General features: G+C 46.7%; 77 protein-coding genes and 1 other annotated feature (1 of these 78 cut by a window edge). Of the genes, 7 read left to right on the plus strand and 70 right to left on the minus strand.

Translation table 11 applies throughout. From position 1 onward, the window contains the following. Positions 1-34: 34 nt before the first annotated feature. On the minus strand, positions 35-976 hold the full coding sequence (locus C7R92_RS18405; RefSeq protein WP_106835245.1) for a phosphotransferase: 942 nt from the start codon (positions 974-976) through the stop codon (positions 35-37). A 59-nt stretch (positions 977-1,035) separates the two neighbouring features. Beyond that, positions 1,036-1,233 (minus strand): hypothetical protein, encoded by a 198-nt coding sequence (locus tag C7R92_RS18410; protein ID WP_106835246.1) that lies wholly within the window; start codon positions 1,231-1,233, stop codon positions 1,036-1,038. A gap of 850 nt (positions 1,234-2,083) precedes the next feature. Between C7R92_RS18410 and C7R92_RS18420 the strand changes: the two genes are divergently transcribed. The 3 genes from C7R92_RS18420 (at position 2,084) to C7R92_RS18430 (ending at position 3,461) form a co-directional block, all read left to right on the plus strand. Next, positions 2,084-2,305 carry a hypothetical protein gene (locus tag C7R92_RS18420; protein WP_106835248.1) on the plus strand — a complete coding sequence of 74 codons (222 nt, stop codon included), beginning with the start codon at positions 2,084-2,086 and terminating at the stop codon, positions 2,303-2,305. A gap of 443 nt (positions 2,306-2,748) precedes the next feature. Beyond that, positions 2,749-3,087 (plus strand): hypothetical protein, encoded by a 339-nt coding sequence (locus C7R92_RS18425; RefSeq protein ID WP_106835249.1) that lies wholly within the window; start codon positions 2,749-2,751, stop codon positions 3,085-3,087. A gap of 86 nt (positions 3,088-3,173) precedes the next feature. Beyond that, positions 3,174-3,461, plus strand: a complete 288-nt coding sequence (locus tag C7R92_RS18430) for a hypothetical protein (RefSeq protein WP_106835250.1) — start codon at positions 3,174-3,176, stop codon at positions 3,459-3,461. A gap of 317 nt (positions 3,462-3,778) precedes the next feature. Here the strand turns inward: C7R92_RS18430 and C7R92_RS32375 are convergent, their stop codons facing one another. The 10 genes from C7R92_RS32375 to C7R92_RS18475 all read right to left on the minus strand — a co-directional run bounded on the left by C7R92_RS32375 (position 3,779) and on the right by C7R92_RS18475 (position 9,232). After that, entirely contained in the window at positions 3,779-3,943 is a 165-nt protein-coding gene (locus tag C7R92_RS32375) for a hypothetical protein (RefSeq protein ID WP_167403223.1), read from the minus strand. A gap of 15 nt (positions 3,944-3,958) precedes the next feature. Further along, positions 3,959-4,684 carry an ORF6C domain-containing protein gene (locus tag C7R92_RS18435; protein WP_106835251.1) on the minus strand — a complete coding sequence of 242 codons (726 nt, stop codon included), beginning with the start codon at positions 4,682-4,684 and terminating at the stop codon, positions 3,959-3,961. Continuing rightward, positions 4,681-5,322 carry a hypothetical protein gene (locus C7R92_RS18440; protein WP_106835252.1) on the minus strand — a complete coding sequence of 214 codons (642 nt, stop codon included), beginning with the start codon at positions 5,320-5,322 and terminating at the stop codon, positions 4,681-4,683. The genes C7R92_RS18435 and C7R92_RS18440 overlap by 4 nt, the downstream gene beginning before the upstream one ends. Positions 5,323-5,430: 108 nt before the next feature. Then, positions 5,431-6,348, minus strand: a complete 918-nt coding sequence (dnaI, locus tag C7R92_RS18445) for a primosomal protein DnaI (RefSeq protein ID WP_106835253.1) — start codon at positions 6,346-6,348, stop codon at positions 5,431-5,433. 2 nt (positions 6,349-6,350) lie between these two features. Beyond that, on the minus strand, positions 6,351-7,322 hold the full coding sequence (locus C7R92_RS18450) for a DnaD domain-containing protein (RefSeq protein WP_106835254.1): 972 nt from the start codon (positions 7,320-7,322) through the stop codon (positions 6,351-6,353). Between the two features lie 23 nt (positions 7,323-7,345). Then, positions 7,346-7,681, minus strand: a complete 336-nt coding sequence (locus C7R92_RS18455) for a hypothetical protein (protein ID WP_106835255.1) — start codon at positions 7,679-7,681, stop codon at positions 7,346-7,348. A 156-nt stretch (positions 7,682-7,837) separates the two neighbouring features. Continuing rightward, positions 7,838-8,224, minus strand: coding sequence for a hypothetical protein (locus tag C7R92_RS18460; protein ID WP_106835256.1), 387 nt, complete (start codon positions 8,222-8,224; stop codon positions 7,838-7,840). 148 nt (positions 8,225-8,372) lie between these two features. Beyond that, positions 8,373-8,621, minus strand: coding sequence for a hypothetical protein (locus tag C7R92_RS18465; RefSeq protein ID WP_106835257.1), 249 nt, complete (start codon positions 8,619-8,621; stop codon positions 8,373-8,375). A 43-nt stretch (positions 8,622-8,664) separates the two neighbouring features. Next, positions 8,665-8,907 carry a DUF771 domain-containing protein gene (locus C7R92_RS18470; protein WP_106835258.1) on the minus strand — a complete coding sequence of 81 codons (243 nt, stop codon included), beginning with the start codon at positions 8,905-8,907 and terminating at the stop codon, positions 8,665-8,667. Positions 8,908-8,998: 91 nt separating this feature from the next. Then, positions 8,999-9,232, minus strand: coding sequence for a helix-turn-helix domain-containing protein (locus C7R92_RS18475; RefSeq protein WP_244195774.1), 234 nt, complete (start codon positions 9,230-9,232; stop codon positions 8,999-9,001). A gap of 176 nt (positions 9,233-9,408) precedes the next feature. Between C7R92_RS18475 and C7R92_RS18480 the strand changes: the two genes are divergently transcribed. The 3 genes from C7R92_RS18480 to C7R92_RS18490 all read left to right on the plus strand — a co-directional run bounded on the left by C7R92_RS18480 (position 9,409) and on the right by C7R92_RS18490 (position 11,431). Then, positions 9,409-9,741: a helix-turn-helix transcriptional regulator gene (locus C7R92_RS18480; protein WP_106835259.1), complete on the plus strand. Its 333-nt coding sequence runs from the start codon at positions 9,409-9,411 to the stop codon at positions 9,739-9,741. Positions 9,742-9,745: 4 nt separating this feature from the next. Then, entirely contained in the window at positions 9,746-10,207 is a 462-nt protein-coding gene (locus C7R92_RS18485; protein WP_106835260.1) for an ImmA/IrrE family metallo-endopeptidase, read from the plus strand. Between the two features lie 117 nt (positions 10,208-10,324). Beyond that, positions 10,325-11,431: a site-specific integrase gene (locus tag C7R92_RS18490; RefSeq protein ID WP_106835261.1), complete on the plus strand. Its 1,107-nt coding sequence runs from the start codon at positions 10,325-10,327 to the stop codon at positions 11,429-11,431. 104 nt (positions 11,432-11,535) lie between these two features. On the opposite strand, the gene rpsI is transcribed toward C7R92_RS18490, so the two are convergent. The 36 genes from rpsI to rpsJ all read right to left on the minus strand — a co-directional run bounded on the left by rpsI (position 11,536) and on the right by rpsJ (position 30,895). Then, a complete protein-coding gene (gene rpsI, locus C7R92_RS18495) occupies positions 11,536-11,928 on the minus strand; it encodes a 30S ribosomal protein S9 (protein ID WP_005828788.1) in 393 nt (130 codons plus the stop codon). A 20-nt stretch (positions 11,929-11,948) separates the two neighbouring features. Continuing rightward, positions 11,949-12,386 (minus strand): 50S ribosomal protein L13, encoded by a 438-nt coding sequence (rplM, locus tag C7R92_RS18500; RefSeq protein ID WP_007716295.1) that lies wholly within the window; start codon positions 12,384-12,386, stop codon positions 11,949-11,951. A gap of 244 nt (positions 12,387-12,630) precedes the next feature. Further along, positions 12,631-13,365, minus strand: coding sequence for a tRNA pseudouridine(38-40) synthase TruA (gene truA, locus C7R92_RS18505; protein ID WP_106835262.1), 735 nt, complete (start codon positions 13,363-13,365; stop codon positions 12,631-12,633). Beyond that, the gene (locus C7R92_RS18510) at positions 13,362-14,159 is read right to left on the minus strand and encodes an energy-coupling factor transporter transmembrane component T family protein (RefSeq protein ID WP_069852847.1); all 798 of its coding nucleotides are present in this window, start codon (positions 14,157-14,159) and stop codon (positions 13,362-13,364) included. Before C7R92_RS18510 ends, truA begins: the two co-directional genes overlap by 4 nt. 2 nt (positions 14,160-14,161) lie before the next feature. Next, entirely contained in the window at positions 14,162-15,034 is an 873-nt protein-coding gene (locus tag C7R92_RS18515; RefSeq protein WP_017247069.1) for an energy-coupling factor transporter ATPase, read from the minus strand. Beyond that, positions 15,010-15,861 (minus strand): energy-coupling factor transporter ATPase, encoded by an 852-nt coding sequence (locus C7R92_RS18520; protein ID WP_069852850.1) that lies wholly within the window; start codon positions 15,859-15,861, stop codon positions 15,010-15,012. The genes C7R92_RS18515 and C7R92_RS18520 overlap by 25 nt, the downstream gene beginning before the upstream one ends. Before the next feature lie 167 nt (positions 15,862-16,028). Then, positions 16,029-16,388, minus strand: coding sequence for a 50S ribosomal protein L17 (rplQ, locus tag C7R92_RS18525; protein ID WP_017247058.1), 360 nt, complete (start codon positions 16,386-16,388; stop codon positions 16,029-16,031). Between the two features lie 56 nt (positions 16,389-16,444). Then, complete coding sequence (locus tag C7R92_RS18530; protein WP_017247057.1) at positions 16,445-17,389, minus strand: DNA-directed RNA polymerase subunit alpha; 945 nt, start codon at positions 17,387-17,389, stop codon at positions 16,445-16,447. 156 nt (positions 17,390-17,545) lie between these two features. Then, positions 17,546-17,947 (minus strand): 30S ribosomal protein S11, encoded by a 402-nt coding sequence (gene rpsK, locus C7R92_RS18535; RefSeq protein ID WP_005828803.1) that lies wholly within the window; start codon positions 17,945-17,947, stop codon positions 17,546-17,548. Between the two features lie 16 nt (positions 17,948-17,963). Further along, a complete protein-coding gene (rpsM, locus tag C7R92_RS18540) occupies positions 17,964-18,332 on the minus strand; it encodes a 30S ribosomal protein S13 (RefSeq protein WP_017247056.1) in 369 nt (122 codons plus the stop codon). Positions 18,333-18,353: 21 nt separating this feature from the next. Further along, positions 18,354-18,467: a 50S ribosomal protein L36 gene (gene rpmJ / locus C7R92_RS18545; RefSeq protein WP_003333770.1), complete on the minus strand. Its 114-nt coding sequence runs from the start codon at positions 18,465-18,467 to the stop codon at positions 18,354-18,356. A 34-nt stretch (positions 18,468-18,501) separates the two neighbouring features. Further along, positions 18,502-18,720 carry a translation initiation factor IF-1 gene (gene infA / locus C7R92_RS18550; protein ID WP_003333772.1) on the minus strand — a complete coding sequence of 73 codons (219 nt, stop codon included), beginning with the start codon at positions 18,718-18,720 and terminating at the stop codon, positions 18,502-18,504. A gap of 118 nt (positions 18,721-18,838) precedes the next feature. After that, positions 18,839-19,585, minus strand: a complete 747-nt coding sequence (gene map / locus C7R92_RS18555) for a type I methionyl aminopeptidase (protein ID WP_012683998.1) — start codon at positions 19,583-19,585, stop codon at positions 18,839-18,841. Between the two features lie 6 nt (positions 19,586-19,591). Next, positions 19,592-20,236: an adenylate kinase gene (locus C7R92_RS18560; RefSeq protein ID WP_017247055.1), complete on the minus strand. Its 645-nt coding sequence runs from the start codon at positions 20,234-20,236 to the stop codon at positions 19,592-19,594. Between the two features lie 60 nt (positions 20,237-20,296). Then, complete coding sequence (gene secY / locus C7R92_RS18565; protein ID WP_069852853.1) at positions 20,297-21,592, minus strand: preprotein translocase subunit SecY; 1,296 nt, start codon at positions 21,590-21,592, stop codon at positions 20,297-20,299. After that, entirely contained in the window at positions 21,592-22,032 is a 441-nt protein-coding gene (rplO, locus tag C7R92_RS18570) for a 50S ribosomal protein L15 (RefSeq protein ID WP_007716272.1), read from the minus strand. Before rplO ends, secY begins: the two co-directional genes overlap by 1 nt. A 33-nt stretch (positions 22,033-22,065) precedes the next feature. Next, entirely contained in the window at positions 22,066-22,251 is a 186-nt protein-coding gene (gene rpmD / locus C7R92_RS18575; RefSeq protein ID WP_007716270.1) for a 50S ribosomal protein L30, read from the minus strand. A 16-nt stretch (positions 22,252-22,267) separates the two neighbouring features. Continuing rightward, on the minus strand, positions 22,268-22,765 hold the full coding sequence (rpsE, locus tag C7R92_RS18580; protein ID WP_007716268.1) for a 30S ribosomal protein S5: 498 nt from the start codon (positions 22,763-22,765) through the stop codon (positions 22,268-22,270). Positions 22,766-22,783: 18 nt separating this feature from the next. Then, the gene (rplR, locus tag C7R92_RS18585) at positions 22,784-23,146 is read right to left on the minus strand and encodes a 50S ribosomal protein L18 (protein ID WP_017247053.1); all 363 of its coding nucleotides are present in this window, start codon (positions 23,144-23,146) and stop codon (positions 22,784-22,786) included. Between the two features lie 32 nt (positions 23,147-23,178). After that, positions 23,179-23,715: a 50S ribosomal protein L6 gene (gene rplF, locus C7R92_RS18590; protein ID WP_017247052.1), complete on the minus strand. Its 537-nt coding sequence runs from the start codon at positions 23,713-23,715 to the stop codon at positions 23,179-23,181. 35 nt (positions 23,716-23,750) lie between these two features. Beyond that, positions 23,751-24,149, minus strand: coding sequence for a 30S ribosomal protein S8 (rpsH, locus tag C7R92_RS18595; RefSeq protein WP_007716262.1), 399 nt, complete (start codon positions 24,147-24,149; stop codon positions 23,751-23,753). A 27-nt stretch (positions 24,150-24,176) separates the two neighbouring features. Beyond that, positions 24,177-24,362, minus strand: coding sequence for a type Z 30S ribosomal protein S14 (locus C7R92_RS18600; protein WP_005828830.1), 186 nt, complete (start codon positions 24,360-24,362; stop codon positions 24,177-24,179). A 24-nt stretch (positions 24,363-24,386) separates the two neighbouring features. Continuing rightward, positions 24,387-24,929 carry a 50S ribosomal protein L5 gene (gene rplE, locus C7R92_RS18605; protein WP_007716254.1) on the minus strand — a complete coding sequence of 181 codons (543 nt, stop codon included), beginning with the start codon at positions 24,927-24,929 and terminating at the stop codon, positions 24,387-24,389. A 26-nt stretch (positions 24,930-24,955) separates the two neighbouring features. Beyond that, positions 24,956-25,270 carry a 50S ribosomal protein L24 gene (rplX, locus tag C7R92_RS18610; RefSeq protein WP_017247051.1) on the minus strand — a complete coding sequence of 105 codons (315 nt, stop codon included), beginning with the start codon at positions 25,268-25,270 and terminating at the stop codon, positions 24,956-24,958. A gap of 49 nt (positions 25,271-25,319) precedes the next feature. Then, entirely contained in the window at positions 25,320-25,688 is a 369-nt protein-coding gene (gene rplN, locus C7R92_RS18615) for a 50S ribosomal protein L14 (protein ID WP_017247050.1), read from the minus strand. 42 nt (positions 25,689-25,730) lie between these two features. Beyond that, entirely contained in the window at positions 25,731-25,997 is a 267-nt protein-coding gene (gene rpsQ / locus C7R92_RS18620; RefSeq protein ID WP_007716251.1) for a 30S ribosomal protein S17, read from the minus strand. Between the two features lie 22 nt (positions 25,998-26,019). Beyond that, the gene (rpmC, locus tag C7R92_RS18625; protein ID WP_007716250.1) at positions 26,020-26,217 is read right to left on the minus strand and encodes a 50S ribosomal protein L29; all 198 of its coding nucleotides are present in this window, start codon (positions 26,215-26,217) and stop codon (positions 26,020-26,022) included. Then, entirely contained in the window at positions 26,207-26,641 is a 435-nt protein-coding gene (rplP, locus tag C7R92_RS18630; RefSeq protein WP_007716249.1) for a 50S ribosomal protein L16, read from the minus strand. The genes rpmC and rplP overlap by 11 nt, the downstream gene beginning before the upstream one ends. A 2-nt stretch (positions 26,642-26,643) precedes the next feature. After that, positions 26,644-27,306 carry a 30S ribosomal protein S3 gene (gene rpsC / locus C7R92_RS18635; RefSeq protein WP_007716248.1) on the minus strand — a complete coding sequence of 221 codons (663 nt, stop codon included), beginning with the start codon at positions 27,304-27,306 and terminating at the stop codon, positions 26,644-26,646. A gap of 13 nt (positions 27,307-27,319) precedes the next feature. Next, the gene (gene rplV, locus C7R92_RS18640; RefSeq protein ID WP_017247049.1) at positions 27,320-27,652 is read right to left on the minus strand and encodes a 50S ribosomal protein L22; all 333 of its coding nucleotides are present in this window, start codon (positions 27,650-27,652) and stop codon (positions 27,320-27,322) included. Between the two features lie 29 nt (positions 27,653-27,681). Continuing rightward, a complete protein-coding gene (gene rpsS / locus C7R92_RS18645) occupies positions 27,682-27,963 on the minus strand; it encodes a 30S ribosomal protein S19 (RefSeq protein WP_007716246.1) in 282 nt (93 codons plus the stop codon). Positions 27,964-28,012: 49 nt separating this feature from the next. Continuing rightward, a complete protein-coding gene (rplB, locus tag C7R92_RS18650; RefSeq protein WP_007716245.1) occupies positions 28,013-28,843 on the minus strand; it encodes a 50S ribosomal protein L2 in 831 nt (276 codons plus the stop codon). Between the two features lie 32 nt (positions 28,844-28,875). Continuing rightward, positions 28,876-29,166 (minus strand): 50S ribosomal protein L23, encoded by a 291-nt coding sequence (rplW, locus tag C7R92_RS18655; RefSeq protein ID WP_007716243.1) that lies wholly within the window; start codon positions 29,164-29,166, stop codon positions 28,876-28,878. Beyond that, a complete protein-coding gene (rplD, locus tag C7R92_RS18660) occupies positions 29,166-29,789 on the minus strand; it encodes a 50S ribosomal protein L4 (RefSeq protein ID WP_017247048.1) in 624 nt (207 codons plus the stop codon). The genes rplW and rplD overlap by 1 nt, the downstream gene beginning before the upstream one ends. A 20-nt stretch (positions 29,790-29,809) precedes the next feature. Next, on the minus strand, positions 29,810-30,439 hold the full coding sequence (rplC, locus tag C7R92_RS18665) for a 50S ribosomal protein L3 (protein WP_017247047.1): 630 nt from the start codon (positions 30,437-30,439) through the stop codon (positions 29,810-29,812). Positions 30,440-30,586: 147 nt separating this feature from the next. After that, entirely contained in the window at positions 30,587-30,895 is a 309-nt protein-coding gene (rpsJ, locus tag C7R92_RS18670; RefSeq protein WP_007716236.1) for a 30S ribosomal protein S10, read from the minus strand. 357 nt (positions 30,896-31,252) lie between these two features. On the opposite strand from rpsJ, the gene C7R92_RS18680 reads away from it, so the two are divergent. Then, on the plus strand, positions 31,253-31,639 hold the full coding sequence (locus C7R92_RS18680; protein ID WP_017247045.1) for a globin domain-containing protein: 387 nt from the start codon (positions 31,253-31,255) through the stop codon (positions 31,637-31,639). A gap of 25 nt (positions 31,640-31,664) precedes the next feature. Here C7R92_RS18680 and C7R92_RS18685 read toward each other — a convergent pair whose 3' ends face one another. From C7R92_RS18685 to cysE, 22 genes are all read right to left on the minus strand, one after another. Further along, positions 31,665-32,600, minus strand: a complete 936-nt coding sequence (locus C7R92_RS18685; protein ID WP_106835263.1) for a DMT family transporter — start codon at positions 32,598-32,600, stop codon at positions 31,665-31,667. A gap of 153 nt (positions 32,601-32,753) precedes the next feature. Continuing rightward, positions 32,754-33,944: an elongation factor Tu gene (gene tuf / locus C7R92_RS18690; RefSeq protein ID WP_017247043.1), complete on the minus strand. Its 1,191-nt coding sequence runs from the start codon at positions 33,942-33,944 to the stop codon at positions 32,754-32,756. A gap of 120 nt (positions 33,945-34,064) precedes the next feature. Then, complete coding sequence (gene fusA, locus C7R92_RS18695) at positions 34,065-36,143, minus strand: elongation factor G (protein WP_017247042.1); 2,079 nt, start codon at positions 36,141-36,143, stop codon at positions 34,065-34,067. Between the two features lie 69 nt (positions 36,144-36,212). Continuing rightward, entirely contained in the window at positions 36,213-36,683 is a 471-nt protein-coding gene (gene rpsG / locus C7R92_RS18700) for a 30S ribosomal protein S7 (protein WP_007716226.1), read from the minus strand. A gap of 54 nt (positions 36,684-36,737) precedes the next feature. Continuing rightward, entirely contained in the window at positions 36,738-37,181 is a 444-nt protein-coding gene (rpsL, locus tag C7R92_RS18705) for a 30S ribosomal protein S12 (RefSeq protein ID WP_005828873.1), read from the minus strand. Positions 37,182-37,303: 122 nt separating this feature from the next. Further along, positions 37,304-37,558: a 50S ribosomal protein L7ae-like protein gene (locus tag C7R92_RS18710; protein ID WP_017247041.1), complete on the minus strand. Its 255-nt coding sequence runs from the start codon at positions 37,556-37,558 to the stop codon at positions 37,304-37,306. A 138-nt stretch (positions 37,559-37,696) separates the two neighbouring features. After that, on the minus strand, positions 37,697-41,323 hold the full coding sequence (gene rpoC / locus C7R92_RS18715; RefSeq protein ID WP_106835264.1) for a DNA-directed RNA polymerase subunit beta': 3,627 nt from the start codon (positions 41,321-41,323) through the stop codon (positions 37,697-37,699). Between the two features lie 29 nt (positions 41,324-41,352). After that, positions 41,353-44,892, minus strand: a complete 3,540-nt coding sequence (gene rpoB, locus C7R92_RS18720) for a DNA-directed RNA polymerase subunit beta (protein WP_017247039.1) — start codon at positions 44,890-44,892, stop codon at positions 41,353-41,355. Between the two features lie 309 nt (positions 44,893-45,201). After that, positions 45,202-45,798, minus strand: a complete 597-nt coding sequence (locus tag C7R92_RS18725; RefSeq protein ID WP_069852859.1) for a class I SAM-dependent methyltransferase — start codon at positions 45,796-45,798, stop codon at positions 45,202-45,204. 102 nt (positions 45,799-45,900) lie between these two features. After that, positions 45,901-46,263, minus strand: coding sequence for a 50S ribosomal protein L7/L12 (gene rplL, locus C7R92_RS18730; RefSeq protein WP_007716218.1), 363 nt, complete (start codon positions 46,261-46,263; stop codon positions 45,901-45,903). 55 nt (positions 46,264-46,318) lie between these two features. Then, entirely contained in the window at positions 46,319-46,834 is a 516-nt protein-coding gene (gene rplJ / locus C7R92_RS18735; protein WP_012683973.1) for a 50S ribosomal protein L10, read from the minus strand. 24 nt (positions 46,835-46,858) lie between these two features. Then, positions 46,859-47,022: a sequence feature (ribosomal protein L10 leader region), on the minus strand. A 42-nt stretch (positions 47,023-47,064) separates the two neighbouring features. Then, complete coding sequence (gene rplA, locus C7R92_RS18740) at positions 47,065-47,748, minus strand: 50S ribosomal protein L1 (protein ID WP_017247037.1); 684 nt, start codon at positions 47,746-47,748, stop codon at positions 47,065-47,067. Positions 47,749-47,837: 89 nt separating this feature from the next. Then, positions 47,838-48,263 carry a 50S ribosomal protein L11 gene (gene rplK / locus C7R92_RS18745; protein ID WP_005828886.1) on the minus strand — a complete coding sequence of 142 codons (426 nt, stop codon included), beginning with the start codon at positions 48,261-48,263 and terminating at the stop codon, positions 47,838-47,840. A gap of 186 nt (positions 48,264-48,449) precedes the next feature. Beyond that, positions 48,450-48,986, minus strand: a complete 537-nt coding sequence (nusG, locus tag C7R92_RS18750; protein WP_017247036.1) for a transcription termination/antitermination protein NusG — start codon at positions 48,984-48,986, stop codon at positions 48,450-48,452. 45 nt (positions 48,987-49,031) lie between these two features. Beyond that, positions 49,032-49,280 carry a preprotein translocase subunit SecE gene (secE, locus tag C7R92_RS18755; protein WP_012683970.1) on the minus strand — a complete coding sequence of 83 codons (249 nt, stop codon included), beginning with the start codon at positions 49,278-49,280 and terminating at the stop codon, positions 49,032-49,034. Continuing rightward, entirely contained in the window at positions 49,280-49,429 is a 150-nt protein-coding gene (gene rpmG, locus C7R92_RS18760) for a 50S ribosomal protein L33 (RefSeq protein WP_003392018.1), read from the minus strand. Before rpmG ends, secE begins: the two co-directional genes overlap by 1 nt. Positions 49,430-49,666: 237 nt before the next feature. Beyond that, positions 49,667-50,317 carry an RNA polymerase sporulation sigma factor SigH gene (gene sigH / locus C7R92_RS18765; RefSeq protein ID WP_005828894.1) on the minus strand — a complete coding sequence of 217 codons (651 nt, stop codon included), beginning with the start codon at positions 50,315-50,317 and terminating at the stop codon, positions 49,667-49,669. An 83-nt stretch (positions 50,318-50,400) separates the two neighbouring features. Continuing rightward, a complete protein-coding gene (locus tag C7R92_RS18770; protein WP_017247035.1) occupies positions 50,401-50,925 on the minus strand; it encodes an NYN domain-containing protein in 525 nt (174 codons plus the stop codon). Position 50,926: 1 nt separating this feature from the next. Next, entirely contained in the window at positions 50,927-51,682 is a 756-nt protein-coding gene (gene rlmB, locus C7R92_RS18775; RefSeq protein ID WP_012683967.1) for a 23S rRNA (guanosine(2251)-2'-O)-methyltransferase RlmB, read from the minus strand. Between the two features lies 1 nt (position 51,683). Further along, complete coding sequence (locus tag C7R92_RS18780) at positions 51,684-52,088, minus strand: Mini-ribonuclease 3 (RefSeq protein ID WP_106835265.1); 405 nt, start codon at positions 52,086-52,088, stop codon at positions 51,684-51,686. 17 nt (positions 52,089-52,105) lie between these two features. After that, positions 52,106-53,512, minus strand: a complete 1,407-nt coding sequence (gene cysS / locus C7R92_RS18785; RefSeq protein ID WP_069852861.1) for a cysteine--tRNA ligase — start codon at positions 53,510-53,512, stop codon at positions 52,106-52,108. Further along, a protein-coding gene (cysE, locus tag C7R92_RS18790) for a serine O-acetyltransferase (protein WP_106835266.1) crosses the window boundary here: on the minus strand, positions 53,493-53,887 show its 3' portion. 271 nt of this gene lie beyond the right edge of the window; only the last 395 of its 666 coding nucleotides appear in the window; its start codon lies off the right edge, out of view; the stop codon is at positions 53,493-53,495. Before cysE ends, cysS begins: the two co-directional genes overlap by 20 nt.

The raw sequence follows: 53,887 nt of genomic DNA on the forward strand, positions 1-53,887 counted from the left end.
CACTTTTTTCTCTTTTGTTAAATCAAATAACCCCCTACATTTTCTCGAAATAGTTCCATTGTTCCTGAACGAATTGAATCTTAAATTTGACTTTATTTAAAATGTCAGCACCGATTTCTTCTCCCAATAAGAATTTTTCGATTTCCCACCCTATCATCATCAATGTTGTATCAATACCCCAGATTGCTAAATCACGCATGTACTCTGCTTCAGAAACTTGTAACACTGTTTCAGAGATTAATTCGTGGTACCTTGTTACAACATACCTCAGCAAGTCTAAATTATAGATATCCTGAAGAATAAAGCTTACATCTCGGATAGGTGACGTGAATCCCGCCCATTCCCAATCAATGAACTTGATCTGTTCCCCAGTAAGGAAAACGTTGTCCAGGTGGGGATCGCCATGTGTGATCGTTGCCACTTTAGGCTTATAGTTAGTTGTCATTGAGTAGAATTTATTTGCGATAAATTCAATTGTCATGAGTTCGTTAATGTCGAACCCCTTTAGTTGGCTCAAATTTTTGATAGCCCATTCACCCCATTCTTTACTTGGGGCATGCGAGACCAAATGACTTTCTTTAGAGATCTTCTGCGACAAAGTAAGTGCATTAATGTGAAATTCCGATAACGTCTCTAAAATTTTGTTAAGAATCTCCACTTGATCCATAAGTGAGTAGTCAGACATTACCTTTTTTAGAGGTATTCCGGCATCACTCTGAATAATTGCTGGAGGGTTCCGATCAAAGGTTGAATATATTTTGGGAGTGTATGATCCAATGATTGGAGCCAACATTTCCATCACTTTCAATTCGTTAGTTCGATCAGATGCATACTCCTTATATATAAAGCTATTTTCGGAGTTGCCTTCTACCTCCGTCTTGACCCGATAAATGTTGCCAGCATGTGCTCCATTAATCTTGAAATGGCTCAATATCGATAAACCCAAAGAACGAAAGCGTTGTGAAATGAGTTCCATAATAATTGCTCCTTCTCAATTGAATAGAGGAATATTATCACAAGTAATGATGTGTTAAATCACATAATCCCAATACCATGATTTTTGATTACCGCCCGCAGCCAAAGATACAGTGACCAGAGAAAGAACACGAACATCCTGGCACCGATTTCCCTGTCTTTTCGATCAATATGTCTTACCACATCGAAGTAATGAAATACCAGCGCCCCGATGCCAATAAGCGTGTAAATGCCAATCACCCAGAGGAAAATTACCACTCATCATCCCTCCCCTTTTACAAATCGATTGAAATGTTAAATCAAGTTAGACAGCAGCCAAATTGCCAAACCAACAACGCCTGCTGCTATCAATCCGATAATTACCCCGAACCAAATCAATGGTGTAAAATCAATTGGTCCCATGCTCTGATCCTCCCATTTTTAAGAAATCGTGTGTTCTGTAACCAACAATCCCCATTTTTCGTAATTCCTTTCGAAAGGAGCACTCTCTTATGACAATCATATTGATCCTTTTTATTGGATGGATTCTAATCCTGAATGCAGAGTCTCTCCAAGCTAGATGGATATACGTATTGTTAATTACCCTTACTGTTATTTTTTTGTTTTTACTAGCCCTTCCGTATATGAACGAAGATTGGACTGGGCATTAGGTCAGCTTTTAATACAATTACCGTTTTGTTAAACACTTCCATTTTTTTCTTTAGTGATACAATTTTAAAAAACTGAAATCGCGGGTGATTTTTTGATTACTTTACTCAAAGCCTTTAGGTTTTCATTTGTCATACACTTTCTTTCCTTTTGGGCCTACTTTACATGGGACTTGTATGAACAGAATCAAATGTACCAAGAAATTTTTCAAATTATGCAAAAGGAATTAACTGAGAATTCAGGTTCAGGGTTTTCAATAGCCTATGAGTCTACAAACTCGTATGAAACCTTGTTCTGGTACGGATGCGTAACATTCCCTCTTTTAATGGCTGCCTATGTCTTTTATAAGAAGAAATTTCTAACAAAGTAACTATTTTGATAAGTGTAAGTGGAAAATTATTGAAACAATTGCCTTCTTTCATCGTCTTATAGGTACCAGTGTTGAAAGAGGTGTAAATCATTGAAAAAGCAGCTTATCATGACGAAATCTTTAGTTATTCTGATGCTTACTATGGCAGCCGTAGTGAATGCACAATCCCCTAGTAATCCCAGTGAGCAACCGAAAACGACTTTTATTCCAAACGCAAAACCAACTGACTGGAAGGAAGTCAAGAGATTACCACTTCCCACCCCAAATGAATGGAAGGCAAGCCTCAAACCTTTGCAGGTAGAAAACCAATAACATATGAACACATGCCATTGACTTATCTCCCTACACATCGTGTTAAGTACCTTTTGATTTAAAGTCGTGTAAAATAAAGGAAATCCATTAGATCGGAGTGATCAAGATGTTCTGGGCGCTAATTGGAATTCCAGTTTTATTAATACTCATTGGGGCCTACCTTTCTGATAAGAGGCGCCAAAGAAAATACCGCTTTGAAGAACTCGACCATGCAGCTAAACATAATTCTCGATCTAGTGCCGAAGCCGAGGCACAAAGCAGAACATGGATGGATTCACCATAACTGTTCAAACTGAGCATTGTGGGTAGATCGGCTCTACCCTGACTAACTAATATGTTAATTTGATCAACTGACAACGGAACGGTACCATTAAATGTTGGTACTTTCTTGTTTTTATTAAATCGCATTTAATACTTGTAAATGGTGAATGAGGTGAGTATTTATGAGAAAAATCATCATATTTTTGGCCGTATCGCTAGTTCCATTTACATATCTAGGGATGCTTATGGACTGGCAGACTAAGACCATCTACGGTTATTTTCTCGTACTTGCCTTTGTCACAATTCTTGCGTTTCTTCAACGTTCCGTTCTCACCTTACTAGTAGCAAATCTACTTTCAACTATTTGGAGCTATTGGTTAGCTTCAGCTAAACTACTTGATTATCAATATTTCTTTAAGCCATTTAGCGTCAAAGGACTCGTAATTATTTCTGCTGTCTTATGGCTTGCTCCTCAATTACTAGCCTTCTGTTTTAACAATAAATCTCCAAGACAGAAGTAATTTTCCTCCCTACACATTGTGTGAATTTTTCTGATCATGTAGACTAACTGCTCCACACTTTATTGGTCTTCTTATAGGGGGTATTTATGGATAAACAAAAAGTGTATGCTGCTGCCTCAATAATCGAATCAACCTACTATAAGTATCAACATACAAATTGGTTGAATTTTTCTATTAAAAATCAAACAATCGCACGAATTCATATCAAATTAGAAATACCGCTTATCGAGGCCAAAACAATATACCGTTTTGCTATAGAAAACAAAATTCCTAAGGTATGGTACGCAATTGTAGAGAGAGCTGAAATAATCGAATTCCCCTCCAGAGATCTTATACCTGAGGCAGTACGTTTTATCAGTGAGGATTCACTGTAAGAAATTATTGCTAACAGACTGCGAACGGAAGAAAGAATCTCTCGTGAAATTGCTGAGTTGGATGAAGATTAAACATATTGAGCAATTTGTTGTGAAGATGCACTGAAACCATTTTCTGTAACATTCGTATTTAAATACAAGATGAGTAATTGAAGTGTGAAGCCAGTGGAACTAATAATCTTTGTGTTCGAATTTATCGGTAACCTCTTAGGATTGATCCTTGGCAAAGAAGATCCGCATTAAGTGCCGTTTTTAACTTAATTGATCTTGTGTATCCAGGTGCATTCGATCCGCGCCACTGGATACACGTTATCAATTTAATTAATCAATCCGTTTTTCTCTTCTGCCTCGATTGCCATTTCATCCAAATGGCCTGACAAGCATCCTAAGCTGCAATAATGATCGACAGATGGCTTCTTGCTTACCAATATCCACTCAGGCTTGTCCCCCACGATCTTTTCATCGCAAAATGCACATTTCATGGTATCTTCCTCCCCCTACGAAAATGCCAACTGACTATTGGCATCTTCAATTTCTCGAAGGAGTTTTCCCTGTGGTCGCCAATCGATGATGTACTCCATCGCCCTTTCCAAATCGAGGACACGAGTATTTCGGTAAGAGTCAACGTTGAAGTATCCCTTAAAATCCCGCCAAATTGACGAGAATACTTTTCCGCGCAAGCTACTGTCTTGGTAAGCTTGTCCATCTTTGCCGCCAAGGACCTGTACTGCTTGCTGTCTGGCTGCGTTTTGAAGTAAGAGCTGCTGACCGTAGTCAATTGTCTTGCTTTCCTCTAGCCTCTCGACACGACTTTCGATCTCTTGTTGCTTCTGATCCAGGAAGAAGATCGCTTTTACTTCGGGACTCAAGCTGGCATATGCGCTAGGCTTCTCGATAACGCGATAGTAGTCGTCCACCAGCATTTCGTAGGCTTCCCATGCTTCATCTGTGTTTAGAGACTTCGCGTGCAGCCATGCACCTTTTTCAGTCCAGAGATAAATTACAGGAGCATACTTGAGGTTCCCCGAAACTTTCTGGGAAGCTTTGAACTGCTTTAACTCGTCACCTTTAAGAGCGAAAAAGTGTTTGCCTTCTTTGTACCGTGTAACGTTATTTTGGAAGTTGTCGTTGATGTTGTCGTTATCTGTTCCGTATGACTCAGCCAACTGAGCTTTGGTCAATACCCTTTGGCCCTCGTAGTCAAACACCTGTAAGTTGCTCACTTCACCTTCCCCCTTTTCGGAACCACCAGTTTCAAATGTTTCGGCCGTTTTTCTCGAACTGGCTTTGTTCTTCCTTTGCTATCCATAACGAATTGGTCGCCATCGAGTGTGGTATGGAGCGTATATGTTTGGATTCCGTTTTCGGCAGCCCATTGCTCCATGATCCCCGGCTGTCCTTGCGCTCGTCTCATATCACTCATCAGACTCATGAACTCGACAAGAAAAAAAGTTATATCCCAGTTATGGTAGTCCCACAGAAAATCAAATACAGTTTCAGATGTCTCACCAATCGGCTTGTCCCATCCAAGCTCTGCGATTTTATCCACGGTGTAAAAATAATCTTTGGTTCCTCGACGGTTACCGTCATATTCCTTTGTGATCGGAAAGATGCTCGTAAACCTTCTTGGAGTGACCAAGGAAATATACGCCATGATCGCCTCTGTAATGTGGAAGCGCCGTTCCATATCTTCGAGCGTTGTATTTTCTCCCGCCCGTCCAAAGTACTTTACGCCATAAAAGATTGTTCGCTCCAATGCTTTATCATCATCCATTGTATCTGGCAGAGCGGCGATCAGTGCATTGAGATAAAGATCGAGTTTATCAGTGTTCTTCTTAACTGGCCTATGCCCTACTTGCATCAAGGTCCCTCCCAGGAATATCTTTTGGAATAATTTGAGTGGATATTGACAAAGGTCATTACAACCAATTCGCCTAAATCCTGAGTATTTTACAACCAGCTCCGCCCATCACTTCCGCTCGCGCCGCCTGTTACGGCCTTTCACTTCGCGATAATCCACAAAAGGCTCGATCCGCTCCATGATCCGCGCTGCGCTCCTGTAGTTCGGCTCGCTGTTCTTCGCCTTGGCAAAATGTTGCTCCAATTCATCGAGTTTTAGATTGGACGTGTAAATGGTGGGCAGCTTCTCCATTCGCCGTTGAAGGATTGGGCCCAACACTTCGTCACGAGTCCATGCCGTGATCGCTTCTGCACCTATGTCATCCAGGATAAGCACTGATACATTTTTCAGAGCCTCCAGCTTTTGCTCCATTCCACCCGTCTCAATTGATGCTTTAATCTCCATCAGATAATCCGGTACATACAGCATCAAAACGTCCACGCCGCGCTTTGCCAGCTCCTGAGTCATAGCGCCTGCTATTGCGCTTTTGCCTACCCCGAACGGGCCGTATATGTAGAGTCCTCTTGTTGTCTTCCCGCGCTCAAAGCTGACGCAAAAGTTAATGGCTGCTTTTATGGCTTCGATCCGTCCAGCGTCTTTCTCCAAAGCTTCAAAAGTTGTATTCATGATGTGATCAGGGACGAACTGGCTTTTGACCAGGGATTTTAACTTACGCTGGTGATCATGGCTTTGTTGATGCTCACAAGGTGAGAAGCGCATCCCCGCTTTTCCAGACTCAACGAAGACAGTTTGCCGATGCCCGATAAAGAAATTCCGACACGACTCTAAACCTTTGCATGTAGCGCAATTCATGTTTGTATCGCGATATTCGTATAGCTCTGGCAAAGTGAATTCCCCATCGGGATATCGGTTCATAAGCCCTTGAATCAGCTCGTGTTTGTACAGAAGCTCTTCTGATTGTTTTGCCTTTTCCATAAGCCTCTGCCATCTTTCATCGTTTGAAAGCACGTCTCCAATTGAGTTCATGTTTACTCAGTCCCCTTGCCTTGGAGCTGGCCCATCAGCTTTTGCAATTCGTGATCTTGTGCCGGATCATAGCTTGGATCGTCCTGCGGTGCTTGCCCTCCTCGAAGGTTGTCCAAATACGCTTTGTCGGCTTCTGACATTCCAGTTGATTGACCGCGAGTGTATTTGCCTTTATTTGATGCCTTGCTCCTAGCGTGTTCAGCAATAGCAGCTTGGACTTGCTGGAGTGTACGTAGTCCTTGATCAGCCCATCCGATGAGGATTTTTGTCGTATACTTCCAGCTCTTCGTGCCATTCAAGATCGTTTCTCTGAGGGCCTCGATAATGATCTCTTCCGGCTCGTCAAAGTGACCTTTAACAATCCATTGATCGATGTCCTGTACAATGATTGGCGGTATTGCTGCTGTGATGTTATTCATATAGAAAGTGACAGGATCAGGTTTTTGGGGGATGGTCTTATCTGGTAGGTCATCCAACGCACTGCTGGCTCCTGCTCCTGCGCCCGCTTCTTGTTCTTGTTCTTCTTCTTGTTCTTGTTCTTGTTCTTTTTCTTTTTCTTCCCCATAGTCTATGGATACCGTATCGATACCGTATCCATACTCTTTGCAGAGCGCCTGAAAAACCTCAACGAACGGCTTGTGTTTTACGCCTTTCAACTCTTTTGTGATGCAGGCTTTCACCTTGGGGCTGTTAATCCGGTTATGCTTTAACCAGTTCAACATCATGATTTCTTTGGTTGTCTCGTTGTAAGCGACCTTCCCATACTCGACAAAACGATTGAGAAGCTTGTCCACCGTTTCCCGGTTGTATCCTGTCTCCGTCTCTATGATTCGCTTTGGCAACTCGTAGATGCCGCACTGTGTCGTTTTGCTGTTTGTCATGAGGTACAGGAAGAAATACTTTTCTTCCGGTGTCAGGTCAAGGACAAAACCATCTTGCCAAAAGCTTGTCTGTACTTGTCTATAGGTTGCCATCTTATGCGCCCCCTTTTTTGATGTCATTTACTCGCAAGATCGCCTCTGCCCCCAATTTTGGGTTCAGTTCTTATTTGATACAGAAGAACCATCGCGTCCATGAAGCCCGCTTTGTATGCAAACTCTTCGGTTATGGCTTCCATTGAAGCCACTGTGTCGTCGTATTTATTCAGCAGGTGTTCTTTATCATCAGGAAGCAGTTTACGAATGTCGTTAATTAATCCGTCAAGGCTCTTGCTCTTCTCTTGATAATCGTCCGATTTGCGAAAAACGTGCCCATTAAAGCGATGAGCAAATAACGTATCAGCTACGTCTTCAAAATCCCGCTTGCTGACTTCTAAGTCCCTTGCGAGTGCCATTTACACTACTCTCCTTCCCAAAGAAGAATTGTCACTCAAGCCAGTGCGGTACGATACCTCCACGCACGCTTCTCGCATCGAATGGACGGCATCATGTAACGAGGTGAGTAATTCCTTTTGATCCGGTAGAAGCGCTTCAATACGTATAGAGCAGATTCATAACGATCCTCTGCCGAACCAACAGCACTTGCATTCTTTGCAATATCCTGCACCCTCCGTAAATTCGCCTTTAGTTCTGTTTGTATCGGTATATAGATTCCAAATAGGATTTTGGAAAAAACCCTGCATTTCAGAACCAAGTGCCATTCCATCGAGTATTCCGTATTCAAAAGTTACTTCTCCCTCAATTGCCCGTAGCCAATTCACGCGGGATTCTAATTCATTGTGTATCTCAGAATGTTCTTCACCGAGGATCGTCCCCAATTCCGCATAAAGCTCGTAAAATCGAGTATTTGCCAGTTTGACTGCCTCGTTTTTTTCGATGGGTAATTTATCCATTCTTTTGTGGATAGCTGGTTTTAACCAGTTCATAAGCATTTTCAAACAGGTTCCCTCCCCTTTTGTAGGAGGACAAACTTTTATGTATACATATTTGCAACATTCGCTATAATAAGTAATAGCGAGGCTTGTCCTCCGTTGATTCGGTTGTCATTTCCTTGGTCCGCCAAGACAATTTAGGGAAATGACTGTTTTACTCCACCTGTTCGCAGCAGGTGGTTTTTTCTTTTTTTGCCCAACGCCCGAGTATTTTTGCTGCTTGTTCGGACTCCCGAGCTTTCTTTATTTCCGTTACTTTTTCAGCAGTAATTCGCATTTTGAGAGCTACCATGATCATCCCTTGCTGGTCATAGCGTCTGGCTGTTTCCTCAAGAGCAGATACGATCAGCGAAAGCTGCTCCTCGTCCACCCCATTCAGTTTTTCCTTTACATTTTCATCCATCGCTCCTTATCACCCCCTTTCAGGCTTTTCAGCGTACCTCGAACTAGGCAATTGTTTTTTGAGAAGCGCGCCTATTCAAGTAATGGAAGTGTCGATCTAAGAACGCCTGCATTTCCTTTGCCCGAAACATCCACCTGCCACTTTCACGGCCATTCGAGATTTCAGCCATTTCTTCCTTAAATTCTGGATTCAGGAGAATGTTTTCGATAAGCCAATCGCGTTTTCTGCAAGTTTCCGCTTCGAGACGTTTCAGATCCCACCATCTTCTACAAGGTTGCGTATGAATTGCTCGTCAATACTTACCCTTATTGCCTCTGTTGAGTTCAAACATCTTTCCTCCTCTCTATCATCTGGCAAATATAAAACAAACAATGTTTCTAATTCGAAACCATCGGATTTAAAAAATACTCATCTGCACTTATCTCATAAGTAGTACAGATGAGACGAACCTCTGAGAGTGAGAAGTCACCCCCTGTTCCATTCAGATTTTGATTGAAAGCGGATGTTGATTTCTCGAGTAAATTCGCAACTTCTTTCTGATTTATGCCACGTTCATCCAGAAGCGCTTTGAATTTTGTGTAAGGGGTATGACGTCGCTTGATGACTCGCAAGTATTAGCACCTCCTAGTTTCTCATTCGAAACTTTATGAGCTGAGTATAATTGCCAAAAGTTTCGTTGTCAATAACATATTAGCCGATTATCTATATATTTGTTGCGTTTTCGAAACACATAAGATATTATTGGTTTAGACCGATCTAAATTGTTAATTGTTAGGAGAGTCCTGAAATGAAGTCGTTTGGAGATAAGGTAAAAGAATTGAGAGTTGGACGCAGGTTATCCCAAGAGGAATTGGCTGAAAAACTAAATGAACGTTTCGGCAGCGCAATCAACAAGAGCATGATTTCAAAATGGGAGAATAATCTAAGCGAACCTAAATTAGAAACTGCTCGAATGCTTGCATTATTCTTCAATGAGTCCTTGGACGATTTACTGAGCCTTAATAACGACATTCAAACAATCGCAGCTCACCACGATGGGGAAGATTGGACTGAGGAAGAACTTGAGGAAATTGAGCGCTTTAAAGAGTTTGTGAAACTAAAGAGAAAACAACAGGAGTGACAGAATGACCTACGAGGAACTCTACCAGGAGGCAACACAACTAGGAATAGACATCTATGAAATGCCTTTAAAACCAAGAATCAACGGACTTTACGGTGACAATGTTATAGGCATTAATAAATTCATCCCAACTAGCACCGAGAAAGTTTGTATACTCGCTGAGGAGTTAGGCCATTATTTTACTTCATCTGGAGATATCCTAGATCAATCGGAAATCGCTAACCGGAAACAAGAGAAACGTGCAAGAAGCTGGGGATATGAAAAGCTCATTCCTCTCAACAGATTTGTCCAAGCCCATAAACACGGAATTAGGAATCGATACGAACTTGCTGATCATCTTGGGGTAACAGAAGATTTTCTTGAATCCGCTATAAACAGATACATCGAAAAATATGGGACGCATGTAATGGTTGGTACTTCTATTGTTACTTTTGAGCCATTGGGTGTAGCAAAACTTTTTGAGTAACTTTGCGCTTTCCAGCCGCAAGGCTGTTTATCATATAAATCGAACCGAACCAATGTTCTTGCTTGTGTTTTGAATACCTGAAAAGGAGCATCGCGTTATGGCCAGTTTTCAAGATGGATGTACAAGTATTACTCTACAATCGATCCGGAAACAGGTAAAAAGAAGCCGTCTACTAAAAGAGGTTTCAAAACGAAGAAAGAGGCGCAATTAGATGCAGCTCGGACAGAACAGCAGCTAGCAGAAGGAACGTTCATTACAGAGGACAAGAGCAGCGTTACCTTTGAACAAGTCTTTAAACAGTGGTTTGAGACGATTTCAAGCACCTATAAACCCAGCACTCGAAAAGCCGTACTATCGAAATTCAACAAGCGCATTCTCCCCCACTTTAGAAAATTAAAAATGAAGGACATCAGTAAAGCTTATTGCCAAGATGTGATTAATAAGGTTGCCGAAGAAATTAAATCGGTCGAGAACATGAAGATGTATGCGAATCAAATATTTGAGTATGCGATATCAAAAGAAATCCTTGTAAACAATCCGTTAAAAGGAGTGATCATTCCGAAGAAGGACGAGGAGTTTATCGTAAGCGCAGATGAACCCGAGCGTAATTACTGGGAGAAACTTGAGATCAAGAAATTTTTAGATATTGCGAAACTCGAGTGTACAATGCGGGATTTTATAATGTTCCATCTGCTAATTTACACTGGCGGACGTAAAGGGGAAGTTCTGGCCTTACGCTGGAGCGACATCGACTTTAAAGCCAAAACCATTCATTTCAATAAAACTTTGTTCTATGAAAAAGGACAGTATGTCACTCTGACATCCAAAACGGCCGCTTCAAGGCGTCTTATAAGTATAGATGACACAACCGTAGGGTTGCTCAAAAAATACCGTACAGGGCAATATGGAGCTTCGGTTGTACATCTCCACTCAAAAGATACTGAAATGGTTTTAACTCGTGAAGAAGGGTCCCCTCTTCGACTCGCATATCCAAATGACAAATTAAATGAGATTATCAAATCCAATAACCTTCATCCAATAAACATCCACGGAATGCGACACTCGCACGCCTCCCTTTTATTTGAAGCCGGAGCCAGCATCAAGGAAGTTCAGGAGCGCCTCGGTCATTCCGATATCAAAATGACTATGAACATCTACACCCACGTTACCCGAACGGTCAAAGAGCAAACTGCATCCCGATTTGAGAAGTTCATGGAGCTATGACCATACAAATATGGTCAAAATATGGTCACGGCTCATTCGGGGGAAAAATTAAAGCCCCTGACCAATGAAGGCCAAGGGCGATAATCCTTGATATAGCAAGCTTCTTAGCGCTTGGAGAATTGAGGTGCGCGACGAGCTGCTTTCAAGCCGTATTTCTTACGCTCTTTCATACGAGGATCGCGAGTCAGGAAGCCAGCGCGTTTCAGAGCGCCGCGCAGTTCCGGATCTGCTTTCAGCAGAGCGCGAGCAACGCCGTGACGGATTGCACCAGCTTGGCCAGTGGTTCCGCCGCCGTTTACGTTAACCAATACATCGTAACGACCAAGAGTTTCAGTCAAAACGAGTGGTTGTTTTACGATCAATTTCAGTGTTTCCAAACCAAAGTAAGTATCCATTTCACGCTTGTTGATCACGATGCGACCTTCACCTGGAACCAGGCGAACGCGTGCTACGGAGTGCTTACGACGACCTGTACCGTAGTATTGTACTTGTGCCACGTATATTTCCTCCCTTTACCTTAACCGCGAATTTGCCAAACTTCTGGTTTTTGTGCTGCGTGTGGATGCTCAGTTCCAGCGTATACTTTCAGCTTGGTGAACATTTGACGTCCCAGGCTGTTTTTAGGCAGCATGCCTTTTACCGCCAGTTCGAACATACGATCTGGTCTCTTGTTCAGCATTGCGCCAGCAGTGGTCTTTTTCAAACCACCTGGATACAGGGAGTGAGTGTAGTAAATTTTGTCATTCAGTTTGTTACCAGTCAATTTCACTTTGTCAGCGTTGAGTACGATTACGAAATCGCCAGCGTCAACGTGAGGAGTGAATTCTGGTTTCAATTTTCCGCGCAGGATAGAAGCTACTTCGCTCGCCAGACGACCCAGCGTTTGGCCTTCAGCGTCTACGATGTACCATTTGCGCTCAACTTCGAGCGGTTTCGCCATATATGTGGTACGCATTTTTGTCCCTCCTAAATATCTTACCTAACACACTTATAACCAAAACAACCGAAACTTGCAATGGAAGATAATTGCTGTTACGGGTGAGCAACTCTTCCAGGTGTTCCATGTAATCACGATCTTGTCTTTCAATCCCGGGGCTAGAGTGGGGCTAGGCGGGGTTAAAATACCAAGGAATATCGTACTACATAGACGCCCCATAGTCAAGTGCTGCTCGTTCGTCTAATAGTTGGAAATCTGAGAACTAGTAGACAACTTCCCACATGGTCAGACCCTTGGCTGGTGCTGTCTTACCTGCCTTTTCCCGATCACATGCGGCGAGGATTTCCCTCAGTTCAGCAGGGTTTCTTTTTCCTTGCCCTACTTCAACCAAAGTCCCCACAATAATTCGAACCATGTTGTACAAAAAACCGTTGCCTCGGCATGTCACCCAGACCTCGTCTCCGCTTTTTTCTACGGTGACCCCGTACACAGTCCGAACCTTGTCCTCCACGTATGTCTTTGCTGAGCAAAAGGAAGTAAAATCATGTTCACCCACCAAGTAATGAGCAGCCTGCTGCATCGCGTCCACATCTAACGGAAACCGGACATGATCGGCGTAACGATGTCGAAATACATCTGCCACTGGAGTGTTATCGATACAATATCGATATTCTTTTACTTGCACGTCAAAACGCGCATGAAAAGAGGCATCGACCTCTTCGACTGTCCGAATGACAATAGAATCAGGCAGCTGATTGTTCAACACAAACCGCCATTTATCCATCGGAATGTTACTCGACGTGTCAAAGTGAATCACTTGACCGCGCGCATGAACACCCGCATCTGTCCGGCCCGAACCGAAGACTTGGATATCCTCTCCGGTAACCCGATTCAAAGCGGCTTCAATTTCACCCTGGACCGTTACTTGATCTGGCTGTACCTGAAAACCGCTAAAGTCAGTTCCGTCATATGCCAATACACATCGCAGTCGCTTCATGTACGCCACCATCCAATCACGATTACCAAGATCACACTCGCAACAGCTACGATTCCATCACGCCAAGTGAACGTCAGCTTATTCAGCCGCGTTCTCCCCACTCCCCCGCGATAGCCACGTGCTTCCATCGCCAAAGCCAGCTCTTCCGCACGCCGAAACGCACTAACGAACAATGGGATCGCGATCGGAATCAGGTTCTTGGCTCTGCGCACGAGACTTCCACTGGTGAAATTGGCTCCTCTGGCGGTCTGCGCCTTGATGATTTTATCCGTTTCTTCCATCAGGGTCGGAATGAACCGGAGTGCAATTGACATCATCAGGGCTATATCATGAACCGGTATGCCGATCTTCCCTAGTGGTCCTAGTAAACGCTCCAAACCCTCCGTCAAATCGATTGGAGAAGTGGTCAGTGTTAGCAAGGAACTAATGAGAATCAAAAGTCCCAAGCGCAAAGAAATGAAGATCGCCTGGCGAACCCCTTCCTCCTCTACTGTAAACCATCCCCACTGAAAGTAGACCGTTCCGCCTTTTGTGATAAAAATATGCAAGACAACGGTAAACAAAATCAGGATCCAGACTGGCTTTAAGCTTTTTAATATATAGGACAACGAAAGCCTAGAAAGAAGTGCAGCATACAGGGTAAAACCAATCAGTATGGCGTACGTTACCGTATTGTTAGCTAGAAAAATCAAGGTAGCAAAAAGGATAATGAAGAGAAGCTTGCTCCGCGGATCTGCACGATGTAAAAAAGATTGCCCTGGTACGTATTGACCAATTGCGATATTCTGCAGCATGCCTAGCCCTCCTTTGGTACGGACAGTCGTTCCAGCAGATGGGCAATCAGCTCTTCCTCCCGATAAAGGGAGCTCGGCAGACTAGCCTTGTCCGGCAGCAATTGATTCATTTGCGATACGAGAGCCACCGTTTCCGGTACATCCAAAGACAGCTCTCGGAGACGATCTACATGCATGAATACTTCCTCCGGCTTCCCCTGCAAAGCTACTTGGCCTTGTGCCATCACAAGCAAATAGTCTGCATAGCGGGCTGCCTCTTCCATGCTGTGCGTGACCAATAGTGTCGTGAGGTTTTGTTCCCGATGAATCCGGTAGATTCCTTCCAGAATCGTTACTCGTCCCGCAGGATCAAGACCCGCAGTTGGTTCATCCAATACCAGAACCTTCGGCTGCATGGCAAGAACACCAGCCAAAGCAACACGTCGCATTTGCCCGCCACTCAAATGAAACGGCGAGCGATCCTTGATCGTGGCATAATCCAGGCCGACAATTTCAAGGGACTCCTTTACGCGCGCTTCCACCATTTCCGTTGGCAAGTCAAAATTGAGCGGTCCAAAAGCAACATCCTTTGCAACCGTTTCTTCAAACAACTGATGTTCAGGATATTGAAAGACGAGCCCAATATCGCGCCTTTGAGCATGGGGTAATCGCCGCTTTGGAGTAATGACCGCATCACCCAGGGTGATTTGCCCTGTACTAGGCATCAGTAACCCGTTCAAGTGCTGAATCAGCGTTGACTTACCCGAGCCTGTGTGGCCAATAATTCCGACAAACGAACCGGATGGAATCGTCAGCGAAATATTGTGTAAGGCAACTCGTTCGAACGGTGTTCCTTTTGCGTAGATATGGCTTACTTGGTCAAAAGTAATTTGCATACGTGCTCCACCAGCTCCTCTTGATGCAGGACAAACGGTAAATCAATCCCTTTGGAATGAAGTGCGTGTCGCAGTCGAACAGCAAATGGCACATCCAGTCCCACCTGTTTCAAACGATCTACCTCATTAAACACTTCACTCGGCGTACCTTCCATCAGGACTTCACCAGCATTCATGACGATGACCTTATCCGAATAAATGGCTTCTTCCGGAAAATGGGTAATGTTAATGATCGTGAGTCCCTCGTCACGGTTCAGTTGACGAGCCAGATTCAGCACTTCCATTCTCCCTTGTGGATCAAGCATCGCTGTCGCTTCATCCAAGATGATGACAGAAGGACGCATCGCCATAATTCCGGCGATCGCCACGCGTTGCTTTTGACCCCCAGACAGACGATGTGGTTGTGCCTGTAGATAAGACTCCATCCCTACAGAAACGAGCGCCTCATCAATACGATCGCGCATCTCTTTGGGGTCCACACCCATGTTTTCTAGGCCAAAGGCGACATCATCTTCCACAGTAGCCCCAACAATCTGATTGTCCGGGTTCTGAAAGACCATGCCAACATGTCGTCGGATCTCCCAAAGCAGCTCCCCATCTTTCGTATCCATTCCACTGATAAGTACTGTGCCACCTTCTGGAAGCAGCAAAGCATTCATCAGCTTTGCCATCGTTGATTTGCCGGAACCATTGTGACCCAATACGGATACAAAGGAACCTTTTTGAATGGTAAGGTCAACACCTTGTAATACCGGAACCCGTTGGCCATCCTCACCATCGTAGGTATAAGAAACATCTCGCAATGCCAGCAGGTTATCTTCATTCATGAGGCATTCACAACCTCCCCAGCCTTCACAGGGAACTGACTAGCAGGATTTCGATGAGAAAGGAAAAAAGGGTTGAATCAGAGTCCAGCCTATGACCAGATCTGCCCCCACCCTTTTCGCGGTAATCTACAAGGCCGAAACCTGAGTAAACGACCAGTTTACATGTATTAAACGAATTCGATGTACGCCATTGGAGCAGCGTCGCCACGGCGAGGGCCGGTTTTCAGGATACGAGTGTATCCACCGTTGCGCTCTTTGAAGCGAGGAGCGATTTCATCGAACAGTTTTTGAACAGCATCGCGGCCTTCAGCATTCGCAACTTCTTTGCGAACGAAAGCAGCAACTTGACGGCGAGCATGCAGATCGCCACGTTTCGCGAGCGTGATCATTTTTTCAGCGATTGGGCGCAGTTCTTTCGCCTTCATCTCTGTAGTTTCGATGCGCTCGTTGATGATCAGGTCTGTTACCAAGTCGCGGAACAGCGCTTTACGAGCTGAGCTACGACGACCCAATTTACGTTGTGCCATGTGGTTTACCTCCCTCTTAATCGAGAGAACAAAAGTTTGCTTCTTGGTTTGCTATTCTAATCGTCGCTGCGCAGGGACAGGCCCAGTTCAGCTAACTTTTCTTGAACTTCTTCAAGAGATTTGCGCCCCAGATTGCGTACTTTCATCATGTCCTCTTCTGTCTTCTGCGTCAGCTCTTGCACGGTATTAATACCGGCACGCTTCAAGCAGTTGTAGGAACGAACGGAAAGATCGAGCTCTTCGATAGTCATCTCCAAGACTTTCTCTTTCTTGTCCTCTTCCTTCTCTACCATGATTTCTGCATCCTTCGCCTCGTCAGTCAGACCGACGAACAGGTTCAAGTGCTCCGTCATGATTTTTGCGCCGAGACTCACGGCTTCTTCCGGACTGATGCTACCGTTAGTCCAAACCTCAAGTGTTAACTTGTCATAGTTGGTCATTTGCCCTACACGGGTATTTTCCACTTGATAGTTAACGCGCTTGATTGGCGTGTAGATCGAATCAATCGGAATCACACCAATAGGCAGATCCTCAGATTTGTTTCCGTCAGATTGAACATAACCACGACCACGTCCAGCTGTCATGCGGATATGCAGACGACCGCCATTGGCCAACGTTGCAATATGAAGATCAGGGTTTAAGACCTCCACATCACTGTCAGCACGGATATCTCCCGCTTTGACAACGCCTTCGCCTTCTGCATCGATCTCGATTACTTTTTCTTCATCGGAATGGATCTTCAGCGCCAAGCCTTTGATGTTCAGGATGATCTCGGTTACATCTTCAACGACGCCTTCAATCGTGGAGAATTCGTGAAGAACCCCATCGATTTGAACAGTACGAACTGCCGCGCCTGGCAAGGACGAAAGAAGAATTCGTCTCAGCGAGTTGCCAAGGGTAGTTCCGTATCCGCGCTCTAGAGGTTCTACAACAAACTTTCCATACGAGTTGTCGTCGCTAACTTCCACAACCTCGATTTTTGGTTTTTCTATTTCTATCATTAAACAAACCCTCCTTCAAAACGTCGAAATCCTGGGGTGGGCCGCATACGTGCCCACTCAGGAATTTCCCCGGCGGTTTACCGTTTGCGTGCATGACAAGCTATAAATCAGAATTTACCATTCTAGTATGGACATGTTCTGAACGATATAAACCAGTTACACGCGGCGACGTTTTGGTGGACGGCAACCGTTATGCGGAATTGGCGTCACGTCTTTAATCATGTTCACTTCAAGACCAGTAGCTTGCAGGGAACGGATCGCAGCTTCACGACCAGCACCTGGGCCTTTTACTGATACTTCAAGGGAACGCATGCCGTGTTCCATTGCAACGCGTGCAGCCGCTTCAGCAGCCATTTGCGCAGCAAATGGAGTGCTTTTACGGGAGCCTTTGAAGCCGAGGGAACCAGCACTGGACCAAGAGATCGCGTTACCGTGTGGATCCGTGATAGTGACGATCGTATTGTTGAAAGTAGAACGGATGTGTGCTACGCCGACTTCAACATTCTTACGGTCACGACGACGGGTACGAGTTGCTGTAGCTTGTTTTCTTTTCGCCATGTCAGATTACCCTCCTTTACTTCTTCTTGTTTGCTACTGTACGGCGTGGACCTTTACGCGTACGAGCATTTGTTTTAGAACGTTGACCGCGAACTGGAAGTCCACGACGATGACGGATGCCACGGAAGCAACCGATTTCCATCAGACGCTTGATGTTGAGGGAGATCTCACGACGGAGGTCACCTTCCACCTTCACAGTTTTGTCGATGTACTCACGAAGTTTGTTTACTTCGTCTTCTGTCAGATCGCGAACACGAGTGTTAGCGTCTACGCCAGTAGAGGACAGAATTTTTTGAGACGTGGGGCGGCCAATACCAAAAATGTAGGTAAGAGCAACTTCAACGCGTTTTTCGCGCGGCAAGTCTACGCCTGCAATACGTGCCATGTGTCAAAAGCACCTCCTTGTTTACCCTTGTTTTTGCTTATGCTTCGGATTTTCACAAATAACCATTACGTTACCTTTGCGACGGATAACCTTGCATTTCTCGCAGATCGGTTTAACCGAAGGTCTCACTTTCATGGTTCTTGCCTCCCTTTTCTAGGGGTTTTGCTTACTATTTATAGCGGTACGTAATACGTCCGCGGGTTAAGTCGTACGGCGACAGTTCAACAGTTACTTTATCCCCCGGCAGGATACGGATAAAGTGCATGCGGATTTTTCCTGAGACGTGAGCGAGGACTTTATGTCCATTCTCTAATTCTACTCGAAACATAGCATTTGGCAAAGGTTCGATTACCGTACCTTCCACCTCAATTACATCATCTTTTGCCATGGTAAACTCTCCTTTCTTCTGCTCTTCAGTCGGACCATGAGTTTTGCGAAATGATCACACAACGAACTTATCGTCGACACGTTGGACGACAATCCCGAAGCATTCGGAACTACCGTTTTTATGTCCGTGTAAAAATCTCATAGCCATCTTCCGTAATCGCGATGGTGTGTTCAAAATGAGCACAAGTTTTCCGATCCACTGTTACTACCGTCCAATTGTCCTCCAATGTGCGGACATAACGTTCGCCGGCATTTACCATTGGCTCAATTGCCAACACCATGCCCGGTTTTAACCGCGGTCCTCGATCAGGAGGGCCGTAGTTAGGAACCTGTGGATCTTCGTGCAAGTTTTGCCCGATCCCATGCCCCACATACTCGCGAACGAGTGTGAAGTCGGCAGCTTCTGCATGAACCTGAATCGCATGAGAGATATCGGATAAGCGTCCACCCGGAACAGCTTTTTCAAGCCCCTTGTACAACGACTCTTCCGTTACTCTGAGCAGCTTCTGGTTTTCTGTTGAAATCTTACCGACCGGATACGTCCAAGCGGAGTCGCCATGGTAACCCTGAAACTGGGCACCAATGTCGATACTGATAATGTCTCCTTCTTGCAACGCCCGTTTACCTGGGATCCCGTGTACGAGTTCTTCATTGACTGAAGCACAGATACTTCCTGGAAAGCCACCATAGCCTTTAAACGATGGAATTGCTCCCATGCTTCGAATAAAGGTCTCGGCAATTTCGTCTAGCTGCTTCGTCGTGACACCAGGCTTGATCGCCTTGGCCAGTTCTTGATGGGTGAGTGCGACGATACGACCAGCTTCGCGCATAACCTCAAGTTCTGCTTTCGACTTTAGGATAATCATTCGCAATTACCCTCGCAACAAAGACTTAATTTCCGCAAACACTACCTGGATATCTTGTTCTCCATCGATATCTCGCAGAAGTTCCTGTGCGGAGTAGTAGTCGATAAGTGGCTGTGTTTGAGCGATATTTACGTCAAGGCGTTGTGTTACCACTTCGATCTTGTCGTCTTCACGCTGATACAGCTTACCACCATCTTTATCACATACGCCAGCCTCTTTTGGAGGATTGAACATCGTGTGATAGCTAGCACCGCAAACAGGGCAGATCCAGCGACCGGTCAGACGTTCAATCAATTGCTCGCGTTGAACGTTGATGTTAATTACATGGTCAATTTCGCGTCCCAGCTCTTTTACTGTAGCTGTCAACGCTTCTGCCTGAGGAACTGTGCGCGGAAAACCATCTAAGAGGAATCCCTTTGCGCAGTCTTCCATCGAAAGGCGTTCCCGCACAATACCAATGACGACCTCGTCTGGGACGAGATGACCTTTATCCATGTAGGATTTAGCCTCTAGTCCGAGCGGCGTTTCGTTTTTGACCGCAGCTCGGAACATGTCGCCAGTCGAAATGTGCGGGATGTCAAACTCTTCTACGATACGTTCTGCCTGTGTCCCTTTACCGGCTCCAGGCAGTCCCATCAGAATTATATTCACGTCCATTCCCTCCGTCCCATCAAAAAAGCTACAAAAGCTTTTCTGTAAACATCTAAGTCATTACTTGATAAACCCTTGGTAGTGGCGTTTGATCATTTGACTTTCAATCTGCTTCATTGTATCCAAGCATACCCCGACCACGATCAAGAGCGATGTACCGCCAATGAAAATGGATTGCGGCAAGTTTGCAATACTACCGAAGAAGAATGGCAAAATGGCAATTGTCATAAGGAACAAGGCGCCCGCCAATGTTAACCGGTTTAATGTACGAGTAATGAATACCTCAGTGTTTTTACCAGGTCGGATACCAGGAATGTAACCACCATTTTTTCTCATGTTTTCTGCCATTTGTACAGGGTTGATCTGTACGAATGTGTAGAAGTAGGTGAATCCGAGAATCAAGATAGCGTAGAGCGTCATTCCTAATGGTTTGTTGACTTGGAAGTTCTGATAAATCCAGTTAGCAAATCCTTGTCCAGATGCATCCACCCAGAACTGAGCAATCGTTGACGGGAACATTACCAGCGATACCGCAAAGATAACAGGAATAACACCAGCAGAGTTGATTTTCAGCGGAATGTGGGTAGATTGACCACCGTACATTTTGCGTCCAACCACTCGTTTCGCATATTGCACTGGAATCTTACGAAGACCTTGCTGCATAAAGATAACCCCGACAATAATGGCGAGGACCACCAATAGGATAAGCAGAACCTTGACGATGCTGAAAAAGATGTTTACAGATGGATCACCAAACATCGTGGTGTAAATCGTCGCAGCTGCATTAGGCAATCCAGCAACGATCCCGGCAACGATCAGGATCGAAATCCCGTTACCGATACCATTCTCCGTAATCTGTTCCCCCATCCACATCATGAATGCGGTCCCAGCTGTCAAAGTCAACGCAATGAGTGCATAGCTGCTAACCGACGTGTCGTTTAGCAAACCAGGCGCCATATTGTTGAATCCAATCGTCATCCCTACAGACTGAATCAAACCAAGGATGATGGTAGCGTAACGGGTAACGGTGGCAATCTTACGACGGCCAACTTCCCCTTCACGTGCCCATTGCGTAAGCTTAGGCACAACATCCATGGACATCAGCTGCATGATAATCGATGCCGTAATGTACGGCATGATACCCATGGCAAAAATCGAGAAGTTTTGCAGTGCTCCACCTGAGAAGGTGTTTAACAAGCCCAGTAGTTGGTTTGTATTCTGCTGAAACAACTCGACATTTACGTTAGGAACTGGCACAAAGCTTCCGATCCGGAAAACAACCAGCATCATGAGCGTAAAAAGGATCTTGCGACGAAGGTCGCTAATTTTAAAAATGTTAGTTAAGGACGCTAACATTAGATCACCTCGGTTGTTCCACCGACTTGAGCGATCTTCTCAGCAGCTGCTCCGGAGAACTTGTGAGCTTTTACAGTCAGCTTCACAGTCAGTTCACCGTTAGCAAGAACCTTAACACCGTCGCGCAGCGCGCTGATAACACCTGTTTCTTTCAACAGCTCAGGTGTTACTACAGTGCCCTCTTCGAAACGGTTCAGCGCGTCCAAGCTAACAATCGCAAATTCTTTGCGGCTGATGTTAGTGAAACCACGCTTAGGCAGACGACGGTACAATGGGTTTTGACCACCCTCGAATCCTGGGCGAACACCTCCGCCGGAACGAGCGTTTTGACCTTTGTGACCTTTACCAGCAGTTTTGCCAGTACCGCTACCAATACCGCGACCGATGCGCTTACGAGTGTGACGGGATCCTTCTGCAGGTTGCAGTTCATGCAATTTCATACGTTGCACCTCCTAACTAATTGAGATGTTCAATTAAGCTTCTACTTCTTTCACTTCAACCAAGTGCTTCACTTTGAAAACCATTCCACGGATTGCAGCGTTATCTTCCTTCACTACAGTGGAGTTGATTTTGCGAAGACCCAGAGCTTTTACAGTGTCTTGTTGGTCAACAGTGCGACCAATCAAGCTGCGTTTGAGGGTGATTTGCAATTTTGCCATTTTCATTCCCTCCTTATTAACCCAACAACTCGTCAACAGTCTTACCGCGCAGTTTCGCGACATCTTCCGCTGTTTTCAGACGGCCGAGGCCTTCCAGCGTAGCGTTGACCATGTTGATAGGATTGTTGGAACCAAGAGACTTACTCAAAATATCGCCTACACCAGCCAGTTCGAGTACGGCACGAACAGGTCCACCAGCGATAACACCTGTACCAGGGGCAGCAGGCTTGATGAGAACCTTACCAGCGCCGAATTGGCACAGTACTTGGTGCGGAACAGTTGTTCCTCTCATCGGTACACGGATCAATTTTTTCTTAGCATCGTCAATCGCTTTGCGAATGGCGTCTGGAACTTCTTGAGCTTTACCCATACCAGCACCTACGTGGCCGTTACGGTCTCCCACAACAACCAAGGCGCTGAAGCTCATACGACGTCCACCTTTAACCGTTTTTGCTACACGGTTAACTGCGACTACTTTTTCTTCGAGCTCTAATTTGCTAGGGTCGATACGCATTCCTTACCCTCCTTGTTGTTAGAATTGCAGACCAGCTTCACGAGCTGCTTCTGCCAGTGCTTTAATACGTCCATGATAGATGTAACCACCGCGGTCAAAAATCACTTCAGTCGCACCTTTTTCTTGTGCACGCTTAGCGATCAGTGTGCCAACAGCTGTAGCAGCTTCCACGTTAGCGCCATTATTCAGGCCCAGCTCTTTATCCAAAGAAGATGCGGATACCAGTGTTACGCCAGTTGCATCGTCGATCAATTGAGCGTAGATGTGCTTAGAAGAACGGAATACGTTCAGACGCGGGCGAATGGTAGAACCAATCACGCGTTTGCGGATTCGCAGATGACGTTTTTTCCGAGCTTTGTTTTTATCAGCTTTCGTAAACATTAAGCGGCCTCCTTTCTCATGAAGCTAGAAGCTTATTTACCTTTTTTACCTTCTTTACGACGAACCACTTCATTGCTGTACTTGATACCTTTACCTTTGTATGGCTCAGGTTTGCGCAGGGAACGAATCTCAGCAGCAACTTGGCCTACACGCTCTTTGTTGATACCTTTAACAATCAGAGTCGTTTGGTTAGGTACATCGATTTCGATACCCGCTTCTGGAGTAACTTCCACTGGGTGGGAGAAACCAAGAGAGAGAGTAACACCGTTGCCAGACTTGGCAGCACGGTAACCTACACCGACCAGTTCCAGGGTACGAGTGAAGCCTTCAGATACGCCAGTTACCATGTTGGATACCAGCGCACGAGTCGTACCATGCAGGGAACGGTGAAGTTTGTTATCGCTTGGACGCTCTACTACTACTTCGTTTTCAGCGATGTTGATTTTGATATCTTCATGGAAGCTACGAACGAGTTGACCCTTAGGGCCTTTTACCGTCAGCTCAGTACCGTTCAGAGTGAGGGTAACGCCTGCAGGGACCACGATCGGTTTTCTACCGACACGAGACATGTGGTGCACCTCCTGTGCTATTTACGATCTATTAATTACCAAATGTATGCGAGAACCTCTCCACCAACATGTGCTTGACGAGCTTGCTTGTCAGTCATTACACCAGTGGATGTAGAGATGATCGCGCAACCGAGACCACCCAAAACCTTAGGTACTTCATTGTTCTTTGCATAAACACGAAGTCCTGGCTTGGAGATACGTTTCAGACCTGTGATGACGCGCTCGTTGCTCGCACCATATTTCAGGAATACGCGGATGATTCCTTGTTTGTTGTCTTCAACAAACTCCGCATCGCGGATGAAGCCTTCTTCTTTCAGAATGCGCGCGATTTCCTTCTTGATGGTGGACGCCGGGATTTCCACTTTCTCGTGGCGAACCATGTTGGCGTTACGAATACGTGTCAACATATCTGCGATTGGATCAGTCATAACCATGAGAGAAAACCTCCTTCCCGTTTCAAATTACCAGCTTGCTTTTTTCACGCCTGGAATTTGACCTTTATAAGCAAGTTCACGGAAGCAAATACGGCAGAGTTTGAATTTGCGCAATACGGAGTGAGGACGTCCGCAACGCTCGCAACGAGTGTACGCGCGTACTGCAAACTTCGGCTGCCGCTGTTGCTTGATGATCATTGATTTCTTTGCCACATTCTTCCCTCCTTACGAGTGGGTTTATTTACGGAATGGCATACCCATTTGAGTCAGCAACTCACGAGCTTCCTCATCCGTTTTCGCGGAAGTAACAATAACGATGTCCATACCACGAACTTTATCAATTTTATCGTACTCGATCTCAGGGAAGATCAGTTGTTCCTTCAGACCGAGTGTGTAGTTACCGCGACCGTCAAAAGCCTTGGAAGAAATTCCACGGAAGTCACGAACACGCGGGAGAGATACGTTCATCAATTTGTCGAGGAAGTGGTACATACGCTCGCCGCGCAGAGTAACCTTTGCACCGATCGGCATACCTTCACGCAATTTGAAACCCGCGATGGATTTCTTAGCCTTTGTTACTACAGGCTTTTGACCAGCGATGATTTGCAGGTCTTCAATTGCAGTATCCAAGGACTTAGCGTTAGCTACCGCTTCGCCTACACCCATATTGATGATGATCTTTTCTACTTTCGGCACTTGCATGATGGAAGTGTAGTTGAACTTGCTCATCAAGCCAGGCACGATTTCGCTCGTATACTTTTCTTTCAATCTTGTTGCCATCTAGGATATCCTCCTTTCCAACCTGACTACTTGTCGAGTACTTCGCCAGACTTTTTCGCGTACCGAACTTTCTTGCCGCTATCCAATACTTTGTAACCGATGCGAGTAGCTTTTCCGGACTTCGGATCGATCAAAGATACGTTGGATACGTGAATAGCTGCTTCTTGAGTCACAATGCCACCTTGCGGGTTAGCTTGGGACGGACGGCTGTGTTTCTTCACGAGGTTGATACCTTCAACCAGAACGCGTTCTTTCTTCGGATAAGCAGCGAGAACGCGACCTTTTTTGCCTTTATCTTTGCCCGCATTTACGATAACAGTGTCGCCTTTTTTAACGTGCATCGCTTGGTGCACCTCCTATCGAACAAACTGCCTGAGTTTTGCCGTTCAATTAGATAACCTCTGGAGCCAGAGAGATGATCTTCATGAAATCCTTATCGCGGAGCTCACGAGCCACAGGTCCAAAGATACGAGTACCACGAGGGGATTGATCGTCTTTGATAACTACAGCTGCATTCTCATCGAACTTGATGTAAGAACCATCGTTACGACGAACGCCACTTGCTGTGCGTACTACAACCGCTTTAACTACTTGACCTTTCTTGACAACGCCGCCGGGTGTAGCGGATTTTACGGAGCACACGATAACATCCCCGATGTTCGCCGTTTTGCGACCGGAACCACCCAGAACCTTGATGCACATGAGTTCCTTAGCACCGGAGTTGTCAGCAACAGCCAATCTCGTTTGAGTTTGGATCATTTACTGTTCCTCCTTTCGGATTTATCTATCCGAAAATCTGACTTATACGATTACTGCCTCTTCAACGATACGTACCATACGGAAACGCTTGTCTTTAGACAATGGACGAGTTTCCATGATTTCTACGATGTCGCCAACTTTTGCTGCGTTGTTCTCATCGTGAGCCTTGAACTTTTTGGAGAATTTCATGCGTTTACCGTACAATGGGTGTGTCTTGTAAGTTTCAACAAGAACAACAATGGTTTTATCCATCTTGTCGGAAACGACGCGACCTACAACGGTTCGACGCATATTGCGATCTGCGGTCATCGTTCAAACCTCCTTCCTATAATTAGCCGATTCCCAATTCTCTCTGGCGCAGGACGGTTTTCGCACGAGCAATATCCTTACGCACTTGTTTGATACGAGATGTGGTTTCGAGTTGACCGGTAGCCAACTGGAAACGAAGGTTGAACAACTCTTCTTTCAAAGAAGTAACGTTTTGTTCGAGCTCGGCAGTGGTCAAATTACGGTACTCATTAGCCTTCATGTGCGTCACCACCCACTTCTTCACGCTTCACGAACTTGCACTTGATAGGCAGTTTGTGCATAGCCAGACGCATAGCTTCGCGAGCGACTTCTTCAGGAACACCAGCAAGTTCAAACATGATCTTGCCTGGCTTCACTACCGCTACCCATTTCTCAGGAGAACCTTTACCGGAACCCATCCGTACTTCGAGCGGTTTTTGTGTAACTGGTTTGTCAGGGAAAATTTTAATCCAGACTTTACCACCACGTTTAATGTAACGGGTCATTGCAATACGGGCAGCCTCGATTTGACGGTTGGTTACCCAAGATGGTTCCATTGCTTGCAATCCGTATTCACCGAACGCAACAGTGGTACCGCCTTTTGCGTTACCTGCCATTTTCCCGCGGTGTTGTTTACGGTGTTTCACGCGTTTTGGCGTCAACATGATTACTTGCCTCCTTCCTCAGTAGCGACGTTCTTTCTCGCTGGAAGGACTTCTCCACGATAGATCCACACTTTAACACCGATGCGACCATAAGTGGTATGTGCTTCAGCAGTACCGTAGTCGATGTCAGCGCGCAATGTGTGAAGCGGAACAGTACCTTCGCTGTAACCTTCAGAACGTGCGATGTCCGCGCCGCCAAGACGACCGCTTACCAAGGTTTTGATACCTTTAGCACCTGAGCGCAGCGAACGAGTGATCGATTGCTTTTGCGCACGGCGGAAAGAAATGCGGTTTTCCAATTGGCGTGCAATATTTTCAGCTACCAGAGTAGCATCCAGATCCGGACGTTTTACTTCGTTGATGTTGATATGAACGCGTTTGCCAGTCAGTTCGGTCAAAGTTTTGCGCAGAGTTTCAACCTCTGAACCACCTTTACCAATTACCATACCAGGCTTAGCGGTGTGAATCGTAACGTTCACGCGATTAGCTGCGCGTTCGATTTCGATCGTGGATACAGCAGCATCCTTCAGACGCCCTTTTACATACTTACGGATTTTCAAGTCTTCGTGCAACAGAGTTGCGAAGTCCTTGTCAGCGTACCATTTGGACTCCCAGTCACGAATGACACCGATCCGAAGACCTACCGGGCTTACCTTTTGACCCACACGTAATCCCTCCTTATTTCTCGTTTAGTACCACTGTGATGTGGCTCGTGCGTTTATGGATGCGGCTAGCGCGACCCATAGCGCGCGGACGGAAACGCTTCAACGTAGGACCTTGGTCTACGAAGATTTTGCCTACTACCAAGCTATTTGGATCCAGCTCATAGTTGTGCTCAGCGTTTGCAATAGCCGACTTCAGGAGCTTTTCAACAACTGGAGAAGCTGCCTTTGGCGTGTGTTTCAAGATCGCCAAAGCTTCACCTACTTGCTTGCCTCTGATCAAGTCAACCACCAGGCGGACTTTACGAGACGCGATGCGAATATTCCGTGCAACTGCTTTTGCTTCCATCTTTGTACCTCCTCTCTGTCAAGAGAAAATTAGCGCTTCTTGGACTTCTTGTCGTTGTCGACGTGACCCTTGAAGGTACGAGTTGGTGCGAATTCACCCAATTTATGACCAACCATGTCTTCCGATACGTATACAGGTACATGTTTGCGGCCATCGTAAACTGCAAACGTGTGTCCTACGAAATCAGGGAAGATGGTGGAACGGCGAGACCATGTTTTGATCACGCGTTTCTCGTTCTTTTCATTTTGCTCGTCAACTTTTTTCATCAAGTGGTCATCCACGAAAGGACCCTTTTTTAAGCTACGTCCCATTAGTGAACCTCCCTTCGCCATAGGCGTTCGGTTATAGTATCAGCCTACCTTACTTTTTACGGCGGCGGATGATGTACTGGTCGGACTTGTTCTTCTTCTTACGAGTCTTGAGGCCCAGGGTTGGTTTACCCCAAGGAGTAACAGGAGCCTTACGACCGATTGGAGCGCGACCTTCACCACCACCGTGTGGGTGATCGTTAGGGTTCATTACGCTACCGCGAACTGTCGGGCGAATACCCAACCAGCGGGAACGTCCTGCTTTACCGATGTTCAGCAATTCGTGATCTTGGTTACCTACTTGACCGATGGTAGCGCGGCATACGTTATGAATGCGGCGAGTTTCACCGGAAGACAGGCGTACGATTACGAATTCACCATCACGACCAAGCAATTGAGCAGAAGTACCAGCAGCGCGAACCAATTGGCCACCCTTACCAGGTTTCAGCTCGATGTTGTGGATGGTAGTACCTACCGGGATTTTCTCCATTGGCAGTGCGTTACCGATTTTGATGTCGGCATCTGCTCCGGATACAATCTGGTCGCCCACTTTCAGGTTTTGTGGAGCGATAATGTAACGCTTTTCACCGTCTGCATAGTTGATCAGCGCGATGTTAGCGGAACGGTTTGGATCGTATTCAATGGTTGCTACGCGACCAATGATACCATCTTTGTTACGTTTGAAGTCGATAATACGGTATTTACGTTTGTGACCGCCACCTTGATGACGAACGGTAATTCTACCTTGGTTGTTGCGACCAGCTTTTTTGCTGAGAGGCGCCAACAAGGATTTTTCGGGAGTCGACGTGGTGATCTCCTCGAAAGTAGAAACCGTCATTTGGCGACGACCAGGAGAAGTCGGTTTAAACTTTTTGATACCCATGTTAATACCCTCCTTTTCGGTAGTCGTCGAGGTTATACTCCCTCGTAGAAGGCCAATTCTTTGCTGTCATCAGTCAGCTTAACGATTGCTTTCTTCCACTCGGATGTGTAACCGGAGTATTTTCCGTAGCGTTTTGGTTTCGCAGGTACACGAACTGTGTTAACTGCTTCTACTTTTACGCCAAATACTTTTTCAACAGCTTGTTTGATTTCTGTCTTGTTGGCTTTGAGAGGTACTTCGAATACGTACTTTTTCTCAGCCATCATGTCAGTGGTGCGCTCGGTAATGACAGGGCGTTTAAGGACATCATGAAGGCTCTTCATTAGGCGAGCACCTCCTCTACTTTCGCAATCGCTTCTTTCGTCACGATTACTTTGTCATGCGCTACCAGATCAAGAACGTTAATGCCTGCAGCATCTACGATTTTTGCACCTGGAATATTGCGGGAAGCAAGAGCTACGTTTTGGTCGTACTCGGAAGTAACGATCAGAACTTTGCGATCTGCTTTCAAGTTGTTCAGAACAACTGTCATTTCTTTCGTTTTAGGAGCTGCAATGTTCAGAGCATCCAAAACCAACATTTCATTGCTTTGTACTTTTGCGGAGAGTGCGGATTTCAGTGCCAAACGGCGAACTTTACGGTTCAGTTTGTAACCGTATTTGCGCGGAGTTGGACCGAATACAACACCGCCACCTTTCCATTGCGGAGAGCGAATGGAACCTTGGCGTGCACGTCCTGTACCTTTTTGGCGCCATGGCTTGCGGCCACCACCACGTACTTCAGAACGGTTCTTTACATCATGTGTACCTTGACGTTGGGATGCTTGTTGCATCACGATCGCATCGTACAGAACTGCGCTGTTAGGCTCAATCCCAAATACGCTGTCTGCCAGATCGATTTCGCCAACTTGAGAACCGCTTTGGTTATAAAGAGCTACTTTCGGCATGTCAGTTCCTCCTTTCCTTACTAGTTCTTCTTGACTGCCGTGGAAACCAGTACGCAGCCGTTTTTCGGACCAGGCACGGAGCCTTTTACGAGAATCAAGTTGCGTTCTGCGATAACTTTAACCACTTCCAGGTTTTGAATGGTAACGTTGTCTCCACCCATTTGACCTGGCAGGGTTTGGCCTTTAAATACACGACCTGGATCGACAGCACCCAAAGAACCTGGGCGGCGATGGTAGCGTGAACCGTGAGCCATAGGACCGCGGGATTGATTGTGACGTTTGATCGCACCTTGGAAACCTTTACCCTTGGTTACGCCGGCAACGTCAACGAATTCTCCCTCAGCAAAAATGTCAGCCTTCAACTCTTGACCAACCTCATAGTCAGCGAGGTTTACTCCGCGAATTTCGCGAATGAAGCGCTTAGGAGCAGTGTTAGCTTTTGCTGCATGGCCTTTTTCCGGCTTGTTAGCGCGCTGTTCTTTTTTGTCTTCGAAGCCGATTTGAATTGCTTCATAACCGTCGTTCGCAACGTCTTTCTTCTGAAGAACTACGTTAGAACCTGCCTCGATAACCGTTACAGCAATCGCTGTTCCGTTTGGACCAAAAACTTGACTCATTCCAAGTTTTTTCCCTAAGATTCCTTTGGTCATTTGTGCCACCTCCTGTGCTTATTTCAGTAAAACGCTTTATGTTGTATCAAGTCCCCATCGATGCGCAGGGGTGCCATTTAAGGGTTTGTTGCTTGGTATAACACGCTTATCAAGACAACGTCTGCGCGTGTATCGCTTTTTGGGACCTTACAGTTTAATCTCGATGTCCACACCAGATGGCAGATCCAGACGCATCAGAGCATCTACTGTTTGTGGTGTAGGATTCAAGATATCGATCAAACGTTTATGTGTACGCATCTCGAATTGCTCACGAGAATCTTTGTACTTATGAACCGCACGCAGGATCGTGTAAATTGCTTTCTCCGTAGGAAGTGGAATTGGACCGGATACGTTAGCACCGGAACGCTTCGCAGTGTCCACGATTTTCTCTGCGGACTGATCCAGGATTTTGTGATCATACGCCTTCAAACGAATACGAATCTTTTGCTTTGCCATTGAAGTCCCTCCTTTTTCGCCCATTTTTTAAACAGACATTTCTCCGTGGAAATATCCTGCACCCCAGTCATGGCAAAGGGCCCGGGTGTGTCAGCAACCTCCCACATCATCGCAAGTCCATGACCAACATTCAATATTGTACTAAAAAGATCTGGGCAACGCAAGTTTTTTCTTGGGTTTCCGTATATTTTTTTTGTACATGGTGTGCCTACTGAATGACTCACCTTGATCATCTTACAGATTTCTGCGAAGAAAGGCAAGCGGGATTACCTGCCAACTCGCCGAGTAATCTATCTATAATAGAAGGAAGACGTTATACTTATGATTGTAATCGTTATGAAATGGAGGTTTTCCTCAATGTCTGATGTGAATCAAACCCCTTATGAAATCATTGGCGGTGCAGATACCTTGACCCGTCTTGTCGATACCTTTTATGATCTGGTAAAGCAGCATCCCGATATTACCGAACTCTTCCCTGAAGATTTAACCCAAGTAAAGGAGCGACAATATCAGTTTTTGACACAGTTTCTCGGTGGTCCAAGCCTGTATTCGGACGCCCATGGCCATCCAATGCTGAGAGCACGGCACATGCCGTTCCCTATTGGACCTATACAGGCAGAGGCTTGGCTCGCTTGTATGGATAAAGCCATGGATCTGACTGGACTCGAAGGCGAGATTCGGAAGCAAATCTTTGATCGCTTGCGTTTAACCGCCCACCATATGGTCAATAAGTGGGATCAATAAGAAAAAGCGTAGGACAATTACTGTCCTACGCTTTTGTTGTTATATCAGGCGTTGCTGCCGCACGTGTGGCTTTCGATCCCACCAGACTACGCGATCCCAAATAAACACCGCCTACGATCATACACAGTGCTAGTAAGTGTACGAGTTGAAGGCTTTCTCCCAGGAATATCGCCGCAAATACCAAACTGGCCATTGGCATTCCATTTAGGAAAACAGCCGTTCGACTCGCTCCCAGCTGGCGTATCCCATAATTCCAGCCGATCGAGCCGAGCGCTGTTGATAGCGCACCTGAAGCAAATATTACAAGCCACTGGAAGGAAGAAACGTCCAAAGAAAGATAATAGGAAGCTGGTTGAACAGTCAATGCAACTCCCCACAAGAAGATGACCCCAAACATTTGCGATAATGCCGTAATTAAAAGTACCGGTACCCCTCTTACGACCAATTTCCGTATGAGTAAACCACCCGTTACATACATGAGCATGGAGAAAAACATAATGGCATCTCCCCAGCCATTCATATGAAGGCCACCGTGCTGAGAGATGACCACAATCAATACTCCGGCAAAGCCCATTCCAATGCCAAGCCCTTTTTTCAACGACATGCCTTCCCCTAAGAGAAGCATCGCCAAGAGCGCCGTTGCCAATGGATTTAATCCAAGAATAAGCGACGCATTTCCTGCTGTCGTATATTGAACACCCGCCGCAAGCGTTATTTGATGAAGCGCGATAGAACTAGCACCGACTCCAGCCAACAAAAACCAATCTGTTTTGCTAAATCGCAAACTCTTTCTGTATAAGAAGATGAGTGGCGATAAACAGATTCCACCGACTGTCATGCGTATAGCGGCAACATATAATGGAGGGAACGTTGCTAAATATTTGACCATGACCACGTTCAATCCCCACAGCGTGACAACACCCGCAAGCATAAGAAACAATAATCGCTCATTATTTTTCATCTCTAGTATCCCCCATCCAATCCTGATGGTATTGTAGCATATTGCTACGAAAGGCAAATTGAATGATTTTGATGGGAGTTATTTAAAAATTCGATAAAAGCACATAAAAAAACCCGACAACCAAAGTTGTCGGGTTTTGTGTATCAGTAAAACCTAAGCGTCGATAGAAGCTACAACGCCTGCGCCTACTGTACGGCCACCTTCGCGGATCGCGAAGCGAGTACCTTGTTCCATCGCTACTGGAGCGATCAGTTCTACAGTGAACTCAGTGTTGTCGCCAGGCATGATCATTTCAACGCCTTCTGGCAGTTGGATGATACCTGTTACGTCAGTTGTACGGAAGTAGAATTGTGGACGGTAGTTAGCAAAGAAAGGAGTGTGACGTCCGCCTTCTTCTTTGGACAGAACGTAAACTTCTGCTTTGAACTTCGTGTAAGGCTTAACGGAACCTGGTTTCGCCAAGCATTGTCCACGCTCGATGTCGTTACGGTCTACACCGCGCAGAAGAGCACCGATGTTGTCACCAGCTTGAGCGGAATCCAGCAATTTGCGGAACATCTCAACGCCAGTTACAGTAGTTGTTTTTGTTTCTTCAGCCAAACCGATGATCTCAACTTGGTCACCAACTTTTACTACACCGCGCTCTACGCGACCAGTAGCAACAGTACCACGACCAGTGATCGTGAACACGTCCTCTACAGGCATCAGGAACGGCTTGTCAGTTGCGCGCTCAGGAGTTGGGATGTAGGAATCTACAGCTTCCATCAGCTCAACAATTTTCTTAGCCCAGTCACCAGTTGGGTTATCCAAAGCTTCTTTAGCAGAACCTTTGATTACTGGAGTGTCGTCACCTGGGAACTCATATTGAGACAACAGGTCACGAATTTCCATTTCAACCAGTTCCAACAACTCTTCATCGTCTACCATGTCGCATTTGTTCATGAATACTACGATGTAAGGTACGCCTACTTGCTTGGAGAGCAGGATGTGCTCGCGAGTTTGTGGCATAGGGCCATCAGCTGCGGATACAACCAGGATAGCGCCGTCCATTTGAGCAGCACCAGTAATCATGTTTTTCACGTAGTCAGCGTGACCAGGGCAGTCAACGTGAGCATAGTGACGGTTGTCAGTTTCGTACTCAACGTGAGCAGTGTTGATTGTGATACCGCGCTCTTTTTCTTCTGGAGCAGCGTCAATTGCAGCATAGTTCATAGCTTGTGCTTTACCGCTCTGTGCCAATACAGTTGTAATAGCAGCAGTCAGGGTAGTTTTACCATGGTCAACGTGACCGATAGTACCAATGTTAACGTGTGGTTTATTACGCTCAAATTTCGCTTTTGCCATGAGAGGAAAGCCTCCTTATAGATAAGGGTTTTATGGTTTGAAGAAAGGTTTACCTTACAAATGGTTGTCCCTTCCATATTGTAAACCTTTCTGATTGCAAGATAAAGCTGTAACCTGTAATTATTCGCCTTTAGATTTCTTGATGATCTCTTCAGCGATAAATTTAGGTACTTCTTCGTAGTGGTCGATCACCATGGAGTAAACGCCACGGCCTTGGGTACGGGAACGAAGAATTGTGGAGTAACCGAACATCTCGGACAGTGGTACCATCGCACGGATTACTTGTGCATTTGCACGAGCTTCCATACCTTCGATACGACCGCGGCGGGAGTTCAGGTCGCCCATTACGTCGCCCATGTACTCTTCTGGCATTGTAACTTCTACTTTCATGATTGGCTCGAGCAGTACTGCGCCACATTTTTTCGCAGCTTCCTTCAATGCGAGGGAACCTGCTACTTTAAATGCCATCTCGTTAGAGTCAACATCATGGTAGCTACCGTCTACGATAGTAGCTTTGATATCAACCAGCGGGAAGCCGGCGATAACACCATTTTTCATGGACTCTTCGATACCCGCTTGAACAGCAGGGATGTATTCGCGTGGTACTACACCACCAACGATTTTGTTTTCGAATTGGAAGCCTTGACCAGCTTCGAGAGGAGCAAATTCCACCCAAACGTGACCGTATTGACCACGACCGCCGGACTGACGAACGAATTTACCTTCCACTTTCGCTGCGTTACGGAATGTTTCACGGTAAGCAACCTGTGGAGCACCTACGTTCGACTCAACTTTAAATTCGCGTTTCAGACGGTCAACGATGATCTCCAAGTGAAGTTCACCCATACCGGAGATGATAGTTTGACCAGTCTCTTCGTCTGTACGAGTTCTGAACGTTGGATCCTCTTCAGCCAGTTTGGACAGGCCGATACCCATCTTGTCTTGGTCTGCTTTGGATTTTGGTTCGATCGCAACAGAGATAACTGGCTCTGGGAAGTCCATAGACTCGAGGATTACAGGAGCCTTTTCATCACACAGAGTATCACCAGTTGTTGTATCTTTCAAACCTACAGCTGCTGCAATGTCACCGGAGTAAACCGTTTGGATCTCTTCACGGTGGTTTGCGTGCATTTGCAGGATACGGCCTACACGCTCACGTTTACCCTTAGTAGAGTTGAGAACGTAAGAACCGGAATTCAGTACACCGGAGTATACACGGAAGAATGTCAAACGACCAACATACGGGTCAGTCATGATCTTGAACGCAAGAGCAGAGAACGGACCGTTGTCGTCAGCTGGACGATCAACTTCATCTTCAGTATCTGGCAATGTACCTTTAATTGCAGGGATATCTACCGGAGACGGCAGGTAAGATACTACGTTGTCCAGCATAGGCTGAACACCTTTGTTCTTGTAAGAAGAACCGCACATTACCGGCGTCAGTTTGCACTCAATAGTTCCCTTACGCAGAGCAGCACGGATTTCGTCGTTGGTCAGCTCTTCGCCTTCCAAGTACTTCATCATGAGCTCTTCGTCTTGTTCTGCAGCTGCCTCAACCATCGCCATACGAAGTTCTTCGCAACGAGCGAGCAGGTCAGCAGGGATTTCAGCGGAGTCAGAAGTTTTACCCAAATCATCGGTATATACGATTGCCTTCATTTCGATCAGGTCAACCATACCTTTGAATTGATCTTCTGCACCGATTGGATATTGGATTGCTACAGGATTTGCACCCAGGCGAGATTTGATCTGACCCAAGCACATATCGAAGTTAGCACCCATGATATCCATTTTGTTGATGTAGCACATGCGTGGTACGCCATAGCGGTCAGCTTGGCGCCATACGGTTTCGGTTTGTGGCTCAACGCCACCTTTTGCGTCAAAAACGGTTACAGCACCGTCAAGAACGCGCAGGGAGCGCTCAACTTCTACAGTGAAGTCTACGTGGCCTGGTGTATCGATGATGTTGATACGATGACCAGCCCATTGAGCAGTAGTAGCAGCCGAAGTGATCGTGATACCACGCTCTTGCTCTTGTTCCATCCAGTCCATGGTTGCTGCACCTTCGTGCACCTCACCAATTTTATGAACGCGACCAGTGTAGAACAGAATACGCTCAGTAGTCGTCGTCTTACCAGCATCGATGTGAGCCATGATACCGATATTACGCGTATTCGGCAAAGAGAACTCGCGAGCCATTAGGTATGCTCCTTCCATACTCGAGTTTGAGAATAAACGGGTATCCAATACGGACACCCGATTCAATTCCTACCAGCGATAGTGAGCAAACGCTTTGTTCGCTTCAGCCATCTTGTGCGTGTCTTCACGCTTTTTAACTGCTGCACCGGTGTTGTTAGCAGCGTCCATGATCTCGTTAGCAAGACGTTGTTCCATGGTTTTCTCTCCACGGTTACGGGAGTAGTTAACCATCCAACGCAGACCAAGAGTGGTACGGCGCTCCGGTTTTACTTCGATTGGTACTTGGTAGTTAGCACCACCTACACGGCGAGCTTTAACTTCCAGTACTGGCATTACGTTTTTCAGTGCTTCTTCAAACACTTCCATCGGGTTGCGACCTGTGCGCTCCTGGATGATGTCAAATGCGTTGTAGAGAATGTTCTGAGCTACACCACGCTTACCATCCAACATCAGGCGGTTAATCAAGCGAGTAACCAACTTGCTGTTGTGAATAGGATCTGGCAGCACGTCACGACGGGTTACAGGACCTTTACGAGGCATCGTATTCCCTCCTTCTTTTCGATATAAAGTCACGCCACTTCACAGGCGTTTGTCTTATTTCTTTTTCGCTGCAGCTGCTGCTTGACCTGGCTTCGGACGCTTAGTACCGTACTTGGAACGACCTTGTTTACGGTTGTTCACACCAGCAGTGTCAAGTGCACCACGAACGATATGGTAGCGTACCCCTGGCAAGTCTTTTACACGACCGCCGCGCACCAGCACGACGCTATGTTCTTGCAGGTTGTGGCCAATACCACCGATGTAAGCTGTTACCTCGATTCCGTTTGTCAAACGCACACGAGCGTATTTACGCAACGCGGAGTTCGGTTTTTTCGGAGTCATGGTACCTACACGAGTGCAAACACCACGTTTTTGAGGAGAGCTTTGGTTGGTTTGGCTTTTCTTGAAGCTGTTGTACCCCTTTTGAAGAGCTGGGGACTTCGACTTCACAACCTTATCCTCGCGACCTTTACGCACCAATTGGTTAATTGTAGGCATGATGTTACCTCCCTTCTTAATACCCAATCTTCAAGACCACAGATCCAGGTGAGTCATTTTTAGGTCAAATAGAAAGTCCTTGTCCAGTATTACGCAACGTGTAATCACAGACAAAAACATCGTCAACCACTTTTTTTAATCGCAGCAGTAGCTGCCCCCACTTCAATTCCGCACGCTTTGCCTAAACGACGCATGGAATCTACATGGATGACTGGAACACCCTTCTCTTTGCAAAGGAGCTCGACTTTTTGGGTCAAACGCTTATCTGCATCGACAGCGATATACACTGCTTCTACCTGTTGGCTTTCAACAGCTTTAATCGTCTGCTTAATGCCGATTGTCAAGTCCTTGGCCCGCTCGACTTTTTCATAAGACATGATTCTCATATCCTCCAAAGTACAGATGTCAGGCACACTTGAATATAATATCAGGTGGGCTAGTTGTTGTCAACGCCCATTTGATATTTTTTATTTAGGAAAGCGCCCACCAATTGGTGATGGGCGCTTTTCCCGCAATTACTCTACAGAAACTGCTTCTTGCTCAGCCTTCGCTGCTTCCAGCTCTGCTTCGTAATCTACTTGGCTAGCAACTTTTACATTGCGGTAACGTGACATACCGGTACCTGCTGGAACCAGCTTCCCGATAATAACGTTCTCTTTCAAACCTAGCAAGCGGTCCACTTTTCCTTTGATCGCTGCATCGGTAAGAACACGAGTCGTCTCCTGGAAGGATGCTGCCGACAGGAAGGAGTCGGTTTCGAGGGATGCTTTGGTGATCCCGAGAAGAACCGGACGACCTACTGCTGGACTTCTGCCTTCCATGAGCGCTTTTGTGTTCGCTACTTCAAATTCTGGTACCTCAACATAGGAGCCTGGCAAGAGGTCAGTATCTCCGCTGTCGATGACACGCAGTTTGCGCAGCATCTGGCGAATCATAACCTCAACGTGCTTGTCGTTAATTTCTACCCCTTGCATACGGTAAACTTTTTGTACCTCTTGCAAGATGTAGTTGGAAACGCCGCGCATGCCACGAACTTTGAGCATTTCTTTCGGGTCTACGGAACCTTCCGTGAGCTCATCACCAGCATTCAGCTTGACACCAACAGAAACCTTGATGCGAGAGCCATACGGTGCTGCATACACTTTATTTTCCGCTTCTCCACGTACTTCGATTTCGCGACGATCTTTCCCTTCGCGAATGTCGACGACTTCACCATCGATCTCGGAGATGACTGCTTGCCCTTTTGGATTACGCGCTTCGAACAACTCCTGAATACGCGGCAAACCTTGGGTAATATCGTCTCCCGCAACCCCACCGGTATGGAAGGTACGCATGGTCAGCTGGGTACCCGGCTCACCAATGGACTGAGCAGCGATAATACCAACCGCTTCTCCCACTTCCACCTCGGCACCTGTCGCCAGGTTGCGTCCGTAGCACAGTTTGCAGACACCATGGCTGGTGCGGCAAGCAAGTACGTTACGGATATATACGGAAGTAATACCTTCTTTTTCGATATACTCGGCAACCTCTTCAGAGATCTCCTCATTGCGGTGCACGATAATTTCTTTCGTCTCAGGGTGGCGCAAAGTCTCGAAGCAAGTACGTCCTGTCAGACGGTCAGACAGCTTCTCGATTTCTTCTTTACCATCCTTGATTGCTGTTACTCGGATACCTTTATCTGTTCCACAATCGGTTTCGCGTACGATCACGTCTTGAGCAACGTCTACCAGACGACGAGTCAGGTACCCCGAGTCCGCTGTACGCAACGCTGTATCGGCGAGACCTTTACGCGCACCGTGCGTGGAGATAAAGTATTCCAATACCGTCAGACCCTCACGGAAGTTGGATTTAATCGGCAACTCGATGATTCGACCGGATGGGTTTGCCATCAGACCGCGCATACCAGCCAGCTGAGTGATCTGGGATACGTTACCACGGGCACCGGAGTTCGCCATCATGAAGATCGCATTGAACTTATCCATGGACTTCATCAATACTTCTGTTACCTCATCCTTGGCCTTGGACCAGATAGAGATAACGCGGTCGTAACGCTCGTCTTCGGTAATTAAACCACGACGGAATTGCGTCATGACAGTTGCAACTCTCTCATCTGCCGCATCAAGGATGTCTTTTTTCTTTCCTGGTACCGCGATGTCCGCTACGGCAATCGTAATACCTGCTTTCGTCGAATACGTGAAGCCCAATTCCTTAATTCTGTCGAGGATCATGGATGTTTTCATCGTACCGAAGCGACGGAAGCACTCGGAAATAATGGTTCCCAAGAATCCTTTTTTAACAGCACCCGGATCTGGGAGGTTTTTAATGAACTCCGAAACATTTGTACCTTTATCAAATACAAAGCACTCATCTGGAACCATCGTTTGCAGGTTAGCCCTAGTCGGTGCATTGATGAACGGCAAATCAGCAGGGAAAATTTCGTTGAAGATTACTTTACCTACTGTCGTTACGATCAGCGCGTTCTCTTGACGCTCAGTAAAGCTGGTTTTGTTCAGGCGTTTCGCTGGCAGAGCGATGCGCGTATGCAGGCTGATAAAGCCTTGCTGATAAGCGGCAATCGCATCGTGAGGATCGCGATAAATCGTACCCTCGCCTTTGTCGCCTTCGCGTTCCAGCGTCAGGTAGTAGGAACCAAGCACCATATCCTGGGATGGCGTTACTACCGGCTTACCGTCTTTCGGGTTCAAGATGTTTTGCGCTGCCAGCATGAGGATACGGGCTTCCGCCTGTGCCTCAGCAGACAACGGAACGTGAACCGCCATTTGGTCACCGTCGAAGTCCGCGTTGTACGCTGTACAAACGAGCGGATGCAGACGGATCGCACGACCTTCAACCAGAACTGGTTCGAAAGCCTGGATACCCAGACGGTGCAAGGTGGGGGCACGGTTCAACAGTACCGGGTGCTCGCGAATAACGTCTTCGAGAACGTCCCAAACTTCTGGCTGAACGCGCTCAACCTTGCGCTTTGCGCTCTTGATGTTGTGAGCGAGGCCTTTGGAAACCAGCTCTTTCATCACGAACGGCTTGAAGAGCTCCAGCGCCATTTCTTTTGGCAAACCGCACTGATACATCTTCAGGTTAGGTCCTACAACGATAACGGAACGACCGGAGTAGTCAACACGCTTACCGAGCAGGTTTTGACGGAAACGACCTTGTTTACCTTTCAGCATGTGGCTGAGAGATTTCAAAGGACGGTTACCTGGTCCCGTTACCGGACGTCCACGACGACCGTTATCGATGAGCGCGTCTACTGCTTCCTGCAGCATGCGTTTCTCGTTTTGTACGATAATGTCAGGAGCACCCAGTTCGAGCAGGCGCTTCAGACGGTTATTACGGTTGATTACACGGCGATACAGGTCATTCAAGTCGGAAGTGGCAAAACGTCCACCATCCAACTGAACCATTGGACGAAGCTCCGGCGGGATAACCGGCAGTACGTCGAGAACCATCCAATCCGGGTGGTTACCGGAGTTGCGGAATGCCTCGAGCACTTCCAGACGCTTGATCGCACGGTTGCGACGCTGTCCTTGTGCCGTTTTCAAATCTTCTTTTAACGTTTCCACATCTTTATCCAGATCGATTTCAGCAAGCAGGCGCTTAATCGCTTCTGCTCCCATCATCGCTTGGAAGGAGTGGCCGTATTTCTCACGATAGTTGCGAAACTCTTTTTCGGAGAGCAATTGCTTTTTATCGAGAGGAGTGTCACCTGGATCGGTTACTACGTAAGAAGCAAAGTAGATAACTTCCTCCAAGGAACGAGGGGACATGTCGAGCACCAAGCCCATACGACTTGGAATCCCTTTGAAGTACCAGATGTGAGAAACTGGGGCAGCCAGCTCAATGTGCCCCATACGCTCACGCCGTACTTTGGCGCGGGTTACTTCCACGCCACAACGGTCGCACACTACACCTTTATAACGAACACGCTTGTATTTACCGCAATGGCATTCCCAGTCCTTGGTTGGTCCAAAGATGCGTTCGCAGAACAAGCCGTCTTTTTCCGGTTTCAGTGTGCGGTAGTTGATCGTCTCTGGCTTCTTTACTTCCCCGAAAGACCACGAACGGATCTTATCGGGGGAAGCCAAGCCGATCTTCATATATTCGAAGTTGTTCACGTCAATCACAGGGCGTTACCTCCCTTGGTACCGGAATCTTACTCTTCGTTCAAGCTTCCGCCTTCGAGAACGAGGTTCAGTTTCTCACCGTTACCTTCATCCTCGTCTTCCATTTCACGCATTTCAATCTCCTGCTCATCACCGGACAGAATCTTCACGTCCATACCCAAGCTCTGGAGTTCCTTGATCAATACCTTGAAGGACTCTGGAACACCTGGTTCTGGAACATTTTCGCCCTTAACGATCGCTTCGTACGTTTTCACGCGACCCACGACGTCATCCGACTTGACAGTGAGGATTTCTTGCAAGGTGTAGGCAGCACCGTATGCTTCCAATGCCCAAACCTCCATCTCCCCGAAACGCTGACCACCAAATTGAGCTTTACCACCCAATGGCTGTTGCGTAACAAGAGAGTAAGGACCTGTAGAACGAGCATGGATTTTATCATCGACCAAGTGAGCCAGTTTCAGCATGTATACACAACCAACTGTTACACGGCGGTCAAATGGTTCACCTGTACGACCATCAAACAAGATCGTTTTTCCGTCACGATCCAGACCTGCTTCTTCCAACGTTTCGAATACTTCTGCCTGACGTGCACCGTCGAATACCGGCGTTGCTACGTGGATACCCAGAAGCTTCGCTGCCATACCTAAGTGAGTCTCCAATACCTGACCGATGTTCATACGCGATGGTACGCCCAACGGGTTGAGTACGATCTCTACTGGAGAGCCATCTGGAAGGAACGGCATATCTTCTTCCGCCATGATGCGGGCGATAACCCCTTTGTTACCATGTCGACCGGCCATTTTGTCACCCACGGAGATTTTCCGTTTTTGGGCGATGTAAACGCGAACGAGTTGGTTTACGCCTGGTGGCAATTCGTCGCCATTCTCACGCGTAAATACTTTTACGTCTACGATGATACCGGAACCACCATGCGGTACGCGCAGGGATGTATCACGAACTTCACGAGCCTTTTCACCGAAGATGGCATGCAAGAGGCGTTCTTCTGCTGTCAGCTCAGTAACCCCTTTAGGAGTAACCTTACCAACGAGAATGTCGCCGTCCTGAATCTCCGCACCAACACGGATGATACCGCGTTCGTCCAGGTTTTTCAGAGCATCTTCCCCGACGTTTGGAATATCGCGAGTGATTTCCTCTGGACCCAGCTTGGTGTCGCGAGCTTCGGACTCGTATTCTTCAATATGGATAGACGTATACACGTCATCTTTTACAAGTTTTTCACTCAGAAGAATCGCGTCTTCGTAGTTGTATCCTTCCCACGTCATAAACGCAACGATTACGTTACGACCGAGAGCCAATTCACCTTTTTCAGTGGATGGGCCGTCCCCAATGATATCGCCTTTTTCAATCCAGTCTCCAGTGCTTACAATTGGACGCTGGTTGATGCAGGTACCTTGGTTGGAACGGATAAACTTGTGCATTTTGTATTTATCGAGATCGCCGGCAACTTTTCTACCGTCGATTTCTTGGTAACGACGAATCCAGATTTCGCGGGCCGTTACGCGCTCTACTTGACCCGGATTCTTGGCAACGATCGCCACGCCGGAGTCTTGCGCTGCTTTATGCTCCATACCAGTACCGACAAACGGTGCTTGTGGAATCAAAAGCGGAACGGCCTGCCGCTGCATGTTTGAACCCATCAGTGCGCGGTTGGCGTCATCGTTCTCGAGGAACGGAATCAGCGCAGTCGCTACGGATACAACCTGCTTTGGCGATACGTCCATGAAGTCTACCTTGTCGCGCGGTACGCTCAAGATCTCACCTTTACGACGGCAGATAACCATGTCGTTTACGAAACGGCCATCGTGATCAAGCGGCTGATTTGCCTGCGCTACGTTAAACACGTCTTCTTCATCAGCCGTCAAATAGCTGATATCAGTCAACACGAAGCCTGTTTCCGGATCTACTTTCCGACGAGGCGTTTCGATGAATCCGTAATCGTTAATGCGTGCAAAGGAAGACAGGGAGTTGATCAAACCAATGTTTGGTCCCTCCGGCGTCTCAATTGGACACATACGACCGTAGTGGGAATGGTGAACGTCACGCACTTCGAAGCCCGCGCGCTCACGCGTCAAACCACCAGGTCCGAGTGCGGACAGACGGCGTTTGTGCGTCAGCTCAGCCAATGGGTTTGTTTGATCCATGAACTGAGACAACTGCGAGCTACCAAAGAACTCCTTCAGTGATGCAATCACTGGACGGATGTTAATGAGAGCTTGCGGTGTAATTTGGTTCTGATCCTGGATGGACATACGCTCACGAACTACACGCTCCATACGGGACAAACCGATACGGAACTGGTTCTGCAGAAGCTCACCCACGGATCGCAGACGACGGTTACCCAAGTGGTCGATATCGTCTGTGGAACCAACACTGTGCAGCAGATTCATGAAATAGTTGATCGCCGATACGATATCCGCTGGCGTAATATGCTTGAAGGACTTATCTACATTTCCGTTTCCGATTACTTTGATGATCTTGCCATCTTCGATCGGAGAGAAAATATTGATAGATTGTAAATGGATTGCTTCATCTTCCAGAACGCCGCCATGCGTGCGAACGTCAATAAATCCGATGCTGCCTTCCAGAGCTGGCACAATGCGCTCCAATACACGACGGTCAATCATTTGACCTGCTTCGGCGAAAATTTCACCTGTAGTGGTATCGATCAATGTTTCAGCCAAACGTTGGTTGTACAGACGGTTTTTCAGATGAAGCTTCTTGTTCATTTTGTAACGACCAACAGAAGCCAGGTCATAGCGCTTAGGGTCGAAGAAACGAGAGATCAAGAGGCTCTTCGCATTTTCGACTGTTGGCGGCTCGCCCGGACGAAGACGCTCGTAGATTTCGATGAGCGCTTTTTCCGTAGAATCGGTATTGTCTTTTTCCAGCGTGTTCTTGATGTATTCATCTTCACCCAGCAAGTTGAGAATCTCGATGTCAGAACCAAAGCCCAACGCACGCAAAAGAACCGTTACCGGGATTTTTCGCGTACGGTCGATGCGGACATAAATTACGTCTTTCGCATCGGTCTCCAGCTCCAGCCAAGCACCCCGGTTCGGGATTACTGTAGCTGTAAACGTCTGCTTGCCGTTTTTGTCCACTTTGGTGTTGTAATATACACTGGGGGAACGAACAAGCTGGCTGACAATAACGCGCTCAGCACCATTAATAATGAAGGTTCCCGTTTCGGTCATGAGCGGGAAATCCCCCATGAAGACTTCTTGTTCCTTCACTTCTCCCGTCTCTTTGTTCAACAAACGTACCTTCACACGCAGAGGCGCCGCATAGGTGACGTCACGTTCTTTCGACTCGTCAACATCGTACTTCGGCTCTCCCAAACTGTAGTCGATAAACTCCAGCACGAGATTACCTGTGAAGTCCTGGATTGGCGAAATGTCTTGGAACATCTCACGGAGCCCCTCATCAAGGAACCACTGGTAGGACTTTTGTTGAATCTCGATGAGATTTGGAAGGCCCAGCACTTCGTTAATACGTGAATACGTACGACGCTGGCGGTGTCGGCCACTTTGAATCACTTTACCTGCCAACTTATTCACCCCTCAGGTTGTGTTTTCACACATAGAAACTCGGCATTCGGCAACTTCTTTCAGTCGCATTCGAATGCCTAAAAATAAAAATGGGTTAAAGCAGCTTCAACCATTTTTAACCCAGAGAAACTCTATTTTAAAAGAATTCCCATGTTTTCACGCAAACATTCCTATCTCAGGAAAAAAGTAGAAACGCTTGACAGACAGGGAATTGCTGAAAAATAGACATTTATCCCATATTGACATTTTATAATGCTATCACATTCAATTATTCACGTCAAGAAAACTTTTCTAATGATTTCTTCTTGCTTATTTGATTGCCCTGAATATGTGATAGCCTTTTTCCCGATCAATTTCTATTACTTCGCGGTACGTTTCCTGTAGCTTCTTCAATGCGGATGGGGCTCCTTGCTTCTTCTGAATGACAACCCACATTTCTCCGCCTTCTACCAACAGGTCGTATCCCTCTACAAAAATGCGATGAACGATTTCCTTACCCGCACGAATCGGCGGATTGGTCAGAATGACATCAAACTGCTCGCCTTGCACGCCGCTGTATACATCACTCACTCGAACCTCAACATTTTTTATTCCATTTGCTTCTGCATTACGACGAGCCAGGTTAACCGCACGCTCGTTCACGTCGATCATCGTCACCCGACCATGATCAGCAAGCTTGGCAGCCGTCAACCCCATCGGACCATACCCGCATCCCACATCCAGCACACGCGCATGACTGGAGATTTCCATGTTCTCGATGAGCAATACACTTCCAAAGTCAATCCGGTCTCGGGAAAAAACGCCAGCATCCGTTATGAAGCGAAGTTCATTACCACGGAGATTGAACGTAAATTGCTGTTCATCATGTGCAGCACCCGGTTGATTGGTATAGTAATGGTCTGCCACGTGTGATTCACCCTTCCTCATCGTTTACGAAAACCTCTATCATCAAAAGCTTATAGAAAATCCCCCTGCCGCAGGCAAGGGGATATCCTAAAGGAAGCTAACTTACTTTACTTCTACTTGTGCGCCAGCTTCTTCGAGTTTTGCTTTGAGAGCTTCTGCTTCGTCTTTGGAAACGCCCTCTTTGAGTGTTTTTGGAGCGTTGTCTACCAGGTCTTTTGCTTCTTTCAGACCCAAGCCAGTCAGCTCGCGAACAACTTTAATTACGTTGATTTTGGAAGCGCCGCCGCTTACCAGGTTAACAGTGAATTCAGTTTGCTCAGCAGCAGCTTCTGCTCCGCCACCAGCAACTACAGCTACAGGAGCAGCAGCAGTTACGCCGAATTCTTCTTCGATTGCTTTTACCAGATCGTTCAGTTCGAGAACGGACATGCCTTTAATGGCTTCCAAGATTTGGTCTTTAGACATTTGTAAATCCTCCATTCAAGGAATAGTATTTTTTTGAAATTAGCCGATCAGACGATTACGCGCCTTGACCTTCTTTTTGTTCTGCCACTGCTTTGACTGCCAATGCAACGTTGCGCATAGGAGCTTGCAGGACGGAGAGAAGCATGGACAAGAGACCTTCGCGGTTTGGTAGGGAAGCCAGAGCTTTAATTTGCTCAGCATCAACTACTTTACCTTCGATAACGCCACCCTTGATTTCCAGCTTGTCGTTTTTCTTAGCGAATTCAGCGATAACTTTCGCTGGAGCGATGATATCGTCTTTGGAGAACGCCAGAGCGTTTGGTCCAGTCAGATATTGATCCAGTTCAGTCAGGCTTTCCTTCTCAGTAGCCAAACGAGTCAGGGAGTTTTTCAACACCTGGAACTCAACACCAGCTTCACGCAATTGCTTACGGAGCTCAGTTACTTGTGCTACTGTCAGACCGCGGTAGTCAGCTACCACTGTAGTTTGGCTTTCGCGAAGCTTAGCTGCGATTTCGTTGATCGCTTGTACCTTTTCTTCACGAATAACGGTTGGACGAATTTCTGCCATTGATTACACCTCCCGTGCTCTAATCCTAGAAAATGAAGAATGCCCTCGCAGACTCACGAGGGCATAATGCTATATCGTCAAAGGAAAGCAGCGTTTCCTCATTCGTACATTACACGCCTCGGAGGGATATTAAGCGTTACTCTCACAAGCACCGCGCCTTCTGTCTACGGCATATTCTTTTCATCAACAGGGACTATCTTAACAACTCCCATAAAGGAAGTCAAGTGTCATTATTTTACAGCTACGCGTACACCAGGGCCCATAGTGGAGCTCAGTGTCACATTTCTCATGTAAACACCTTTTGCTGCAGCTGGTTTCGCGCGGTTCAGTGCGTCAGTCAGAGCAGCCAGGTTGTCAGCCAGCTTGTCAGCATCGAAGGATGCTTTACCGATCGGAGCGTGGATGTTACCTGCTTTGTCTACGCGGTACTCAATTTTACCTGCTTTGATTTCGTTAACCGCTTTTGTTACATCGAAAGTAACAGTACCGGTCTTAGGGTTTGGCATCAGGCCTTTTGGACCGAGTACACGACCCAATTTACCTACTTCACCCATCATGTCAGGAGTAGCTACTACAACGTCAAAGTCGAACCAGCCACCTTGAATTTTCGCGATCATGTCTGCATCGCCTACGAAGTCTGCGCCAGCTGCTTCTGCATCTTTTGCTTTTTCGCCTTTAGCGAATACAAGAACACGTTGTACTTTACCAGTACCATGTGGCAATACAACAGCGCCACGGATTTGTTGGTCAGCACGCTTAGGGTCTACACCCAAACGGAAAGCTGCTTCAACAGTTTCATCGAACTTAGCAGTAGCTGCTTTTTTAACCAGCTCAATACCTTCTGCTACTTCGTATACTTTGTTTTTATCAACGAGCTTTACAGCCTCTTGATATTTCTTACCTTTTTTCGCCATGATTAAATCTCCCTTCAATGTGGTCGTAGCGGTTGATCCTCCCACAGACAGGGGGGCACAACGTCTGTGCCCCCTTGCACTCAAGACAATTAGTCTTCGATTACGATACCCATAGAACGAGCTGTACCTTCTACCATGCGCATAGCCGCTTCTACGGATGCAGCATTCAGGTCAGGACGCTTCAGTTCTGCGATTTCACGAACTTTATCACGCTTCAGCGTAGCAACCTTTGTTTTGTTTGGTACGCCAGAACCGGACTCGATACCAGCAGCTTTCTTCAACAGAACTGCAGCTGGAGGAGTTTTTGTGATAAAAGTGAAAGAACGGTCTTCAAACACGGTGATTTCCACCGGAATGATCATACCTACTTCGCTTTCAGTGCGAGCATTGAATTCTTTACAGAATCCCATGATGTTTACACCAGCTTGACCGAGAGCCGGACCTACTGGAGGTGCAGGATTCGCTTTACCTGCTGGGATTTGTAATTTAATTACGCGGATAACCTTCTTAGCCACGTAACACACCTCCTTACTTCACATGTGGTTATTACGGGGGAATGCCCCCTCCCACCGTTTTTTGAAAGTCTCTATGTAAAAGACTTTCGATCTATAGTGAGAGTGCAAGAAACCCCAATTAATGTTGTGGGATTGTTAAAACAAAATGAAATGTACCACATAGCGCGATACTTTTCAAGTTGAATCCTAATCCAATTTTTGAACTTGTGTAAAGTCTAGCTCTACCGGTGTTTCGCGACCGAAGATGTCCACCAATACGCGAACCTTCTGCCTGTCCGGGTGAATCTCGATAATCTCCCCGGTGCGATTGGAAAATGGACCATCTATGACGCGCACCATATCGCGGAGAGCATAATCGACTCTGATCTTGGGAATTTCGATTCCCATTTGCTTGAGAATCGTATCGGCCTCTTCAGGACGCAGCGCTGTCGGCTTAGAGCCGGCGCCCGTGGATCCGACAAAGCCGGTAACCCCAGGAGTGTTGCGCACGACATACCAAGAGTCGTCCGTCATCACCATTTCAACAAGGACGTATCCAGGAAACACTTTTTTCGTGACGGTGCGCTTCTTACCATCCTTGGTTTCCACCTCTTCTTCAGTGGGAACAAGAACGCGAAAGATCTTGTCTTCCATGCCCATCGACTCGAGTCGCTTCTCCAGATTTGTCTTAACCTTGTTTTCGTAACCTGAGTACGTATGAAGTACATACCATGCTTTTTCCATATCCAACAGGACGATAACCGTCCGTCCCTCCTAAGACTTGCATAATTACGTTCCTAGAATCAAATCGATCAAGCGCGAGATACCCAAATCAACGACGAAGAAGAATATTGCCAGGAGCACAACCGTAACGAGTACAACAAGCGTATAGGTTGTCAACTCTTTACGGTTAGGCCAACGGACTTTCTTTAGTTCGGACATTACGTCACTAAAAAAACCACCGGTACGGCGAAAACTGGCTCCGATTCGTGATAAAAAACCCACTTTGCCACCCCCTGACTTCGTCGCATCAACCATTACTTCGTCTCGCGATGAAGGGTTTGCTTCTTGTCACGGGAGCAATACTTTTTCAGTTCAACACGTTCAGTAGTGGTGCGCTTGTTCTTCGTGGAGATATAGTTACGCTCGCCACACTCGGTGCACGCCAACGTGATGTTTACTCGCATTTATTGCCACCTCCATCTCATTTCAAACCTGCTATTAGTTAAAAGTACCCCGATGATAAATAGTACGGGAAAACCGCTACTTTTTCCAGACCATTTCATTCACCTAAGTAACCATAGAACAGAGAGATAAAAGTCTATGGCTACCTAAATAAATTTATCATACCGAAATACCCATGTCAAACAAAATGACTTGACAAGAAGAAGTCCTTTTGCTTCCAAAATAAAAAGAGAGATTCTCTACAGATGAATCTCTCTTCCTTCCAAATAGCGCTCTAGCTTGCGCTTTACTCGCTGCAATGCATTATCAATAGACTTGACGTGACGCTTCAGCTCGACGGCAATCTGTTGATAGGATCGTCCATCCAAATAGAGCATGAGAACCTGGCGCTCCAAATCACTCAAGATTTCACTCATTTTGCCCTCGATATCATCGAACTCTTCCCGATTGATAAACAACTCCTCTGGATCGGTCACTTTTGTTCCCGAGATCACATCGAGTAGCGTGCGGTCAGAATCTTCATCGTAGATAGGCTTGTCCAGTGACACGTAAGAATTGAGCGGGATGTGCTTTTGGCGTGTCGCCGTCTTGATCGCGGTAATGATCTGACGGGTAATACACAACTCGGCAAATGCTTTGAACGACGTGAGCTTGTCTCCTCGGAAGTCGCGAATAGACTTGTACAGTCCGATCATCCCTTCCTGCACGATGTCTTCGCGGTCAGCCCCAATAAGAAAATAGGATCTCGCTTTGGCACGGACGAAGTTTTTGTATTTGTTGATCAAATACTCCAAAGCTTCGGCGTCATTATCGCGAACCAGGTCGACTACTTCTTCGTCGGTCATTAGTTCATATTGGGCATGTTTTAACTCCTTGAGGTCAACACTCACAAATGATCCCTCCGCCAACCGGTTTCTCCAATAGATAGCGCTATTATACATGATGCCGTAAAAAAGCGTCAACCGAATCCAAGTTATTCCCTTCTCCATTTTTCGAATATTTTCGCTATTTCATCATTCAGCGTAATCCGCCTGGAGAAGCCGTCTTCTTGCGTTTTTTCGACTTGTTTCTTGATTTCTTTCCCCGCATTTTCCATATCGAGCAACAACTCCCGGGCAGATTTGCGCAAAGCTCCCTGCCCAAATATGACACGTTGTGACGTATAGTCAGAAGTTGCCACATAAATTTGTCGATTTTTATTGTGAAATTCGGAGACTAACTGCTCTATTTTTTCGTCAGCCGTCTCCTTTTTCTTCGTGAAATAGACTTCAACCTGGAAGTCTTCCATTTGACGGCCAATGCCAGGAACGTTGTACGCATCGAAAACGATGATAACCTTCGTCCCTGTGTAGCTCTGGTATTCTGCCATTTTTGCGATCAACTGATCACGCGCCTCGTCCATCCGCTCTTGATCCTTCAGCAGGCGCAGATCGGGCCAGGCGCCGATGATATTGTATCCATCTACGATCAACAGCTGCTTGGCTTTTCGTTTTGACATGTCATTTCACCCGCGTTGGAATTGGACTCCTGGAGCGATAGACTTCATACATCAACAAGGCAGCTGCTACAGAAGCGTTGAGTGAGGTAACATTGCCCGCCATCGGAAGGCTGTACAGAAAATCACAGTTTTCCCGAACGAGGCGACTCATGCCTTTTCCTTCGCTGCCAATGACAATCGCGAGCGGCATCGTATAATCACCCTGGCGGAAATCTTGTTTGGCACTCGCGTCTGTTCCTGCGATCCAAACACCGCGTTCTTTGAGCTCTTCCATGGTACGAACCAAATTCGTCACTCGCGCTACCGGCACGTAGTTGATCGCCCCTGCCGAAGCTTTTGCCACTGTTGCCGTAAGACTGACAGAACGTCGTTTCGGAATGATGACACCATGAGCACCGACTGCATCGGCTGTACGCATGATCGAACCGAGGTTATGCGGATCTTCCAGCTCGTCCAACAGCAAAATGAACGGCGCCTCGTTTTTTTCCTCTGCCCGCTTCAAAATATCGTCTACTTCTACGTAATCGTAAGCAGCAACAGAAGCCACTACACCCTGATGGTTGTCCGTCGACACGAGCTGATCCAGCTTTTTGCGGTTCGCTGTCGTCACAATGACACCCTGTTCTTTTGCCAAAGCAAAGACAGGTCCCATCAAATTTTTATTCGTTCCCTCTGCAACCCAAATCTTATTGATCGTACGACCCGATCGCAAAGCCTCGATGACGGGGTTTTTCCCCAGAATCCACTCTTCACTCATTTCACGATTCTCCTTCCACTATGGCAAAAGCCTGCAGCACAATTTCAGCGATCCGCTCTTCTTTTCCACACAAGTACAGGTACCCGATCAATGCTTCAAAAGCCGTTGCATGACGGTAGTCGATAATATCGGCGTTTTTGGCACTGGAACCGGATTTGGCATTCCGCCCCCGCTTCACTACATTCAATTCTTCCTCCGGCAATGTGGGCATTAACGTCAACAACACATTGGCCTGTGCTTTCGCTGAAACATAGCGGTTGGCCGCCTTGTGGAGCTGGTTTGGTTTAACCAGCCCCTTGGCGATCAAATGATACCTAACACAATGCGAATAGGTAGCATCCCCGAGGAAGGCAAGCACGAGTGGATTTGTCAGATTAGGATCTCGGGTTAGTTCTTCTTTTTGCATCTATTTTCTTCGGCCCCTTATTTTCGACGCCAGCGAACACCTTGTGGCGTGTCCTCCAGCACGATTCCTTTTGCTGCGAGCAGATCGCGGATTTCGTCAGAACGGGCAAAGTTTCTTGCTTTGCGAGCTTCTGTGCGCTCTTCGATCAACGCATCAATCTCACTATCCAACAGCTCCTGCTCTTCTGCAATTTCAAGACCAAGAACCTCCGTCAACTCCACCAACAAATCCATGTACGCACGAACTTCGGTTTCGCCTACATTTTGATGACGCAAATACAGGTTGGCTTCCTTCACGACGTCAAAAATAACGGTAATGGCATTCGCTGTATTGATATCATCATCCATCTCAGCAATGAAACGCTCACGAAGCTCTCCAATGATTCGTGCCTGCTCCTGTGCCTGATCATTCGGCTCTTCTGCGCGCACGGTATCCAGACGATGAGACAGATTCGTATACGCGGTCTTAATTCTATCTAGACCATTAGCCGCCTGTTCAATCAACTCTTCGCTAAAATTGATCGGGTTGCGATAGTGCCCCTGAAGCATAAAGAAGCGAATTAATTGACCGCCGAATTTCTCCGAAAGATCGCGTGCAAGCAAGAAATTCCCGAGGGATTTGGACATTTTTTCGTTATCGATATTGAGCATGCCATTGTGTAACCAGTAGCGAGCAAAGACTTTACCCGTAAAGCATTCTGACTGGGCAATTTCGTTCTCGTGGTGTGGGAACACAAGGTCTGTTCCGCCCGCATGGATATCGATTTCCTCACCCAAAAACTTCAGGGCCATAGCCGAGCACTCAATATGCCATCCCGGTCTTCCTTCGCCCCACGGACTGCCCCAGGTAACTTCTCCGGTCTTGGCCGCTTTCCAAAGGACAAAGTCCAGGGGATGTTCCTTTTTCTCGTTGATTTCTACACGAGCACCTGCCTGCAAATCATCCAACGGTTGATGCGAAAGTTTTCCGTATTCCTGAAAACGTCCCGTGCGGAAATAGACGTCACCTTCACTCTCGTAGGCAAAGCCCTTTTCAATCAGCCCTTGCACGAATTCAATGATCTCCGGAATAGTCTGCATCACTCGCGGTTGAATATCAGGTGGCAGTACGTTTAGTGATTTCAGATCAGCGTTGTACGCATCCGTGTATCGATCCGCCACTTCTTTGACAGTGACACCTTCCTGATTCGCCACACGAATCAGTTTGTCATCTACGTCCGTAATATTTTGCACGAATGTCACTTCGTAGCCACGATATTTCAAGTAACGGCGAAGTGTATCAAATACAATGGCAGGGCGCGCATTTCCAATGTGGATGTAGTTGTACACGGTCGGACCGCACACGTACATTTTTACCTTCCCTGGCTCCAATGTGTGAAACGGTTCCTTTCGCCGCGTCATCGTGTTAGTCAACTGAATGCCCATCGTTCTTTTTATCCTCCCTCAAAAGCTCCATTTCTTTGCGTAACTGATCAATTTCCTTTTGCATCATACGAATCGTATCCGCTACCGGGTCTGGCATGTTTACATGGTCCAGATCATTTTTGACCCGCTTGCCATCCTGGATGACGATGCGTCCCTTGATTCCTACTACGGTCGAGTTAGGCGGTACCTCCTGCAAGACAACGGCACCAGCCCCTATCTTTGAATTATCGCCAATTTTGAAGGAGCCCAACACTTTTGCTCCCGTAGCAATAATGACATCATTGCCGATTGTAGGGTGACGCTTTCCTTTTTCCTTACCTGTTCCCCCGAGTGTAACCCCTTGATAAATCGTTACATTGTCTCCGATTTCGCACG

It is taken from the genome of Brevibacillus porteri (genome assembly GCF_003013475.1).
Lineage (GTDB): Bacteria > Bacillota > Bacilli > Brevibacillales > Brevibacillaceae > Brevibacillus > Brevibacillus porteri.

Excerpts from the sequence above, each read along its gene's own strand:
- rplC (WP_017247047.1), bottom strand. The coding sequence starts at position 30,439 with ATGACCAAAGGAATCTTAGGGAAAAAACTTGGAATGAGTCAAGTTTTT.
- rplO (WP_007716272.1), bottom strand. The coding sequence starts at position 22,032 with ATGAAATTGCATGAACTGCAACCTGCAGAAGGATCCCGTCACACTCGT.
- tuf (WP_017247043.1), bottom strand. The coding sequence starts at position 33,944 with ATGGCAAAAGCGAAATTTGAGCGTAATAAACCACACGTTAACATTGGT.
- secE (WP_012683970.1), bottom strand. The coding sequence starts at position 49,280 with ATGGTTGATGCGACGAAGTCAGGGGGTGGCAAAGTGGGTTTTTTATCA.
- truA (WP_106835262.1), bottom strand. The coding sequence starts at position 13,365 with ATGAAGCGACTGCGATGTGTATTGGCATATGACGGAACTGACTTTAGC.
- rpsQ (WP_007716251.1), bottom strand. The coding sequence starts at position 25,997 with ATGACCGCAGATCGCAATATGCGTCGAACCGTTGTAGGTCGCGTCGTT.
- rplN (WP_017247050.1), bottom strand. The coding sequence starts at position 25,688 with ATGATCCAAACTCAAACGAGATTGGCTGTTGCTGACAACTCCGGTGCT.
- C7R92_RS18780 (WP_106835265.1), bottom strand. The coding sequence starts at position 52,088 with ATGCAAAAAGAAGAACTAACCCGAGATCCTAATCTGACAAATCCACTC.
- rpsL (WP_005828873.1), bottom strand. The coding sequence starts at position 37,181 with ATGCCTACAATTAACCAATTGGTGCGTAAAGGTCGCGAGGATAAGGTT.
- C7R92_RS18450 (WP_106835254.1), bottom strand. The coding sequence starts at position 7,322 with ATGGCAACCTATAGACAAGTACAGACAAGCTTTTGGCAAGATGGTTTT.
- rplD (WP_017247048.1), bottom strand. The coding sequence starts at position 29,789 with ATGCCGAAAGTAGCTCTTTATAACCAAAGCGGTTCTCAAGTTGGCGAA.
- C7R92_RS18440 (WP_106835252.1), bottom strand. The coding sequence starts at position 5,322 with ATGCAAGTAGGGCATAGGCCAGTTAAGAAGAACACTGATAAACTCGAT.
- nusG (WP_017247036.1), bottom strand. The coding sequence starts at position 48,986 with ATGGAAAAAGCATGGTATGTACTTCATACGTACTCAGGTTACGAAAAC.
- rpmJ (WP_003333770.1), bottom strand. The coding sequence starts at position 18,467 with ATGAAAGTGAGACCTTCGGTTAAACCGATCTGCGAGAAATGCAAGGTT.
- rplE (WP_007716254.1), bottom strand. The coding sequence starts at position 24,929 with ATGGCAACAAGATTGAAAGAAAAGTATACGAGCGAAATCGTGCCTGGC.
- rpmD (WP_007716270.1), bottom strand. The coding sequence starts at position 22,251 with ATGGCAAAATTGCAAATCACCCTCAAACGCAGCTTGATTGGTCGCACT.
- C7R92_RS18455 (WP_106835255.1), bottom strand. The coding sequence starts at position 7,681 with ATGGCACTCGCAAGGGACTTAGAAGTCAGCAAGCGGGATTTTGAAGAC.
- rpsJ (WP_007716236.1), bottom strand. The coding sequence starts at position 30,895 with ATGGCAAAGCAAAAGATTCGTATTCGTTTGAAGGCGTATGATCACAAA.
- C7R92_RS18430 (WP_106835250.1), top strand. The coding sequence starts at position 3,174 with ATGGATAAACAAAAAGTGTATGCTGCTGCCTCAATAATCGAATCAACC.
- C7R92_RS18490 (WP_106835261.1), top strand. The coding sequence starts at position 10,325 with ATGTACAAGTATTACTCTACAATCGATCCGGAAACAGGTAAAAAGAAG.
- C7R92_RS18515 (WP_017247069.1), bottom strand. The coding sequence starts at position 15,034 with ATGCAAATTACTTTTGACCAAGTAAGCCATATCTACGCAAAAGGAACA.
- cysS (WP_069852861.1), bottom strand. The coding sequence starts at position 53,512 with ATGGGCATTCAGTTGACTAACACGATGACGCGGCGAAAGGAACCGTTT.
- secY (WP_069852853.1), bottom strand. The coding sequence starts at position 21,592 with ATGTTAGCGTCCTTAACTAACATTTTTAAAATTAGCGACCTTCGTCGC.
- rpsS (WP_007716246.1), bottom strand. The coding sequence starts at position 27,963 with ATGGGACGTAGCTTAAAAAAGGGTCCTTTCGTGGATGACCACTTGATG.
- rpsH (WP_007716262.1), bottom strand. The coding sequence starts at position 24,149 with ATGGTTATGACTGATCCAATCGCAGATATGTTGACACGTATTCGTAAC.
- C7R92_RS18680 (WP_017247045.1), top strand. The coding sequence starts at position 31,253 with ATGTCTGATGTGAATCAAACCCCTTATGAAATCATTGGCGGTGCAGAT.
- C7R92_RS18710 (WP_017247041.1), bottom strand. The coding sequence starts at position 37,558 with ATGTCTTATGAAAAAGTCGAGCGGGCCAAGGACTTGACAATCGGCATT.
- C7R92_RS18770 (WP_017247035.1), bottom strand. The coding sequence starts at position 50,925 with ATGTCAAAACGAAAAGCCAAGCAGCTGTTGATCGTAGATGGATACAAT.
- rpsM (WP_017247056.1), bottom strand. The coding sequence starts at position 18,332 with ATGGCACGTATTGCAGGCGTAGACTTGCCGCGCGAAAAACGCGTTGAA.
- C7R92_RS18465 (WP_106835257.1), bottom strand. The coding sequence starts at position 8,621 with ATGGATGAAAATGTAAAGGAAAAACTGAATGGGGTGGACGAGGAGCAG.
- C7R92_RS18425 (WP_106835249.1), top strand. The coding sequence starts at position 2,749 with ATGAGAAAAATCATCATATTTTTGGCCGTATCGCTAGTTCCATTTACA.
- rplW (WP_007716243.1), bottom strand. The coding sequence starts at position 29,166 with ATGAAGAGCCTTCATGATGTCCTTAAACGCCCTGTCATTACCGAGCGC.
- rplV (WP_017247049.1), bottom strand. The coding sequence starts at position 27,652 with ATGGAAGCAAAAGCAGTTGCACGGAATATTCGCATCGCGTCTCGTAAA.
- rplX (WP_017247051.1), bottom strand. The coding sequence starts at position 25,270 with ATGCACGTTAAAAAAGGCGACACTGTTATCGTAAATGCGGGCAAAGAT.
- rplL (WP_007716218.1), bottom strand. The coding sequence starts at position 46,263 with ATGTCTAAAGACCAAATCTTGGAAGCCATTAAAGGCATGTCCGTTCTC.
- rlmB (WP_012683967.1), bottom strand. The coding sequence starts at position 51,682 with ATGAGTGAAGAGTGGATTCTGGGGAAAAACCCCGTCATCGAGGCTTTG.
- rpmC (WP_007716250.1), bottom strand. The coding sequence starts at position 26,217 with ATGAAGGCTAATGAGTACCGTAATTTGACCACTGCCGAGCTCGAACAA.
- infA (WP_003333772.1), bottom strand. The coding sequence starts at position 18,720 with ATGGCAAAAGATGATGTAATTGAGGTGGAAGGTACGGTAATCGAACCT.
- rpsK (WP_005828803.1), bottom strand. The coding sequence starts at position 17,947 with ATGGCGAAAAGAAAACAAGCTACAGCAACTCGTACCCGTCGTCGTGAC.
- rplF (WP_017247052.1), bottom strand. The coding sequence starts at position 23,715 with ATGTCTCGTGTCGGTAGAAAACCGATCGTGGTCCCTGCAGGCGTTACC.
- dnaI (WP_106835253.1), bottom strand. The coding sequence starts at position 6,348 with ATGAACTCAATTGGAGACGTGCTTTCAAACGATGAAAGATGGCAGAGG.
- rpmG (WP_003392018.1), bottom strand. The coding sequence starts at position 49,429 with ATGCGAGTAAACATCACGTTGGCGTGCACCGAGTGTGGCGAGCGTAAC.
- C7R92_RS32375 (WP_167403223.1), bottom strand. The coding sequence starts at position 3,943 with ATGAAATGTGCATTTTGCGATGAAAAGATCGTGGGGGACAAGCCTGAG.
- map (WP_012683998.1), bottom strand. The coding sequence starts at position 19,585 with ATGATTATCCTAAAGTCGAAAGCAGAACTTGAGGTTATGCGCGAAGCT.
- C7R92_RS18530 (WP_017247057.1), bottom strand. The coding sequence starts at position 17,389 with ATGATAGAAATAGAAAAACCAAAAATCGAGGTTGTGGAAGTTAGCGAC.
- C7R92_RS18405 (WP_106835245.1), bottom strand. The coding sequence starts at position 976 with ATGGAACTCATTTCACAACGCTTTCGTTCTTTGGGTTTATCGATATTG.
- fusA (WP_017247042.1), bottom strand. The coding sequence starts at position 36,143 with ATGGCTCGCGAGTTCTCTTTGCCGAATACGCGTAATATCGGTATCATG.
- rplR (WP_017247053.1), bottom strand. The coding sequence starts at position 23,146 with ATGTTTACGAAAGCTGATAAAAACAAAGCTCGGAAAAAACGTCATCTG.
- C7R92_RS18485 (WP_106835260.1), top strand. The coding sequence starts at position 9,746 with ATGACCTACGAGGAACTCTACCAGGAGGCAACACAACTAGGAATAGAC.
- rpsE (WP_007716268.1), bottom strand. The coding sequence starts at position 22,765 with ATGCGTATCGACCCTAGCAAATTAGAGCTCGAAGAAAAAGTAGTCGCA.
- rpsG (WP_007716226.1), bottom strand. The coding sequence starts at position 36,683 with ATGCCTCGTAAAGGTCCTGTAACCCGTCGTGACGTGCTGCCAGATCCT.
- rplJ (WP_012683973.1), bottom strand. The coding sequence starts at position 46,834 with ATGGCAGAAATTCGTCCAACCGTTATTCGTGAAGAAAAGGTACAAGCG.
- rplQ (WP_017247058.1), bottom strand. The coding sequence starts at position 16,388 with ATGGCACAACGTAAATTGGGTCGTCGTAGCTCAGCTCGTAAAGCGCTG.
- rplA (WP_017247037.1), bottom strand. The coding sequence starts at position 47,748 with ATGGCGAAAAAAGGTAAGAAATATCAAGAGGCTGTAAAGCTCGTTGAT.
- C7R92_RS18480 (WP_106835259.1), top strand. The coding sequence starts at position 9,409 with ATGAAGTCGTTTGGAGATAAGGTAAAAGAATTGAGAGTTGGACGCAGG.
- rplB (WP_007716245.1), bottom strand. The coding sequence starts at position 28,843 with ATGGGTATCAAAAAGTTTAAACCGACTTCTCCTGGTCGTCGCCAAATG.
- C7R92_RS18520 (WP_069852850.1), bottom strand. The coding sequence starts at position 15,861 with ATGAATGAAGATAACCTGCTGGCATTGCGAGATGTTTCTTATACCTAC.
- C7R92_RS18685 (WP_106835263.1), bottom strand. The coding sequence starts at position 32,600 with ATGAAAAATAATGAGCGATTATTGTTTCTTATGCTTGCGGGTGTTGTC.
- rplP (WP_007716249.1), bottom strand. The coding sequence starts at position 26,641 with ATGTTGACGCCAAAACGCGTGAAACACCGTAAACAACACCGCGGGAAA.
- C7R92_RS18510 (WP_069852847.1), bottom strand. The coding sequence starts at position 14,159 with ATGCTGCAGAATATCGCAATTGGTCAATACGTACCAGGGCAATCTTTT.
- rplM (WP_007716295.1), bottom strand. The coding sequence starts at position 12,386 with ATGCGTACCACATATATGGCGAAACCGCTCGAAGTTGAGCGCAAATGG.